Below are 57,671 nucleotides of genomic sequence, written 5' to 3' on the forward strand. Positions count from 1 at the left end.
CAAATCTCTTGGGGAATGCTGGTGTACAGAAGAGACATTTCCTGAAGGAATTTTTGCTTACGTGGAATCCGAATTTATTCGAAAAGCATGTATATGCAAAAATTGTTTAGAAAAATATAAAACAGGTACTCTTTTTGGAAGACCCCTTACTTCACTTTCAGATTAACATGGCTAGCCGTTCCATCTTCACCTATGACAAACTGCAGTTCGTAACGATTAAGATCATAAATGAAATTCGTTTCATTTGTTGCATCAATCGTTCTTAATTCATGAGGATTTCCGAGCTGCTCACGTAAATCTTTCTCTGTAATTCCTCCTAAGTTCGTTTGGCGCTCAACATTCGTTCCGAAATAGCGTGCCTCCTGCAAAATTTCATTTTGATTGTATCGGAAAGCATACGATGCATTTCCCATTGAACCGTGGTAATGGTCATAATCGTCCTGCTCTTCAGGTTCACCAATTCGATTAACCACTTCTTTTCTTGTCGTTTTTCCTACATATATTCCATTAGGTACCTTATATACTTTTCCTTTTTTTGCATCCTCATAGAGATTGTTTAGCATCTCAAGAGATAGGTTCTTTTGAAACTCCTCGTCACTCTGTGCATTGCCTTTAGCTTGATCAGTTAACTTTTTATCGTCAATTTGTTGATTTTTCTCTTCGCTTACCTCTTCGTCTACAACTCCATCATCTTCACTTTTGCTTGCTCCACACGCAGCTATCGATGCTATAAGTAGCAAAAGAAGTAGGTAGATCATCATTTTCTTCATAGTTGAAGCCTCCTCGCTGTTTCCTTTTGTTGTCCAATAAAATCACTCCATTTTGTTATAAAATAATACAGATATAAAAATTGAAATGCAAAACTTTTACACAAACATGTTTAATAGATTCATATACAGGGAACATCTTCAGTAGCAACATTTATTCTATTACTAACAAAGAGGAGGAATTAATAATGGCGAAAGATGACAACAAAAACAACAACAAAATGACGGTGGAGGAAGCTGGACGCAAAGGCGGAGAAGCAACTGCCAAAAACCATGATAGAGAGTTTTATGAAGAGATTGGCAAAAAAGGCGGAGAGGCTACTGCGCGGAATCACGATAAAGAATTCTATGAAGAAATTGGTAAAAAAGGCGGCGAAGCTCGAGCGCGCCAAAGCGACAACAATGACAATGACGGCAAAATGAGCCAAGAAGAAGCTGGACGTAAAGGTGGAGAAGCAAGAGCGCGTCAACGGAAAAATGATCAAGAGTAATTTATGAAAACCTTATAATTTGATAGGTTTTAGGCTGTAGGCAAAGGATCTTTGTCTACAGCCTTTTTTACTGTATATCGTAATAACAACGGCGTAGCTTTAAATTAGTTTCGATGCGGAAAGCGAGCAATATTTTTTGATAATGTGGATCTGGATAGTAAAAGGGGGAAAGTCAATGTTGCCCAAATGGACAGCCCCTTTTCTTATTTTCAGAAACAAACTGCTTTCTACACAATTTTTTCTAATGATTTAAAGGAACCTCCATTGTCTCACCGCCATCTATTTTCATTTTGTATAAATGATAATCAGGCTGCCGTTCTCCAAAACGACGGTCGACAATAAAGTAGATTTGATCGTCGGGTCCTCTTAACGGCTTGGATGCATTTGATCTCATAGTCGTCAATTGCTCTGTTTCAAAAGTTTCATAGTTGAAGCTGAATAAATCATACTGAAAAATCCCGTTTGATTTAGTTCCGCTGACTGCTTGAAAAATGATTTCATTGCGCTCGGGAATTATTAAAAAATCATAAATATCTTCGTGCCCAGAAGGGTCGCTAATAATTTCTTTTTCTTCAGGATCACTCAAAGGAATTTGAAAAATCCTTTGTTTCGCCTGAAACACATCATCGGCAGATTGGACATCATCATCGTCGGTCATTTGTACAAAAACAGTATCATCGTCCGATGATACATGTAATGAGCTCATGGCATATTTTTTCATATGTGTATGTCGTTCACTTTTTTTCATATCAACTTTAAAACTGTAGACGTCAAAATCATGTGGTCGCTCTCCTGTAATCGGTGAATAATTTGTAAATGTATCCGCTCGTAAATAAAAAAGCAAACTAGAATCTTTCGGATCAAAAGCAATCTCTGTAACAATTGCATTTTCAGTAAAAGCAACTTCATCTTGCATTGTATCCATGTGAATAAAGTGAATTTCTGTATTGCTGTCCATGTCCATTTCTTTATCTGTTACAGCATATGAAAGAATTTGGCCATCATTGGAGAAGCTGACATCTACAATCGTTTGATCGACTGGAAACTGTGCTAACAACTCTTTTTTCCCATCTTTATCAGATTGATAAAGGCTTGGTTTACCTCGTTCAAATTCTACAAAAGCGATGATGCCGTCAATTGTGACATCGTATATACCAGTTAGTCCATTTTGCTTTTCATTTTCGGATACATCGAACATAAAACCCATAATGACAAGCCCAATTGTGATGATTGCAATAGAACTTACAATCCATATAGTAGGTTTTTTCATGAAATAGCGCCTCCAAACATGTTAAACAATAAATAACCGACGCTTATAAGCAAAATAATCGACTGAATGGAAGCAATTGCATACGCCCATTTTTTCTTTTGCTTTGAGAGTAAACGCATTTGTATTGCGTAGGAAATGATCCAACAAACAATTGGAATTGATAGAATGACCAAGATAATATGGAGTTGATCTGTCGCAAAAAAAAGAGCAGCCCATAACCAAAATAAGGTAGCAGCGCCAAGCAATAATCCTGTCGTTATATTTACAAAATGAAGGCGTCGAACATCTTTATAAAACATTTCCCCTTTTGTTGAAAAATCGTAAATCGTCGTTCGATAGAGCAATATGATCGAAAGCACGATTATCAATATTGATATAATCGATAAGCCTATTGAAAGCGGAGAATTTATATCTGATGCTAATAAAAAACCATATAAGAAGACAAATAAATGGATAAGCAACAATCCATTTATCCAAAAACGCCTGTTTAGAATAGGAATCGCCTGCATTGTAACGAAAAGCAGCAAAGAACTGATCATTACAGCGATAATTAGCCAAGGAATATGGGCATCACCCATTATAAACAACTGGGAAATGTAAACAATGTAAGAAAATAATAACGATGATATTGAAAGAGCCAATAACATTTCTTTCCGAAAAGGATACATCGCTTGTTGAAGCTGCCGTCCGATTTCTTGCTCATCACCAAAATTCCGCATAGCCATCGTTGTAGCCTCCTCTTCCGAATATCCACTTCTTTGCAAATCAAAGAAAGAGCATTGTAAATGAGTTAAAAGCTCTTCATAGAGATCTTCCCGTTCGTCCCTGCTCCCATCAGTTTGACGAACAATCCCTTTAATAAATCGCTGAAATGCAGGTTTCATAATAATCCTTCCGAACTTTTTAAAACGAGAGCGTTCATCCACTCCCAATTCTCTCGTTTGCTATTTAATGCCAAACCGCCTTGATTTGTAAGCGTATAATATTTTCTTCTTCCATTCTCTGTCTCTTTCCAATACGATTCGAGCCATTGTTTCTTTTCCAGTCTTTTTAACGCCGCATAAAGTGTTCCTTCGCTCATTTCATACTTATCATCACTAAGCTGCTTCAAAATTTTAACAATTTCGTAGCCATATAAATCTCTTTGGGAAATTAATGACAACAATAACAAATCGATGCTACCTTTCATCATCTCTTGGTCCAATAACATCACTCCTTCTAAGAGCATCTTACCACGATGTACATCGCATTACAAGGTATACATTATAATGATCTTGATTATCCTCTATAACGCTAATAAAAAACTGCTATAGAAGTGTGATCCATTCAAATCCAAAGCATCAATTTTACGGAATTTTCCTAGATACTGGTCTTATACACTTTGGAAGATGGATAACCCGCTTAAATGAATTACGATAAATATTAGTTATCAATAATGAATATCTTCAGCCAACAGCTACCTTCGTCGAATTACTATCTTTTTTCGAGAACAGAAAAAATTCTTTATCCTATTGATCATTTTAAAAAACGATACCGGAAATGTCTCTTATCATTTCCGGTACCGCAATAAAGTTGTTTCAGGACTAAATTTCTTTGCTTTTTTTATGAAACAGTCAAAGGACTATCCATCATCGTAAATTTCTAACTAAAAATCCTCCATTGAAAGTAGTCGGTTCATACGAAATGATAAAAGCTTTTGGCGCAATTTCCAAAATAGTAGAGCGCAGTTTATGCTCATCCTTTCGTTTCGCTAACACTTTCATGACGAGACGCTTGCCATCCTTGCCGTCAGCGAGCCATGAAGTGACACCGTAATTTTTTTCTCTCAATGAACGGCAAATATCCATATCCGTATCGTTAACGACAACTTCAAACACGGTGTAGCCTAATGCCAATTTTTTTTCAATACGGCTTCCTACATAAACGCCTAATCCCCATCCAAAACAATATGCCGCAATATTAATAGGTTTGTCCAAGTTATCTAATACTAAAGTCAATCCCATTAAGTAAATGAACACCTCCGCCATTGAGACAACAGATGCAATAACACGCAAACCTTTAAATGTGAACAGGACACGCAACGTAAATAAAGAAACATAACATAGATTAATAATGATGATGGTTAAAATCATGGCTATCCGTTTCTCCTACTCTATAATAGTATTCAGCATTTTATATTATTTCCAAGTTTCGGATCATTATGGCTAACATCATACGGTATAAGGAAGTCAGTAAACAAGGGTACTATGATAGAGCAAAATGCATCTTTTCAAATTCTCTTGGATATTCGGTAATAGAAAAACTTCCATCGTTTGTTACTATTACGGTGTCAGAATGGCGGAATCCACCAACGCCGGGCACATAAACACCGGGTTCAATCGTGTAAACCATTCCCTCCTTTAAGATGAGCTCATTATCGAAACGTAAATAAGGTTCCTCATGCTCGGATAAGCCAAGTCCATGGCCGACTCGATGCTGAACAAAATCCGCATATCCTGCCTTTTTGAATACATTGAACGTTGCGATATCTACTTCTTTAGCTACTATTCCAGGACGTATCATATTCATGCCGACTTGTTGAGCTTCAATTGCAAGCTTCAATAAATCCTTTTGCTTTTCTGTTACATTTCCGATTAAAAATGTCCGCTCATTTTCGGCTCGATAATTGTTATACCAAACTTGCCTGCTATGAACGACTACATCTCCATCGGCAAATTTTCTTGTACTGGAATTGAGATGAGGCATTTCACTTCGTTCAGTGCCTGAGCATGTCCAATCTGCATACCCGATCAATTCATTCGGATATTGCTGAGAAGCAGTTTCAAGCAAAACCCGATCCCCATATGAATCGAACTCTAACTCGCTTATCCCGACGCGCACATTTGACAGGGATTCTGCTATGGCAAGATCTGATAGGCGTCCCGCAATTCGCAAGCATTCAATTTCCTTTTCTTCTTTTATCGATCGCATCTCAATTAATTTGTCTCCAATATCTGTTAATTGGTATCCGCTTTTCTGCAAAAATTGATAGACAGACGCGGGCATAGATGCCATCTCTATCCCAATTGTACTATGCCGAGGAATTTTTTTAAGGATTCTACAGACGAATTCAAGATAAGAAAGTGTAAGGTTGCGGTGTGCATATTGCTCATAGTAAATATGTGTCTTATCAACTTGCGCCCGTTCGGAAGCATGCGACTCTTCAAGCTTCGGGATGATCAATTGCACATCATGCACATCAATAAACGTTAAAATCGGACGTGAATACGAAATCGCCCGGAAATCAGTTACGTAAAACTGATTATCTGGATCCCAAATGATCGATAGCTGAATGCCTTGTTCCTCCATATATTGACGCAGACGCTCAACTCTTCGGCGCACTTCCATCAGAAACCCTCCTACTTTTTGTAAGTCATCGTAGTCAAATGCAGAAGAGAGGAGAGTGGAGTGACTGCACTCCGCTCTCCTGCTCATTACATATGATCTCTCGGTATTTCTATTTCCCAAGTTTTGTTGAAAACTTCTTCGTCTCCTTCATAAGCAATCAATTTGTTCATTAGATAGAAGTTTTTTTCATCAGCGGTCATAACACTATGCGTTTCGAGGCTTGTTTGCCATTCACCTCGACCTACTGTCAATGTCCAGTCACATTGAACTTTTGCTGAAAGTGGCTCCCCTTCTTCTATCGAAAAAATGTTGCGGTTCGTACTGCCATATTCAATACCATTTATGTGAAGCTTTCTTGCACCTTCATCAGAGAAATCGTCCAATATCCAAACGTTCGAAATGACATCATGTTTAATTTCCCTAGTACGCTTTGCTTCTCTCAAAATATCTTTTTCAAGAACAGGTGCTGTTTCAGGTTGATCAAATGGCTTTAATGTCATATCAATCTCTCGATCTGCACGGATAGGCAAAGTAAGATATGTCTTTTCAGATGGATAGACTGACAATGTAACCGGTTTTGGCGATGGCCAAGCATGAGGCCAATAGGTTGGAGAGATCGCTAATTGCCAACGGTGGCCTGGAGAAAGAACATGACCGATTGCATTCATCTCCACAGTAATTTCATATTTTTTCCCAACTTCAAGCTCCTCGGGAAATTCGTGGCTATTCCGGTGTGTTAAATTTAGCATCCCCCATGTTACACGAGTTGATGATCCGTCCGGTGCAACGTCATTCAACCGTACTGTAAGCAACGCATTCGGTTGATCTGACGAGCATTCCACGGTGAATTTCGGATGACCTAAAATAGGCACTTTTTCTTCTGCAGGCTGTGACTCGAAAATAACTGCATAACCATTTTCATTTCTTTGGTCGCCTGGCAAATCACCCGGTTGTCCGAATGGGCAAAACACACCGGCGTGTAGACCATGCTGCTGAACGCTTTCAACTTGTATGGCCCCCGACTTCTTCGGTTCAGTTGTTAAAGAGGAGCCATTCAAATAATATTTCTTGTTGTTAATGCTTGAAGGTGGCCATTGCTCTTCTGCTACCCAATAACCGGGACGGACAAAGTAATCCGTTTGTGGAGGCACGCTATCTTGCATCCATGCTCTTAGCATTGGTTCCTCCATAATACCTGTATCAATCCCTTTCAGCCAATGGTCATACCAACGCAAGCACTCTTGCAGAAAACCGATTTGCGGTCCAGGGACTGCCATTTCAGGGTATTCATGTGCCCAAGGACCAATTAAGCCTTTTCGAGGCCCTTTTAACCCTTTTAAGAGACGCGGAATTGCATTTGTATAGCCATCAGCCCAACCGCCTACAGCAAAAACAGGAATATCGATGTCATCATAATTTTCACAGACAGACCCATGTTTCCAATAGTCATCCCGACGTTGGTGGCGAACCCATTCTTCAACGAATGGTGGAGTCTTCTCTAGCCTTTCAAGCCAATTTGCCTTCCAAGACTCTCCAACGATTTCTGGATCTGCAGGACGCGCATTGTATACAAACATTGTAGAAGCCCACCAAAGCATATCTGATGCTAACATTGCACCGCCTTTATAATGAACATCATCCTCGTATCGATCATCAGTGGAGCAAAGTGTGACAATTGCTTTTAAATGCGGATGGCGCCTCGCTGCAACTTGAAGCCCATTGAATCCCCCCCATGATTTACCGATCATTCCTATGCCTCCGGTAAACCACGGCTGCTCCGAAATCCAAGTGAGCACTTCCAAGGCATCATCCTGTTCTTGTTTTAAATATTCATCATACATGATCCCTTCAGAATCACCTGATCCGCGTAAATCTACTCGGATGCTTGCATAGCCATGACCTGCAAAATAAGGATGTCGAAGTGAATCACGCAACGCTGTAAAGTCGTCCTTACGATATGGAATATATTCAAGTATAGCTGGCACCGGATTTTGTTCAGCGTCTTCCGGTAGCCAAATACGTGCCGATAGCCTTGTTCCATCAGACATTGGAATCCAAATATGTTTAATTTCCTTTACTTTTCTTGGGAAATCCGTTCGTACGACACGGTTTGTTTCACGTACGTTAAATACCATGTTGAACCCTCCTAAGATGCTTTTTATATTATTGTTGCTTCGGAAAATCTTGCTTTAACCATTTCAGTAGTGAAACGATAAGCAGTAAATAAAAGATGTAAATTGGAACCGAGACAACGACTGCGGAAGTTTGAACAACACGCAGACCACCGACTAAAAGCAATGAGATCGATATGATCGCTAAAATAGAGCCCCAAACCATCCGATGCCATCGTGCCGGTTCTTGTCCTTCTTTCAACTCTTTCGTAGCAATGGCTGATAAAATATATGTAGCTGAATCCATTGAAGTTGAAAGGAAAATCAATGCCAAAATAACGAAAAACGGCAATACAATTGCACTTAATGGCAATGTGTTCAAAATCTCTACGACAGTTGCAGGGCCACCGCTCGTATTCAAAATCTCATTGAGAGGCAGAATATCTTGCAATTGCAAGTTCATCGAATATCCACCGAACACTCCAAAGTAGATCCATCCGCCAATTGAACCCCATAATAGCATGTGGACAATTAGCTGACGTATCGTACGTCCCCTAGAAATTCGGGCAACGAAAAGTCCCATGAATGGAGCAGTTGCCGCAAACCAAGCCCAGTAAAAGACCGTCCATCCTTGAGGGAAACCACTTTGAGCGATCGGGTCGGTATAAAAGCTCATCATTGCAAAATTTTGAATCATCATGCCAAAGCTATTTGTGAAATAAGTGAGAATAAATAAAGTTGGACCTGCGATAAAAACAAAAATTGCAAGTGCCAATGCCAAATAGACATTTATATCACTTAAACGACGTATTCCTTTATGCAATCCGATAAAAGCACTTGCAGAGTAAATGATCGTAATACAAATAACGATAATCGCATCAAGTGTAAGTGTTTGCTCGATGCCCAAAATGCTTGCGACAACTGCTGAAACCATTGGGACTCCTAATCCTAAAGAAGTGCCCAACCCACCTACTAAACTCCAAATGACTAAAATATCGACTAACTTTCCTATCCAGCCATCAGCGTATTTTCCGAGTGCACCGCTTAACGCTACACTCATCTTAAGAGATGGTCGTTTTTTAACAAAATACGTATAGGCAATAACAACTGCCGGAAACGCGTAGAGAGACCATGCGGAAATTCCCCAGTGGAACAGCCCATATGTTAACGCCCATTCAGCTGCTTCTTTTCCTTCGGCTTCTACACCAAATGGAGGTCCAGAAAAATAAGTAATTGGCTCAATCATCGACCAATACATAATACTTGTTCCCATTCCTGCCGTGAACAGCATAGTTCCCCAACTAAAAGTGGAGAATTCAGGTTTGCCTTCACCTAACTTGATATTGCCGTACCTGCTAAATGCCAGCCAAACTAAAATAATAAATAGCCCGAATGTTAAAAATTGAAATGCCCAGTCCATTTTAAACGTAATGGACGACATCAAATTGTCTAAATATGGTTCAGCCGTAGAGCGATTGATCACTAATAAAACCGTTACAATCACAATAGCAAATATCGATGTCCAAAAAATAAATGGATCTACTTTTGCTTTCTTCATTACTTTCACCCCTATTTGTAATATGTGTTTTTGTATATCTTTCATCCAACCAAGTATTTTCAGTTTGTTAGCGCTTTCAAACTACCGATAAGTCATTTTCCCAATAGTAATTATGCAAAGTGCCACATCGCGAAATCCTGATTCGATTGAAAAACATAATCAGTTAAAATATAATAATCATGATTATATTTTAATATTGATTATGTTACCATATGAACTTTCAGAGAACAATGGAAAATTGATAATAAAGAGAATGAAAATATTGTATACTGCTAAGTAAGCGGTTAAGAGAAAGCAAATGAGGTGCAATCTATTGAGTAATCGTAAAATTCAAATGGGAAGAATGTGGAAGTATTTTATTGAAGCAACTGTAGAAATCATCGAGGAAGAAGGAATTGAACAAGTGACGATTCGTAAAGTTGCGGATCGGGCGGGCTATAACAGTGCCACGATTTATAATTATTTTTCAGAAGCATCCCACTTAATCTTTTTTGCTTCCATGAAGCTTTTGAAGCCTTATATCGATGATGTAGCCAATTATATTAAACACGGCGACACAGCTTTGGACAAATATATATTGGCTTGGGAATGCTTCTGCAAATATTCATTCAAACAACCTTCTATCTTCCATGCTGTCTTCATAATGGATTTGGGTGATCAACCTGAAAAATTAATCGAACGCTATTATGAATTGTACCCTGCAGATTTGATACATATACCAGAAGAATTGAAACCTGCCCTTTTTGAGCGAAGCATGTCGAAGCGAGGGCAATCATTATTGCAAAATGCGGTGGATGAAAAACTCATTGGAGAAGAACAAGCTGATGATATTAATGAAATGACCAATTTACTTTGGCAAGGTATGCTAACAAATATATTGAATAATCGTTTAGATTATAATTTGGAGAAAGCCGAACAAAAAACGATGGAGTATATACAGAAAATTATCCGCTACGTATCTGACAAAACACAATATAACAATGCTATGCGCTCTTGAATAAAAAACATGCAAAGGGGGATGGATTGCCCTTTGCATGTTTATTAATTTCAAGGTGATCATTCTATTATATATTCTGTTTTTTCTGTATGAAATAAGAGAGTGTATTTTGCAATTGATGTCCGATAAGTTGCTTCTTCAATGCAAAGTAATATGTTTTCATAAATTGCAAAATGTTTGTCCGGGCATTGAAGTAGTCCTTGTCATACCCTTTACCATTATAACGCCTATCAAGCCGTTCAAAGATTTGCTCAACCCACTCCATTAGGACTTCCTCTGGATATTGTTGTTTCATGATGGCCATGAGAATGGCAACAAGCCGTTCATCCTCATCATCGCTATATACAGTTCCCTTATAGAAACATGATTCAATACTATTCAAAATTGTTGGGACGAAGCGTTTTGGACACTGAGGATGCAAAACAATCGACTCCATCATATCCGCACCATGCGCAACACTATGCGCCCATCCCTTTTGGTCTACATATCCTCGGACATCTTTTTCCTTTGCCAAATAAGTTATGCATCTTTCCATCAATGGTTCTGTTAATTCAGCGTTCAAAAATGGCTGCTGTCGATCAGCGTAAAACAACCCTGCAAGCCAAAGTGCCGAGAAAGAACGAAGGAAAACACTATCTGTTCCTTCTTCTCCTATTGAAGCAAATAAATATTGATCACCTGCGTTGGCTGTTATAGCTTCTATTAATTGTTCTCGCGTAAAATGGTTACCCATGATTAATTTGACGAATAACCGATATACCATATCATCACGAAGCTCACTATCAAGCGCACCAATATTGTTCATTAGAAAGGAAAATACTTTTTCCCCGTTCATCTCCATATAGGATGCACATTGTTTTTCATTCATTACGATCAGTTCTTTAATTTGCTGCTTCAAATGTTTTCATCCTCTCAGGAATCCTTGAATTCAGGCTGAAGTCGGCTCATAAATTCCTCTACCGCACTATATCCTTGCTGCATTAGATACCAATTATTGGCAGCAGCTTCAATTAGCCCCGCTACGTCCCTTCCCGGTTGCAGCTGGATTTGAATGTGCGGAATTGGCACATCCATATAGTGCTTATACTTTGTTTCCATTTCCAACTCATTATTTAATGAGTTATCCTTCCATTCCGTCAGCTCAATATCGAGTGCAATCCGGCTTTCTTCTTGGAATGCTGCACGTCCATATAGACGGACTACATTGAGTAGACCTATGCTGCGAAGTGCTAAGAACTCTTTATTTTTTTCATTATGCGTTCCTAAAAGCGTTTGTGGACTTAGCTTTTTAAGAACGACAATATCATCTGCAATTAACCGATGTCCCCTCCCAATCAATGTATGGGCCGTCTCACTCTTCCCTACACCCGATTTTCCGCGCAACAATATTCCGATGCCCGAGACGTTAACACAAACGCCGTGGACTGCTATTTCTGGAGCCATCGCTTTTGTAACATAAGCATCCATTTTCGCACTCATTTCACTGGTGGAATCTGGAGTGCGTAACACAGGAATATGCTCTTCGGTACAATATTGACGGAGCCCTAATGGTTCTTCCTGATTGGATGTAATCACTATGCATGGCGGATCATAGCGGACTATATTGCCAATACGCAATTTACATTCTTCGTCTGATAAAGTATGTAAATAATTGATTTCATTTTTCCCTAAAATTTGGACATGCTCTGTCGCAATAAAATCAAATTTGTCCATGAACTCAAGACCCGGACGACGAACTTTTGTCTTTTTCAGCTCTCTGCCAAGTTCATTATGGCCAACAAGCACTTCTAAATTAAATCGTTGGACGATATCTTGGATCGTCACCGTTTTCATTCCCGAATCCCTCCATTTTCTTTCGACTCCACACTATTTCGTTTTAGTATAACATGTATTTAAACGTATGCTTGATAGTTTAAGTTCACGAAAACCGTCTTTAATTTCTTCTGTTTTGCAAAGACTACAGTTGAAAGGAGGGATGTACAGTGGCGAAGAAAAATAAATTGTTAGTTCCCGAAGCAAAATCGCAAGTGGATCAACTCAAATGTGAAGTAATGCGGTCAAAAGGTTATCGTGCAAATTGCAGCAATCCTGATTCCATTAAATTCGAAGTTGCGGAAGAGCTCGGCATTCCTTTGTCTAATGGAAACAACGGGAATCTTACGGCAGAACAGGCCGGAAAAATCGGTGGTACGATTGGTGGAAGCATGGTAAAAGAAATGGTACGGTTAGCCGAAAAACAACTTAAAGAAAACAGATAGTGCAACAATCAAAAAATATGTAAAAAAAGGTTTATCAATTTTTTGTTGGGGTACAGTAAATATACAAGGCGAAACGATAGTGGAAGTGAGCCAATAGAGTGCACGGCCACTAAGAATTGCACAGCCTTGGCGGAAAATTTGCTTTACTGGCAAGTATACACTCGTCTGAAGCTCATTTTGTTGAGCTCAGCCACAGCGTAACAATTTTGCGGTAAAAGGTAAGTTTTTTGTGGAAGTGCAAATTGAAGTCCGGACTATGAAACCGATTCACAAAAGTGACGGTTGCGCCGAGATGGGAATAGAGCCGGAAGCATTATACTGCACTGACGAGCGTTATGTTTGTCAGAAAGAACAGGTTTGGAAAGATTCACAAACAACTCAAATTTTCCGTTGCATGAAGGAAAAGCATGGCCCCTTAAAGGTCATGCTTTTTCGTTGTGCAAAGGGACAGGATGTATTTAGTTTACATAATAATATTATATAGATATTAAAAAAGATGTAATACTGTAGCAAATAAAAACAAGCTGCTCCAATTGTAAAAAAGCAGCTTATTTCTTATAAAAATATTTCTTTCCCGCTTTTTCTATAAAAGCAGGAGCCATGGCGTAAAGCTTACTTGTAATACCCATTATTGCCGGAAGATTGATTTCCCGCACTGGTTTATCGATAAGCTTAATAAGCGCATCGGCTACACGATCTACTTCAAGCAAATGGTTGCCAACAGAAGTGCGGTATGCGCCCGTCTGATCCGCTTTATCTAAAAAAGGCGTATCAATTGGACCAGGATGTACGACTGAAACATCAATATGGTAAGGAGCTACTTCCATGCGCAACGCATTTGTATATCCGATGACCGCGTGCTTCGTCGCTGCGTAGATTGAAGCTTTCGGAGTAGCCACCTTCCCCGCTTGTGAACCAATGTATATAAGGTGACCACCCCTCCTTTCCATCATTTTCGGAAGGAGTCGTTTCGTCATTATCATTGGGGCAATTACGTTAACATCCATCATTGACTGGATTGTATCATCCTCTATTTCGTGTGCAGCAGCAAACTTTCCAAGACCAGCAGAAAAAATCACTATATCAAGATGACCGATCGCAGCTAAAAGACGATCGATCTCTTCCGCTTTTGTAACGTCGCAAGGAATGGCTGTCGCTCCTTCATTTTGCAACTCGTAAAGACGATCAGGGGCTCTCCCTGTAACAAAAACATTGAAACGGTCTGGATTAGATAAAAGCTGCATCGCTGTCGCATACCCTACACCGCTCGTCGCACCGGTTAGTAGCACATTACTTTTTTTGTTCATAGTGGAGGATCCCTTTATCATCCTTAACTTCCAATAACTGTCCTTTAGATAGTAAATAATCGATTTGGCCAATTGTTTCTGATAACGTAAGCCCTAATTCCTTCTCGTACACATGAGGAAATAATTGCTGCGTCAATTCATAGATCGTTCTGCTGCCATCATTCAACATATCATATACTTTCATCGCTCGTTCATGCTGCTTTTCCAATCTTTCCTCTATAAGCGAGTGAACATTACGAACTTCTCCACCATGGCCGCCATAGATGATTTCAATCGGCAAATTCAAAAGACGCGTCAATGATGCATTATATTGCAGAAGCGACTTTGGGCGTTCTGCATCTGGGTCCGCAGGCGGCTCTATTAATGGATTGGAAGATACTTTTTCGAGCACGAGATCTCCACCGATCATATCTCCAGTTTTCTCATTAAACAAAGCAATATGGCTTTGAGCATGACCTAAAGTCTCCATCACGACCCAACTATGATGTCCACTTACAATATCTCCTTCGCCTATGAATCGATCTAATGACCTGTCGCCCATTAGCATGATCGGTCGTTTCATCTTCTCTACCCAATTGAAATAGTTCGAGGGAACCCCTTCTTCTTTTAGGCATGTTAAATAAAAGCGGTCATGATACGCCATAAACTCTTTATCCCGTTTCAACCATAAATCATTGTACGGATGGCCAATAATTTCGGCTTGATCGAAGGCATCAATCCAACCTGCATGATCTGGATGGTGGTGCGTTAAGATGACTTGGTCTATATCATTGAACGAGTAGCCAATTTCCCGTAATCCGTACTTGATCGCTTCATATGCTTCCGGCGTTTTCGGACCAGCATCTACGATAGTAAGCGCATCCCCTTTTATAACAAATGCGTTAACATCTCCCACTGCGAATGGAGTAGGAATCACTATTTTATGTATCATAAAAAATCTCCTTTGATTTAAAAATATGAATGGTTATTCATTCAATTGTACTCCTTTTCAATGATCTCGTCACGCATCGAGGATGAATTTCTATGAAACCTTTCAAATTAGTCGTTCGTATTATGTTATAATGACTCTACATTTTCTACTGTAAATTGTATAGAAAGGGGTAAGGAAATGAGCATTTTCGACTTTTTTAAAAGCCAACTCATCGAAGTTATCGAATGGACCGATCAAAGTACAAATAAAATGGTGTATCGCTTTCCTGTGCAAGGCAACGAAATTAAAATGGGTGCAAGTTTAATAGTCCGCGAGTCCCAGGCTGCGGTTTTTGTGAATGAAGGGGAAATTGCAGATGTTTTTGGTCCAGGCCATCACGTGCTCTATACGCAAAACATGCCAGTTTTGACAAAATTGAAATCTTGGAAAACGGGTTTCAATTCACCTTTCAAAGCAGAAGTTTACTTTGTCAATACAAAGCAGTTCATCGATCAAAAATGGGGAACTTCAAACCCTATCATGATGCGCGATCCAGATTTCGGCATGATTAGATTGCGGGGGTATGGTGTCTATTCATACCGTGTTGCAGATCCAGCTGTTTTCATGAAGGAATTGTTTGGAACGAATTCTTCATTTGATACGAGCAACATTGATAGTCATCTAAAAAAAATGATTATGTCCGGTTTGACGGATCTTTTTGCAGAATCTCAAGTAGCTGCACTCGATCTTGCAATGTTTTATGACGAACTAAGCTCACAAGGCCTTGAAAAAATGCGTGATCGATTTGCACAATTCGGCTTTGAAATTACGTCGCTTTATATAGAAAACCTTTCTCTTCCTAAAGAAGTTGAGCAAGCGATGGATAAACGAACAACGATGGGCGTTTTAGGTGATATGAACCAATATACACAATGGCAAGCAGCTGAAGCTTTGCGTGACGCAGCTAAAAATGAAGGTGGCGGTATGGCAGGTGCAGGCGTCGGTCTTGGCGCAGGTGCGGCGATCGGTAATGCGATGGCAAATGCTTTTACTACTAGCCAACAAACTACAGCATCTCAAGCGGAAGAAAAAATGGCATGCCCTCATTGCCAAGCGAATATTCGTACATCGGCAAAATTCTGTCCAGAATGCGGACAATCTGTACAGCAAAAAAAGGTGCCTTGTATTCATTGCAAAGCAGAAATTACAGAAGGCTCCAAATTTTGTGGCGAATGTGGCACAAAACAGATTACTGAAAAGAAATGTACCGCTTGTAGTGCGGTTAATAACCCAACAGCAAAATTTTGCGGTGAATGCGGTGCGGGGCTAGACGTGTAAGGAGGCCGGCTCGATGAAGGAAATGGACCCTGACTTGAAAACTGTAGAAGAAACGGAAGTAAACCAATGTTCTTCATGCGGCGGAAATACTGTTTACGATCCTGCTTCCAAAGGCATGAAATGTCCTTTCTGTGGCACTGAGGAAGAAATAGAAGCATCTTTGGACAATGCGATAGAACATGATTATTTAAGTGCCCTTGATCATGCGGATCATGTTTGGAATGAGGAAAAACGTGTTTTTAAATGCGATAACTGTGGCGCCGAAACGGTGCTGGATAAAAATAAAGTAGCGGATTTTTGCTCATTTTGCGGCTCCTCACATATCTCTGTAACGGAGCATGATGCAGGCATTAAACCAGCACTCGTCCTCCCTTTCCAAATAGCAAAGGAAGAAGCAATCGATAAATTCAAAAAATGGATTTTGAAAAGACATTTTGCTCCGAATCGTTTGAAGAAAGAATATGAACTTGAAAAACTGAGTGGTGCTTATATTCCCTATTGGACGTTCGACTCTGACACGCGCTCTGTGTATACCGTTAAAATCGGAACATATTATTATGTGACGGAAACAAGAACCGTATATAAAGATGGGAAACCGGTCCAAGTGACGGAAAGGGTCCGTAAAATCCGATGGAGAACGCAAAATGGCCGCTACCATAAATTCCATGATGACGTGTTAGTGAAAGCATCCCGCAATGTCGCCTCTGGTTTGATCGATCAAGTAGAACCATTTCATTTAAAAGAGCTGACGGATTACAAAACAGAATATTTATCTGGATTTTTAGCGGAACGATATTCGATCCCATTAAAAGAAGGATGGTCGGAAGCACGCAGTATTATTGACTCAAGAATTCGTTCAGGTATATTACGAAAAGAAATCGGAGATGAAGTGCGGATTGTAAGAGTAAATACCGAATATAATGACATTACATTCAAGCATATTTTACTGCCGCTTTGGATTTCGTCTTTTACATTTAAAAATAAAGTATATCGCTTTTTAGTGAACGGCCAAACAGGAAAAGTTAGTGGAAAAGCGCCGATAAGTTTTTGGAAAGTCGCATTTGTCACATTACTAACTATTCTTGCAGTTGGTGCAGTCATTCTGTTCCAAGATTTCTTATAGTCCTTTTGAATGTTGACTTTTTTCAGACTACATGACATAATTTCCTTACATTATTAGTGGAGATCTGATCCCTATAGCAACGGCAATGCGTTGAAGAAGACGAGTAGTCATGGTGAAGGAAATAAGAGAATGCGGTCACCGGCTGAGAGCCGCACTTCCCTCTCCCACGATGAACCTACTTCGGAGCAGCTATGGAAACATAGCCGTCCCTTTCGCGATAAGAAAGACGATAGGTGTGTCAGTAAAGCTGGCAAATTTAGGTGGTACCGCGGAAACAAGCGTTTTCGTCCTGATGTTTATAGGGCGAAAGCGCTTTTTTATTTTACATTTATTCAATGTGATATTAAGAGAGGATGGGTCAATATGGAGACGATTGTATTTGTAGGTGCCGGGTCAATGGCAGAAGCGATAATTGCAGGAATGGTCGTTCGCAATACTGAAGATGCGAAAAGAATTTATGTCATGAATAAATCAGACGATGATCGACTCGATTACATGCAAGGTCGTTACGGAATATCGATCGTCTGCCCTGAACGAAAGGCATTAAAATTTGCTGATATGATCGTGCTTGCAACTAAACCGAAAGATATCCGACAAGCCATGGCTGAAATTGCTCCACATTTGAATGATCACACAGCAGCATTGTCTGTCATTGCCGGAACTCCAATCAAAACGATAGAACAAGGATTAGGCATGCGCCCTATCGCCCGCTCTATGCCAAACACTTCCGCTACTATCGGTAAATCTGCAAGTGGTATTGCAATGAACAGCAAAGTAGATCAGCGATGCAAAGATCAATTTATCCAATTGCTTTCTTCCATTGGGATTGTCAAAGAAGTTCGAGAGGAAGATTTGCACGCTGTTACAGCATTATCAGGAAGCGGTCCTGCATACGTTTATTATTTAGTCGAAGCTTTAGAGGAAGCGGCAATTGATAAAGGGCTATCGAAAGAAATCGCACGTGAATTGATCATCCAAACTTTGGACGGTGCAGCATCCATGTTAAAAATGACTGGAGAAGACCCAATTACTTTAAGACAAAATGTTACAAGCCCAGGCGGAACTACGGAAGCTGGATTGAATGCATTGGAAACACGAAAATTCAAACAAACAATTGCGGAATGCATAGATAGCGCTGAAGGAAGATCGCGTGAATTAGGGGCTTTGTCATAATTTACTCATTTAGTGCTGAAGCAGATTTTCTCAGCTTTCGCATGTATTTTGATATACTCGGGGAAACTAATAATTTGCTTATGCTTTAGCTCTCCCAACGAATCCATGACTAAATGGACTGTATTATCCGTATTTATGAGGCAGTAAGTAAAGTTGAGTAAAACAAATGCGATTAGCAACTGATTGGAGGATTTTTAAATGTCCATGTTATTTTCACCTTATACAATTCGAGATGTAAAATTAAAAAATAGAATTGTAATGGCGCCGATGTGCATGTATTCCAGCTATAATGAAGATGGAAAAGTTGAAGACTGGCATAAGGTGCATTATGCAACACGGGCTGTCGGTCAAGTAGGGTTAATTATTGTCGAAGCAACTGCAGTATTGCCTGAAGGTAGAATATCTTCCCAGGATCTCGGAATTTGGAGCGATGATCATGTGGAAGGTTTATCGGAAGTTGTCCGTTTAATGAAAAAGAACGATGCAAAAACCGCGATTCAGCTTGCCCATGCGGGACGGAAAGCAACGGTTGAAGGCAATATTTATGCACCAAGTGCCATTCCTTTTAATGACCAATATAAGACACCCGTTGAAATGACGTTGGATGATATTAAGAAAACGGTAGAAGCATTCAAAAATGCAGCTGTTCGTGCAAAGAATGCCGGGTTTGATATTTTGGAATTGCATGCGGCTCACGGTTATCTGATCAATGAATTCTTATCTCCTTTATCGAATAAAAGGACGGACGAGTACGGTGGACCGGCAGAAAATCGTTATAGAATTTTGCGTAAAATCATTGACGCAGTTAGGTCGGTTTGGAACGGTCCCCTTTTTGTCCGTATTTCAGCAGAAGATTACGCTGACGGTGGAATGACCCCATCTTTGTACGTTGAATTGGTAAGATGGATGAAGACGCAAGGCGTTGATCTTATAGATGTTAGCTCTGGTGCTGTAGTACCCGCAAAAATTGATGCATTTCCTGGCTACCAAGTGCCTTTTGCAGAATTGATTCGGCATGAAGCAGCTATTCCTACTGGCGCTGTCGGATTGATCACTACAGGAATTCAAGCTGAAGAAATATTGAAAAACGGTCGGGCTGACCTCGTTTTGCTTGCGCGGGAATTGCTGCGTCATCCATACTGGCCTTACGATGCTGCGAAAGAATTAGGAGTGAGCATCGATTCGCCGAAACAGTATGATCGAGGCTGGACATTTTAGTATGTCGAACCCAAAACTGCCGCTATTATTTTATAAGCGGCAGTTTTATTTTTTTATTAATTTGTCGTCTTTCCATTCAAAATGTGAGAAATCCTCTGCTATGTGGAGGTTTTGAAAAATCTCTCGTCCCGACTGTTCTAAGTGAGCGATATGATAAGGCAAGAAACGAGCGCTAATATGGTTAGCGATAAGCGAATGAGCGCCTGCTTTTTTTGCGACATTTGCAGCATCACCAATCGTCGAATGACCGTATTCTTTTGCCAAGTCCCCCGTTTCTAAATCGAAAGTGGCTTCATGGATGACGACATCCGCTTCCTTCGACAACTCAACAGCAGCCTCACAAAAACGGGTGTCGCCTAAAATGGCTACAGTAAATCCTGTTTGCGGCTCTCCAGTTACGTCCTTGCTATAAACCGTTTTTCCATTATCCAATACAATATCATGTCCGTCTTTTAGTTTTTGTAAAAGCGGACCTTTTGGAACACCAGCTTCTATTGCTTTTTCAATTAACAGCTTACCTTTTAACGGTTTTTGTTCAATGCGAAAACCAAAACAAGAAATGACATGCTGCAACTCTTTCGTTTCTACTTTAAAATGCTCATCTTCAAAAAGGAAACCTTCCTTTAATTCAACGAAGTGCAAAGTATACGTTAAATGCGTTTTGGAAAGTTTCAATGAAGTAATGATCCATTCTTCGATTCCTTTCGGTCCATAAATTGTCAGCGGCTCGTCCCCACCTAAAAAGGATCGGGATCCTAAAAAACCCGGCAGACCGAAAATATGGTCACCGTGAAGATGAGTGATAAAAATTTTATTAATCTTTCGAGGCTTTATTGTTGTGTGCAATAGCTGATGCTGAGTTGCTTCCCCACAGTCGAAAAGCCAATAGCCTCCTTCCTCGGCCGATAAATTGAGTACTAATGAGGAGGTGTTCCTCTGTTTGGAAGGCATTCCTGCTCCTGTACCTAAAAAAACTATTTCCATGATTGATGCCTACCTTTCTTTCATGCCTCTAAAAATTGAATTCGGACCGAAGCGCTGTTCTAATTGCTTCACTATTTTCTCCATTTTTTCATCTGCAGCATACTTTTCAAATGTATCAATAGAAAGTTGCTCGTACAAATTTGCTGTTGAAATTAAATTTGAGACTGTAATGCCTAACAGTCTGACAGGCTCTCCATCCCAGTGCAATTTAAACAACTGTGCAGCTTCTTTATAAATATCTGTTTCCTTGTAGAGTGGATTTAAAACAGTCCTGCTTCTCGTCTGATTTCTCCAATCAGATGTTCTTATTTGAATCATGACGGAAGTGCCTGCTAATTGACGGCGGTTTAGCCTTTTCGCAACGCTTTTAGAAAGTTGTCGAAATACTTCCAGGCAACCATTTAACTCCGTCTCATCTATTGGCAATGTCGTAGAACTGCCAACGCTCTTTCTTTCATCGGCAGCATCTGGATCAACGGGTCTTGTATCAATGCCGTTAGCACGCTGTCTAAGGCGCAATCCATTTTTTCCAAGCGCAATCTTTATCTTTGCCTCATCTGCATTGGCGAGCTCTCCAATCGTGAAAATACCAATTTCATGAAGCCTTTTTTCCGTGCTTTGTCCAACCCCATGCATCTCGATAACAGGAAGAGGCCAAATTAGATCAGGGATTTGCCGCTTCCTCAATATTGTAATGCCTAACGGTTTTTTCATATCCGAAGCTGTTTTCGCTAAAAATTTATTGGGCGCTATACCGATGGAACAAGGCAAATCCAATTCGCGTAAAATGCGCTGTTGCATTTGTTCTGCAATTCCTACCGCATTCGTTAAACCGCCTATGTCCGTTATATCAATATACGCTTCATCTATCGATACAGGTTCAACGAGCTCAGTATATGTTCGTAAAATGGAAAATACCGCATCTGATGCAATTCGATATTTTTCGCGATCCGGCGGAACAATTACGATTTCTGGGCAAATGCGCTTCGCTTCGCCAACAGTCATTGTCGTGTATATGCCTAAAGCTCTTGCTTCATATGAACATGTGACAAGTATTCCGCGCCTTTCTTTTGGATTTCCTGCAACTGCCATCGGGATTCCTTTTAATGAAGGATTATAGGATTGTTCGACTGATGCGAAAAAACTGTTCATATCAAGATGCAAAATGACTTTGGCTGTTTTTTCTGTTTTATCTAACAATTCTACCTCTCCTCCCGATACGTTGAAAGACGGATGGTTCTCTACCATCCGTCACAGCTTGTATTAACGCTTGAATACTGCGTTATGGCATCTCATGAAACTGATCAGAAATCGATCCTCGGTAACTGAAAATTGCATGGTCCCCTATTTATCATGCAGAAGTCCTCAACGAAAAAAGATAAATTATTGCTCTACCATTTCTTGCTCTTTGACGTATTCGCTAATTGCATCCATCCCTGTTAATGTCTGTGAAAGAATTTCGGGGTTCACTACTGTAATCATCCGTTCTTCTAAATTGGCAATTGTAGTAAAATATGGAGTTTTTGAATACGCCATCAAGCCTGACGAAGTCAATTTGCTTTCAGGTATATCGATTATTTCCTTAGCATCCAATACTAATAAGCCGATATGAAGACTTTCAGTTTGAACGACAACTACTTTAGCATTTTCCTTTTCCCGAATGGTATTACTATATAGAATTTGCTGGAAATCAAGCACCGGCACTAGTTCTCCTCTTATTTTCATAAGACCTAACATATATTCGGGAAGATGCGGTATTGGATTAATTTTCTCCAGCTTTTCAATCGAAACGACTTTTTCTACTTCCAACGCATATTCCTCGGACCCACATTGAACAATTACCGCTTTTATATCACTCATGTCAAAACCTCCTTCATTTCTTTGCGACAACTTTGACAATCTCAATTAAAAGTTCGGTCAATTTAGTAAGCTCTTCTACAGGCATACGTTCATTTTTTGTATGAATTTCCTCATAACCGACGGAAAGGGTAACAGTTGGAATGCCTGCACCGTTAAAGACATTGCCGTCACTTCCACCACCGCTCGTCATCAACTCGGGCTCTCTGCCAACGTTGCGGATAGCGTGCATCGCGGTTTGCACGACTTCGGCCTCCTCGCCAAAACTGAATCCCGGATACATAAGCTTCACTTCTGTCTCCGCTTTACCGCCCATAGATTCCGCTGTAGTTGAAAATGTTTCAACCATATGGTTAATTTGCTTATCCAATTTATCACGGTTAATCGAACGAGCTTCAGATAAAATATGGACCTCATCGCATACGATATTTGTAGCTTGACCACCTTCAAAACGTCCTATGTTCGCTGTAGTTTCGCTGTCAATTCTGCCTAATGTCATTGCAGAAATGGATTTCGCCGCAATATTGATGGCGGAAACACCTTTTTCAGGAGCAACTCCGGCGTGTGCAGTCTTGCCGTGGATAGTCGTCCAAAGCTTTGCTTGATATGGTGCTGAAGTTACAATGCCTCCTACTTTTCCATCACTATCCACTGCATAGCCATATTTCGCTTGGATATGTGAAGCGTCCATCGCTTTCGCTCCGACTAATCCGCTTTCTTCCCCTGCAGTAATGATGAATTGAATATCCCCATGCTCAATGCCTTTTTCATTAATGACTTTCGCCATTTCAAATAGAGCAGCGATGCCTGCTTTATCATCCGCTCCTAAAATCGTCGTGCCATCCGAATAAATATAGCCATCTTCCCGAATTTCTGGTTGAATGCCTCTTCCAGGAACAACTGTATCCATATGGCATGTAAAGTATATCGGATCAGCATCCTTGATCGTTCCTTTTTTTGTTGCAATCAAGTTGCCTGCTCCATGGCCTGTTATCTCTTTTGTATCATCTTCGAAAACTGAAAAGCCTAACGCCTCCATCTTTTCCTTTAAAACATCTACAATTCCATCTTCATGTATTGTTTCAGAATCAATTTTCACTAGTTCAAAAAATTCTTCGAGCAATCGGTCTTCATTCAATTCAACCATTCCTTCCAAAATGAATTTCAATCTATCATTGCGGTTTACGATCTGTAATAAACCGACTTGTTTACAACTTACTCGATACATACGTAATTAAAGCGGAATATTTCCATGCTTTTTATGTGGCCGTGTTTCCTCTTTATTTCTCATCATTTCCAACGCTTGCAATAGTTTTATTCGTGTTTCTCGCGGATCAATTACATCATCTACCATACCGTGTGATGCTGCTACATAAGGATTTGAAAATTTCGTGCGATATTCTTCGATTTTTTCCGACCGCGTTTTCTCCGGATTGTCGCTTTGTGCGATTTCCCGGGAAAAGATAATGTTCGCAGCCCCTTCCGCACCCATTACTGCGATTTCAGCATTCGGCCATGCATAAACGATATCTGCACCGATCGCTTTTGAGTTAAGAGCAACGTATGCACCTCCGAAGGCCTTTCTCAATATAACCGTAATTTTAGGAACAGTCGCTTCTGAGTAAGCATAGAGGATTTTCGCACCGTGGCGGATAATGCCTCCATGTTCTTGCTTTACGCCAGGGAAAAAACCGGTTACGTCTTCGAAAGTGATTAACGGAATATTGAAAGCATCACAAGTACGGATGAAACGTCCAATTTTATCGGATGAATCAATATCAAGGCCGCCAGCCATCACTTTAGGCTGGTTGCAAATTAAGCCGACCGATTCCCCGTTCATGCGTGCAAACCCAACGACTGCGTTTTTTGCGAATTCTGCTTGTACTTCCATAAATGAGTGTTCATCAACTACTTGCTCAATTACTTTTCGAACATCGTACGGGCGGATCGTTTCAAATGGTACGATGTCTGTTAGATCGGGACGGTAATCGTCTTCTCGATCAACTGCGAGGATCGGTGCCTTTTCTTTACTGTTTTGTGGTAAATAGGTCAGTAGCTGACGCACTTGCTCTAAAACGGTCTCTTCATCTTTTCCTCGAAAATGTGCATTGCCGCTTATACGATTATGTACTTTTGAACCACCTAAATCTTCAGATGAAATTTTCTCTCCAGTTACAGTCTCGATCACTTTTGGCCCCGTAATGAACATTTGGCTCGTCTCATCTGTCATGAAAACGAAATCAGTAATTGCTGGTGAATAAACCGCACCACCAGCACATGGTCCTAATATGACGGAAATTTGTGGAATGACGCCAGAGTAGATTGCATTTCTGTAAAAGATTTCTCCATATCCATCCAAAGAAACGACGCCTTCCTGGATGCGTGCGCCTCCTGAATCGTTCAAACCGATAAATGGCGCTCCATTTTTAGCTGCAAGATCCATGACATTCGCAATTTTCATTGCATGCATTTCACCTAATGCTCCGCCAAATACTGTGAAATCCTGCGAAAATAAGTAAACTGGACGCCCATCAATTTTTCCGTAGCCAGTGACTACACCATCGCCAGGTCCAATTTGCTTGTCCATGCCAAAGTCGCGCGTACGATGAACGACGAAAGGATTTAACTCTACGAACGAGCCTTCATCGACTAGTAAATCGATTCTTTCTCGGGCTGTTAACTTTCCTTTCTCATGCTGCCTACTAATGCGCTCATCTCCACCGCCTAATTCTATTTCTCTTTTTTTATCATATAACTCATTGATTTTGTCGTAAATATCCAAATTAAACATCCCCTTTGTCGCATAGTTCATAGAGCACTCCGAAAGATGATTTCGGATGGAGAAATGCCACTTCGGCTCCTCCAGCTCCCAGTTTTGGCTCTTCTTGCAAAAGTTGGACGCCATTCTTTTTCAGTTCTTCCATCCGATTGCGGATATTGGATACACCGAAAGCAACATGGTGAATTCCTTCTCCACGTTTTTCTATATATTTTGCAACTGCCCCTTCTGATCCAAGAGGTTCCAATAATTCAATTTTAATATTTCCCGCATCGATGAAAGCTACCTTTACATGTTGGCTCTTAACTTCTTCAATCCCCAATAATTTGAGCCCAAGTGTATTTATGTAATATGCGAGTGCAGAATCGATGTTCTTGACAGCGATGCCGATATGATCGATCTTTTTCATCTTTCTCCCCCTTTCTCCTATTGTAACGGTTTCACTACAAATCCGCTACACCTTGAGAAATTCATTGTTTCTGTTAAAATAGATATATCTAGTAAGGTAAGGAGATCTGCCTGATGAGCAATAAAAAATTCCAAAAAGTCGTTGTTTATTTAATGGTTGCAGCAATGGTCGTATCCAGTATCATGATTGGCCTTAGCGTCTTGTTTTAAAAAGAAAAAACAGTCCCAGGTTGGACTGTTTTTTCTTTTTGAACAGGGAAGCAATCCCTATGTTGAGATCACTTTTATACTTCTTCACAAAACTCCTCAAATTTGCTTTGCAAGTTGACTACAACTGACATCGGATCATGTCCTTCAATTTCATAGCGGCCAACTTCAGCGACAAGCTTGCCATCTTTCAATAAAGCAAATGATGGGGATGAAGGCAAATGATCTTCTCCGAAATGCATCCGTGCTTGCGCAGTCGCTTCTCTATCCTGACCCGCAAAAACGGTCACTAAATGATCTGGTCTTTTATCGTAATGAATGGCATGAGCCGCTGCTGGCCGTGCAATTCCTCCTGCACAACCACAAACCGAATTAATCATGACCAATGTCGTTCCTGAACGTTTAAAAGCTTCATCTACAGCTTCAGGTGTTGTTAATTGTTCATATCCACTTGCTTCCATTTCTGAACGCGCTGTCTTCGTAATATCTTCCATATAAAAATTGAAATCCATCGTCATGCTATTGGCCCCTTTCCATTTATAATTCCATCATATCAGTTGCTACAGACAGTTGCAAAAGGTGCGTTTCCCAATCTAAACTTATAAGAAATTCTCCAAATACGAAAAAAATTTTATAAAATTTCCTTGAAAGATGAAACCTTTTCCAATTTCTTTCGTATGTTTGTATGCTCGCACTATTTGCGGGTAGATTCAAAAATTTTTTAGGGGGTTTTGCAGTTGAAAAAATTTGCAACATGGGCATTGGCATTCGTGTTCGCTCTGTCATTCGTATGGCCAAGCGGTACAACATTTGCCAAAACTGATTCTATGAAACTATTCATAGACGGCACGGAAGTGGAAGGCTATGAACAACCTTTCATGTCACACGGTGACGTGCTAATTCCGGTAGAAAATCTATTTAGTGAAGCTGGATTTTTAGTTTCAAAAGATGCAGCCGGTAAAGTTAGTGCAACGAACTCTTACGTAACAGTAGAATTCGATGCTGCAAATGGAGTTATTTCAGTAAACGGTGAAAAAGCGGATACTCCATTCCCACTAACTTTGAAAAACTACGGAAACTATGTATCTGGTGAATTCTTATCATCATTAGAAGAATTTGAAGTGACAGTTTCTGAAGATGAGCAATCTGTTAATGTAACAACAAACCGTGTTCAAGATGTTGAAGCATTCTTGGAAAAAACTGCCGCAGCTGATTTAAATAGTTTTTCGGCTAAAATGAAAATCGACCAAGAAATGTCCGGTTTTGAAGAAGGTCCAATAACGATGAAAATGGATATGGACATGAAAATGACGGATAAACCGAATGCATTGCACATGAAGCAAAGCCTTTCTATGAAAGCAGATGAGTTAGATGAAGCTATAAATTCAGAAACTTATCTAACAGAAGAAGGCTATTTCCAAAATGATGGTGACCAATGGGTAAAATATCCTTCAGAAATGACGGAAATGCTATTTGATGAATCTCTAATGCAAATCGATCCGACGGCACAAATGGAGCTTTTAAAAGCAACAATGAAAGGCATCCATGTTTTTGAATATGATGATGTGTACGTCATGACACAAACGATTTCAAACGATGAGTTCAGCGAAATTATGAAGGAAGCAATGTCATTGATTTCAGATATGCTGCCTGCTGACATGATTTCTGTTGAGACGACAGAAGGAACTTCTGAAGAAGCTACAGAAGAAGCTGCAGAAGTTGTGCTTGAAGATGAAAAAGTAGAAGCTGTTGAAGAAGATGAACAAGCTGAACAAGCTGTCGCGGATGAGTCAGAAGATGCATCAGAAGCGGTTGAAGAGAACACATCTGAAGAAGCAACTGAAGAGGATGTCACTGATGAGGCAACTGAAGAGGATGTCATCATTGAAGAAGAAATCGATTTAGAATCAATTCTTGATATGATTCAGTTCAATATCGAAAATTTCTTTATCGTCACTACGATCGATAAAGATACATTCTTCCCGATTTCCACTACAGGAAATACACAAATGACAATCACAGTCGACGGTGAAACGATAACTCTTAAACAAGTAATCGAAGGAACGTTCAGCGATTACAATCAAGTAAAAGAAATCAAAATTCCTGCAGAGGTCATTAATAGCGCTATAGACTTTGAAGAGTATTTGGAAGCTTTAGAAGCGGAATTCGAACAAGAAGCTGCTTAATAAAAATGCTGTTTCACACGTGCTTGCGCACTGTGAAACAGCGTTTTTTTATGAATTGAACAATTTTTCAACTGCATTTGCTACTGTTACATTGCCCTCATTCAATTGCTTTTCAAGAGTCTTGACTTGCTCTTTCTTTCTTTGATCAGCAAAGAAAGAATCAATTAATCGGTCGCGTATCATTGAATGGAACCAATCAGTCGTCTGTGACCGTCTCCTTTGCTCCCAAACTCCGCTTTCAGTCATTTTCCGTTGAAATGAAAGGATCGTTTCCCAAACAGTATCCAGCCCAGTACGTTCCAAAGAGGAAACCGGCATTACAGTCGATGTCCATCCAATCGTCGCCGGTTGCAAGAAATGAAGCAATTGTTTAAACTCTTTAACGGTCTTTTTCGCCAATTTCAAATTGTCTCCATCGGCTTTGTGGACGATAATAGCGTCTGCTAATTCCATAATTCCTTTTTTCATGCCTTGCAACTCATCCCCTGCTCCGGTCAGCACTAATAGTAAAAACATATCAACCATACCTCTGACGACTGTTTCGCTTTGCCCGACACCTACTGTTTCGATAAGCAAAATGTCAAAGCCTGCCGCCTCGCAGAGCAACATTGTTTCCCGAGTTTTTTTATGCACGCCGCCTAACGTACCTGAGGAAGGGGATGGTCGGATAAAAGCATTTGGATGCCTTGCTAATACTTCCATTCTTGTCTTATCCCCTAAAATGCTTCCTCCCGTAATCGTTGAACTTGGATCGATCGCCAATACCGCAACTTTATGGCCCGCCTCTGCCAATTTCAAACCAAACGCCTCTATGAAAGTACTTTTCCCAGCACCAGGAACACCCGTTATTCCAATGCGAATGCTATTTCCTGTTTTGGGAAGAAGTTTTTGAAGCAATTGCTGGCCCGCAGCTTTATCTGCATCCGACGTACTTTCCAGTAAAGTGATCGCTTTCGATAAGTGAAGGCGTGATCCATTCGAAATTTCTTCATATAAACGATCAATCTGATTGTCTTTCACCTTTTTCACAAATCGTTTACGACGGGAAAAGGTCATGCCATCGTGGATTGATTCAATGCCATCTTTAACACTCATTGCACTGTCGTTTTGAAAACGATCTTTTTTATTCACTCGATCACTTCCTCGTAACCTAATGACACATAAATATCCTCAATCACTTTTTGTGCAGCAACTGGAATAACCGTTCCAGGTCCGAAGATGGAAGAAGCACCGTTCGCACGCAAAAATTCATAATCCTGTGCGGGAATGACGCCGCCAACGACAATTAAAATATCTTCCCTTCCAATTTTCTTCAACTCATCTCGCAATGCTGGAACTAACGTTTTATGGCCAGCTGCTAAAGAGCTTACCCCAATGACATGTACGTCATTTTCCGCGGCTTGTAAAGCGGTTTCCTCAGGTGTTTGGAAAAGCGGTCCTATATCTACGTCGAAACCAAGATCCGCGAATGATGAAGCGATCACCTTCGCACCTCGGTCATGTCCGTCTTGACCCATTTTCGCAATCATAATACGTGGCCGGCGACCTTCATTTTCCTGAAACTCCTCAGCCATTTGTTTAACTACTTCGATCTCTTCTGCATTTGAGAAATTTGAGCTATAAACTCCGCTAACAGAACGAATGACTGCTTTATGTCTTCCTGATACTTTTTCAATGGCATCGGAAATTTCTCCGATTGTTGCCCTTGCCCTTGCAGCATCAATGGAAAGCGCAAGCAAATTACCATTCCCCGATTTGGCAGCTGTAGTAATTGCTTGTAATGTTTTTTCCACTTCTTTCTCATCGCGCTTTGATTTCATTTCATTTATGCGCTCAATCTGTTTTTGCCTAACAACAGTATTATCAATATCTAAAATGTCAATCGGTTCTTCTCGATCCAACCGATATTGATTGACACCGACAATTGTTTCTGATTTCGAATCAATTTTTGCTTGCCGTTTAGCGGCTGCTTCCTCAATTTTCATTTTCGGCAATCCGGTTTCGATTGCTTTGGCCATGCCTCCCAATTCTTCGACTTCTTCAATTAATGCCCACGCTTTTTCAGTCAATTGTGCAGTCAGCTTCTCAACATAGTAGGAGCCTCCCCAAGGGTCAATCGTTTTTGTCATCATCGTCTCTTCTTGCAAAAACAATTGTGTATTTCTTGCAATTTTTGCCGAGAAGTCTGTTGGAAGTGCAATTGCTTCGTCAAGCGCATTTGTGTGCAATGACTGTGTATGTCCCATCGCCGCAGCATTTGCCTCGATTAACGTGCGCGTTACATTGTTAAATGGATCTTGCTCTGTCAAGCTCCAGCCCGATGTTTGTGAATGCGTTCTAAGCGCTAACGACTTCGGGTTTTTCGGTTCGAATGCTTGCATCATTTGAGCCCAAATTTTGCGAGCTGCACGCATCTTCGCGATTTCCATGAAATAATTCATTCCGATCGCCCAAAAGAAAGATAGTCGAGGTGCAAATGAATCGATATCAATACCCGCTTTTAAACCGGTCCGTACATATTCAAGCCCATCTGCCAATGTATAAGCCAATTCGATATCTGCTGTAGCTCCGGCTTCTTGCATATGGTAGCCCGATATGGAAATTGAATTGAACTTCGGCATATTGTTTGATGTGTACTCAAAAATATCTGCAATAATCCGCATGGACATTTCAGGCGGAAAAATATACGTATTCCTTACCATATATTCTTTTAATATATCATTCTGTATCGTACCTGATAACTGTTCAGGTGATACTCCTTGTTCTTCTGCAGCTATAATATAAAACGCCATAATCGGAAGAACAGCACCGTTCATTGTCATCGAAACAGACATTTGATCAAGCGGAATGCCATCAAACAAAATTTTCATATCTTCAACCGAATCGATAGCAACGCCTGCTTTACCGACATCCCCAGTCACTCTCGGATGATCGGAATCATAACCACGATGTGTCGCTAAATCAAAAGCGACAGAGAGTCCTTTCTGCCCCATTGACAAGTTTCTGCGATAAAAGGCGTTACTTTCTTCTGCAGTAGAAAATCCAGCATATTGTCGTACGGTCCAAGGGCGCGTCACGTACATTGTCGGGTATGGTCCTCTTGTATATGGCTCAATCCCGGGCATATCATCGAGGTGAGAAAGCTGTTCTCGATCCTTTTCCGTATAAGCAGCTTTTAGTTCAATACCTTCATTTGTAAGAAAAGGTTGCACATTTTTCTCGGGCTGCTTAGTCGTCTTCAATTTATCAAAGTTGATTTTGCTGAAGTCCGGTTTATTCATGATCTGCTTCCCCTTTCCACTTATTCAAAATGCTTTCAATTTTATTGAGGATATTTTGACCTTTGTATATGAATCCGTTTAATCCTTTTGCCGTCCAGCTATTTGTTACATTGTTGTCAAATTTCCCTGCGACATCTACTATCATTTCTTCAGGCAGTCTATTTAAAAAATCATTTACAACGGTTTGGGCAATGTCATCTTTTGCACATATAATTGCATAATCGACCTGTTTTCCATGAATCCAATCAATTGCTTCAGCAGCGTTCACAAATGACGGACTCCATTCGCATTGTATGCCTCCCGTTGACAAGAACCCCGTAACGTAATCAGCACGAGGTTTATAATCTTTCAACGTGCCGAAATTTAACAAGACTGTTTTAGGCTGGTCGTATGCTGTCTGTTTGTGCAGCATTTCAAATGGTGATGCAATGCGTTCAAATGCTTTTATGCCGCTCCAATCTTCAGCAATTTCCGCAACCGAATCCGCATATACATTTATGCCAATCAAAGCTTTTTTCGCAGTTGCTGTTTCCGCCTTGCGTTTGTCCATCTGTTCAGCCAATCGACCGCTTGCAATGAAAGCATTTAAGCCGCCGTTCTGTTCAATGTCAATAAATAGCTCCCATGCTTTTTCAACTAACTCTTTCGTAAGCTGTTCGATAAAATAGGAACCGCCTGCCGGATCCGCAACTTTGCCGACATGCGTTTCTTCTTTCAATATTAGTTGAATATTGCGGCTATAGCGGATTGAACTGTTTGTCGGGCCAGTTAACACGTCATGAGGATGAACGGTAATTATATCCGCGCCGCCTAATACGGCTGCAAATGCTTCATTGCCTGCACGCAGTAAGTTGTTGTACGGATCGAGCTTGGAGAATGATCGCAATGAAGTTACTGCTGCAATTTGTACAGGAGGGTAGTTCTTTACTCCATATGCTTCCGCAAATGCATGGAAAAGAACACGGAACGCACGAAGCTTCGCAATTTCCATGAAGAAATGGGTATCAATTGCAAATCGGACATAAAAATTGGCCGCAAACATTTCAAATGACTCTGCATCATTTGATAGGTGTGCCGCTTTTGCCAAAGCAATTGAAAGTTCTGTCACCGCATCTGCCCCTTCATGGTGTATGTCCCATAGATCAGCGCCAGCCTTCCGAAGATTAGGAAATTTATCTGCGTAATTCCATTGTTCCGTTTGAATGAAACCATTTACACTTTTACGATTCATTTCAGGGATACGATTAAACACGTGCAGAATTGGATCGTCTTTTCTAATATTGATGAAATGAATTGGATATTTTGTAAATAGCTCGGATGCCTTTTCCAAAGATGTCTCATCCCACTCCATCTGTTTCCATCCATCATAAACGATTGCTTCGTTTCCTTTTTCAATGCTTTCTTGAACTTTAAACACCCATTCGGCGCCGTTCGACGCATATGTCCCCTGCGCTATCGTCCATCCCGCATTAGTTTTTTGCTCCCGAATAATTGAAGAGAAGTTTGCATTTCCTCCTTCTATATAAAGCGGCTGTATATCAATGTCTTCTATTGTTGTGGTAATTAATGTATCAAACGGCTTTCCTTTAAGAGATTGAACAGCCAACTCTTTCCATTGTTCATAATCTGATTTTTCAAACGTAATTTGTTTCATTTTACCCACTCCCATTTGCCATGCCCCTTTCAGAAAATGTAAAATTACTACGATATGATCGAAATGAAACGTATTTATGTAAAAATGCAATTGTTTATATAATTAGTGTATCGAAACATGCATTTGATTGAAAGTGAAAATAAGTATGACTAATGAATAAAAGAGCTTGTGCTTCGTAAATGAAAGAAAGCAGCCACTATGCAAAAGGCTGCTTTTTTCATTAATAAACAGATGTGTTTTCAGCGGTTGTCTGTTCTAAGATTTCTTTGACGCGCGATAGGAAGCGACCGGCAACTAAGCCGTCCAATACGCGATGATCAAGAGATAAGCAAAGATTAACCATATCGCGTGCAGCAATCATTCCGCCTTGCATTATGACAGGGCGTTTGACGATTGACTCGACTTGCAAAATAGCAGCTTGTGGGTAATTGATAATACCCATTGATTGCACTGAACCGAATGATCCGGTGTTATTGACAGTGAAAGTGCCGCCTGCCATTTCATCCGACTTCAACTTGCCTGAACGTACTTTTGCAGCCAATTCATTAATTTCACGAGCGATCCCTTTAATCGTTTTTTCATCGGCATGTTTAATGACTGGTACGAAAAGAGCATCTTCTGTTGCGACTGCAATTGAAATGTTAATGTCTTTCTTTTGGATGATTTTATCTCCAGCCCACATTGAATTCATCATAGGGAATTCTTTCAATGCTTGTGCAACAGCTTTTACAAAGAAAGCAAAATAAGTTAAATTGAAGCCTTCTTTTTGTTTGAACTCATTTTTCAATGAATCACGATATTGCACCATGTTTGTAACATCGACTTCAATCATTGTCCATGCGTGCGGTGCTTCATGTTTAGATTTAAGCATATTATTCGCAATTGCACGACGGACGCCCGTTACCGGAATCTCGATATCACCAGCTGCCGACTCAACATGTACCGGTTCGGATTTGTGCGTTGGCGCAGCTTTCGGCGCTGTTTCAACCGATTGCTTCGGAGCTGATACCGCTTGTTTTGGCTGTTCAGCAGCTGTCGGAATAGTACCGCTTTCAATAATTGACATCAAATCCTTGCGAGTAATCCTTCCATCACGTCCTGAACCTGATACTAACGCCAAATCAATGCCATGTTCTTGAGCCAAACGCATAACTGCAGGTGAATAGCGAGCACCGCCATTTTGTTTTTTAAGTGGAGAAGCAGGTTTTTGAGATCCAGCGGCAGGCATCTCGTTAGCCGGTTCGTCTTTCACTGGCGATGCTTCTGCCTGCTCAGCCGAAGCTGCTCCACCCTCTACTTCGATTTTGCAAACGATGACGCCTACTTCGACCGTTTCGCCTTCATTTACGATGATCTCAGTAATTTTTCCTGAAAAGGACGATGGAATTTCAGCAGTCACTTTATCTGTATTCACTTCTGCTAAAGGATCGTACTTATTTACAGTATCCCCTACTTTAACGAGCCATTTCTCGATCGTTCCTTCGGTGACACTTTCCCCTAATTTGGGCATTTCAATATTTTCAATTGCCATTCTCTTTACCACCTCTCCGAATCAATTATGCCTTAGCATAATTGCGTCCAGATTTTGAATTGATGTATGTCCTACAGGTTTTGCATCGGAAGCGAACCATCGCCTATGCATCATAATGATTTAGCATACCCTATCTCCGTAATCTTAGGCGATTGGTTGTTAGAGGGCTTTCCAGCCAAACAAATTGTCATATTGCCATGGGACAATCCCTTCGCTTGACGCATTAAAATTCTGCGAGCTCCCTTGCAGCCTTTTCAACTTTTTCCGGATTGACCATGAAAAATTTCTCCATTGTCGGTGCGTAAGGCATTGCAGGAACATCTGGTCCTGCCAACCGCTTAATCGGTGCATCTAATTCAAACAGGCAATGCTCGGCAATGATGGCAGACACTTCGCTCATGATGCTTCCTTCTAAGTTGTCCTCCGTCACAAGCAATACTTTTCCTGTTTTGGATGCGGCTTCAACGATTGCCTCTTTATCTAACGGATAAACCGTTCGCAAGTCTAAAACGTGAGCTGAAATTCCGTCTTCAGCAAGTCTCTCTGCCGCTTGCAATGCGAAATGGACACATAAACCATAGGTAATGATCGTAATATCGTCTCCTTCACGTTTCACATCCGCTTTTCCGATCGGCAATACGTAATCATCTTCAGGCACTTCACCTTTAATGAGACGGTATGCACGTTTGTGTTCAAAAAATAACACCGGATCATCATCACGAATTGCCGCTTTCAATAACCCTTTAGCATCATATGGTGTAGATGGGATGATAATTTTTAATCCAGGGGTGCTTGCGAACATTGATTCAACTGATTGTGAATGGTAAAGCGCTCCGTGGATTCCGCCTCCGAATGGTGCACGAATGACAATTGGGCATGACCAGTCATTGTTCGAACGATAGCGGATTTTTGCCGCTTCAGAAACAATTTGGTTGACAGCAGGCATGATGAAATCTGCAAATTGCATTTCTGCGATCGGACGCATGCCGTACATGGCTGCGCCAATTCCAACACCGGCAATCGCTGATTCTGCAAGTGGCGTATCAAGTGCGCGATACTCCCCAAACTGGTCGTATAATCCGGTTGTCGCCTTGAAGACACCGCCTTTTCGACCAACGTCCTCCCCTAAGACGAATACGTTTTCATCACGTTCCATTTCTTCTTTCATAGCTAATGTAATCGCATCGATATAGGACATAACAGCCATTATTCGCCCACCTCTTCCTCTTTATAGACATGGCGAAGCGCGTATTCCGGTTCAGCATACGGTGCTTGTTCCGCATATTCTGTCGCTTCATTGACGATCGCCATAATGCGATCATCCATTTCTTTTTCCGATTCGTCGCTTAAAACGCCGACTTCTTTTAAATATGCGGCAAATTTAGGAATCGGGTCTAATTTTCTTTCTTGTTCAAGCTCTTCTGCATCACGGTATAAACGATGGTCATCGTCAGACGAGTGTGCGGTCAGCCGATAGCAAACTGCTTCTACTAAGCTCGGGCCTTCGCCGCTGCGCGCACGATCAGCTGCCTCTTTAACGACTTTATAAACTTCAAGTGGATCTGTTCCATCCACTGTTACACCAGGCATACCATATCCAACAGCGCGCTCTGAAACATGTTCACATGCCAATTGTTTTTCAAGAGGGACTGAAATGGCATATTTATTGTTTTCAACCATGACAACAGTAGGCAATTTATGAACGCCTGCAAAGTTCATCCCTTCATGGAAATCTCCTTGGTTTGAAGAGCCTTCCCCTAAAGTTACAAAAGTGATGAAATCCTCTTTTTTCATTTTTGCAGCCAATGCTACACCAACTGCGTGCGGTAATTGAGTTGTTACCGGTGAAGAGCCTGTCAAAATACGATTTTTACGCTGTCCGAAATGCCCTGGCATTTGACGGCCACCAGAGTTCGGATCTTCCGCTTTTGCGAATGCGGATAGCATCAATTCTTTCGGTGTCATGCCAAAATGCAATACAACACCCATATCGCGGTAGTAAGGGGCAATCCAATCCTTCTCTTTATTAAGTGCATAAGCAGCACCTGCCTGAGCTGCTTCCTGCCCTTGACAGGATATGACAAATGGGATTTTCCCCGCTCTGTTCAATAACCACATCCGCTCATCCAAGCGACGTGCCATGACCATTGTCTCGTATATTTGCAATACATCATCATTTGTTAATCCAAGTTCTTCATGACGTGTTTGGGCCATTTTTTAATCCCCCTTCATATAGGTTAAAAATTACAACAACATCTTACATATGAATGGCAATGCCATCAACGGCAAGTGCCGCTTCACCTATCACCTCAGACAATGATGGATGCGGATGAATAGTGGACGCTACCTCCCAAGGTGTTGCATCTAAGACCATTGCAAGACCAGCTTCTGAGATTAAATCAGTTACATGGCTGCCGATCATATGGATCCCTAAAAGATCGTCTGTTTCTTTGTCGGCGATTATTTTAACAAATCCATCAGAATTTCCATTCACCAACGCTTTGCCAATTGCTGCAAACGGAAACTTGCCAACTTTTACATTGAATCCTTTATCCTTCGCCTGTGCTTCCGTTAAACCAACACTGGCCGCTTCAGGACTGGAGTAAATGCATCTGGATACATTTGTATAATTGATCGGTTCACGGTCGATACCTGCAATATGTTCTACAGCCGCAATCCCTTCATGTGAAGCGACATGAGCTAATTGTAGTCCACCAATACAATCACCGATCGCATAAATATGGCTTTCTTTCGTTTGGAAAGTAGCCTTTGTTTGAATGAAGCCGCGGTCAATTTCAATTTCAGTGTTTTCAATCCCGATACCTTCAGTATTCGCTTGTCGCCCTACAGACACTAACATTTTTTCTGCACTGAATTCCTTCTTCTCTCCATTGATTTCAGCGGAGATCGTGACGGATTCATCTGTTTTAACTAGGGTTTCAGGCAATACTTTAGCATTGACTGCAAATTTGATGCCTTTTTTCGTAAGCAGTTTTTTCATTTCCTTTGAAACATCTGCATCTTCAGTAGGCAAAATTCGGTCAGCGTATTCAATGACCGTCACCTCAACGCCAAAATCATTTAGCATCGAAGCCCATTCAATTCCGATAACACCGCCTCCGACAATAACCATTGACTTTGGTAATTGTTCCATTGCAAGTGCGCCGTCAGATGAAAGGATTTGATGTTCATCGATCTTAAGTCCTTCCAAAGTGCGTGGACGGGACCCTGTTGCGATGATCAGATTTTTTAAAACTAACATTTCATTTTCTTCTCCGTTGTTCATTTCAACAGAGATGGTACCTGGCATTGGTGAGAAGATCGATGGACCTAACATTCTCCCTAATCCTTCATAAACGTCGATTTTCCCTTTTTTCATAAGCGCTGTAACGCCTTTATGGAGTTGTTCGACAATTTCTGTTTTCCGTTGTTGCACCCTTGCGAAATTCAAAGAAGCACCCGAAGTCTCAACCCCGAAATACGATGCCTTTTCTTTTGCCAGTTGATACACTTCGGCGCTTTTTAATAGCGCTTTACTCGGGATGCAACCTCTATGGAGACATGTTCCACCTAACGCATCCTTTTCAACCAAAGCGGTTTTCAAACCTAATTGAGCTGCACGGATAGCAGCTACATAACCTCCTGTACCTCCGCCTAAAATAACTACATCATATTCTTGAGCCATCCTATATGGCCTCCTTCACGCTATCCGATCAAGCCGGATAGATTTTTGCTTGTTCTTCTCCGGTTAAAACACGCAATGCGCCTTCCGATAATGCTTGCAATTCATCTTCTCCCGGATAGGTATGTACATCGGCAATCCAATCAATCCTCGATTTGATTGATTCGATGAAGCCTTTTCCGTAAGCAAGACCGCCCGTCAAAAGAATTGCATCGACTTTCCCAGATAATACAGCTGAGGCGCTGCCAATCTCTTTTGCTACTTGGTACGCCATAGCTTCGTATAATAGCTTTGCATTTTCATCGCCGTTTTCAATTCTCTTTTCTACCTTCACTGCGTCATTTGTCCCTAAGTAGCCGACAAGCCCGCCAGAGCCTACTAACATCGACATGATTTCATCACGGTAGTATTTACCTGAAAAGCATAAATCGATTAAATCGCCGGCTGGGACAGTTCCTGCTCGCTCAGGGCTGAACGGGCCATCTCCATGCAAACCATTGTTCACATCGATCACTTTACCGTATTCATGGCAGCCTACAGTAATCCCTCCGCCCATATGCACGACAATCAACCTTAATTCGTCGTAACGTTTTTCGATCTGTTTGGCGTATCGCCTTGCTACTGCTTTTTGATTTAATGCGTGAAAGATCGATTTACGATCAATGTGCGAAAACCCAGAAATACGTGCAATCGGCTGCAATTCATCGACGACAACAGGGTCGACGATGAATGCTTTTACACCTAACTCAATGGCAATTTCATTTGCTATAATGCCACCTAAGTTTGAGGCATGCTGGCCTGAATACCCTTTTCGCAAATCTTTCAACATAGCTTCATTCACTTCATAAGTGCCGCCAGAAATCGGTCGCAGAAGGCCGCCTCTACCACATACAGCCGACAATTCATCCAACCGAATTCCTTCTTTTTCAAGCGTTGATAAAATTGCCTTTTTCCTGAAGTGGTATTGATCAATGACAGCGGGATAATCCGCAAGCTCCTCCGAAGAATGTCTCAATGTGCTTTCAAGGATGAGTGTTTCGTTGTTGAACACACCAATTTTCGTCGATGTGGATCCTGGATTAATGATCAAAATTTTATAGATTTGATCGTGCAAGATTATCCCTCCCGACTGTATTATTTTTTGCGTGAAAGTACGCTTTTTTCATTTTGTAAAAATTGGCCTCTTGATTTTGCTACACGTGCAATCCTTTCTTCCGCTAGACGGTCTGCCGCAACATAGGAAGGAATATTATCACGTTTTGAAATTGCAAAGATTTGTTCGATCGTGTCGTAAATACCTGCTACGCGTTTCATTGCGCGCTCGCGATTGTAGCCAGCTAGTTCATCTGCGACATTAATTACACCACCGGAATTGATGACATAATCAGGTGCGTAAACGATGCCCATTTCATGGATGCGATCTCCGTGTTCAGGGTCTTTTAGTTGGTTATTCGCAGATCCTGCAATGACTTTGCATTTTAATTGTGGAATCGTTTCATCGTTAATAATTGCTCCAAGTGCACATGGTGCAAAAATATCTGCATCTTGTGAGTAAATTTCATCAGCTTCGACTGCAATTGCTCCGAAAGCTTCTACTGCACGGCGAACAGCATCTTTGTTAATGTCCGTCACGATCAATTTCGCGCCTTCTTCGTGCAAGTATTCGCAAAGTGTATATGCGACATTTCCGACTCCTTGGACAGCAACAGTTTTGCCCTTTAAAGAATCATCACCGAATGCTTCTTTTGCAGCTGCTTTCATGCCTTTATATACACCGTAAGCTGTTACTGGGGACGGATTTCCTGAAGAACCAAATTCTGCAGAGACGCCTGTTACATAATCTGTTTCCAAGTGGATTAAGTCCATGTCTTCTTCCGTCGTGCCTACATCTTCCGCTGTAATGTATCTGCCGTTCAAGCCTTCGATGTAACGACCGAACGCCCGGAACATTTCTTCGTTTTTATCTTTCTTCGGATCACCGATAATAACGGTTTTACCGCCCCCTAAGTTTAGACCAGCAGCTGCGTTTTTGTACGTCATACCTTTCGCAAGGCGGAGAGCATCTTCAATCGCTTCTTCTTCACTTGCATACGTCCACATACGTGTCCCACCTAAAGCAGGGCCCAAAGTCGTATCGTGAATTGCGATGATTGCTTTCAATCCAGAAGTTTTGTCTTGGCAAATGACAAGTTGTTCGTAATCGTGAGTTTCCATATATTTAAAGATTTCCATGTTGTTATTCCTCCTATAATTCATACAAATTATTTTTTATTTTGATAATGAAGCTGTTTGAATTGCAACCGCGAGTGAATACAATTTGCTTTCTGCGCTATCCGCCCTAGACGTTAGCACAATTGGTGCTTTTGCACCGGCAATTACTGCTCCTACTTTAGCTCCCGCGAAATACATAAGCGATTTATAAAGAATATTGCCCGCTTCTATATTCGGTACTGCTAAAATGTCTGCTTTGCCTGCCGTACCGTTGCGGATCCCTTTTTGCTCAGCAGCTTCTAAAGAAATGGCATTATCAAGAGCCAATGGACCGTCAACTATGCAATCCTTTATTTGTCCCCTATTGTTCATTGCGACAAGCGCTGCAGCGTCAATCGTTGGCTGCATTGCCGGATTGACTGTTTCAACTGCACAGAGCGGAGCGACAATTGGCATTTCTACGCCGCAAGCCTTTGCGACAGAAACCGCATTTTGAATAATTTGCGCTTTCGCTTCAAGATCAGGTGCAATATTCATGGCAGCATCCGTTACGAATAACAACTTGTCGTACCCTTGTACTTCAAAAGCAGCAACATGTGACAAGATACTATTCGTCCGCAAGCCATATTGTTTATTTAACACCGCTTTTAAAATAACTGCTGTCGGTAAATTCCCTTTCATTAACACATGCGCTTCTCCAGTCGATACAGCTTTGACAGCATGCTCCGCAGCTTCCTCAACTGTTGTCGTGTTTCGGAAGGATACCCCGTGCTGGTTTAACAGTCGTGGGAACTTTTCTGTTATGAGTTGTTGTAGTTCCGCCTCTTGTGCGAACAGTAGAAAGTGTGCTATCCCTTTTTGCACTGCTATTTCAATCGCTTCAAGCACTTCACGATCTGCGGCAGACGCAACAGCTACGATTGGCGGATCTTTCATGGAGGACTTTTCAATCAGTTCATCCAAAGTTGTCATGACAACACCTTCTTCTATATAAGTTTGTGCTTCTCCATTTTATAATACAAGGAACGTAATGAAATGCCGAGCCGGTTAGCTGTTAAGGATTTATTGCCATCATGCTCTTCCAATGCTTTTTCCAATATAGATTTTTCGTAATCATCCATAATGGACGTAAGCGAGCTCTTTTCGGGAAGCACGTTATCTTCTGAATTTGTACCGATTGTCTGCAATGAACGTTTAATATCTTCCTCATCAATAATAACAGAATTGGGTTTCATATAGATCATCGCACGGCTAAGAACGTTTTCTAATTCACGGACATTTCCTGGCCAATCATGTTGGCGTAGTCTTTCCTTAGCAGCAGCTGACAATGCTTCCACATTCATGCCGAATTCCTGATTTAACTTAACGAGCAAATGATTGACAATTTCCGTTATGTCTGATTTGCGGCTACGCAGCGGTGGTATATGGATGGACAACCGATTTAGCGCATAGTATAGTTCCTCATTGAAAGAACCTTCGTGAATTGCTCTCTCTAAATTTTTAGAAGTTGCCGCGATAATCTTTACATGTGCATGATCATGCCGTTGACTTTCTAATTGGGCATTGCGTCCTCCGTTTATATAATCAAATAGTCGGATTTGCACTGGTTTTGTAAGCGCTGTCACTTCATCTAAAAAGAGCGTACCGTTTATTGCTTCTTTCAATAAACCGATCCGATCACCGGTTACTTCTCCTTCTCCAAATAGTTCTTTTTCCATTAATGAAGAATCGATCGCACCGCAATTAACTCGAATGAATTTACCCGATTTTCTTTCGCTTGCGCTATGTATTGCGTTTGCAAACAGTTCTTTTCCTGTACCGGCCTCACCTCGCAACAATACTGCAATATCCGATTTAGCAGCTAATTTTGCCTGCTCTATCGATAGATGGATGTCTGCGGAATTGCCGTGGATATCCGCGAATGTATAGGTCGCTTCCAGTTGTCGGATTATTTCTTTTGCCCAATCCAATTCTTTCATCAGCTTACGTATTTCGGTTATGTCATGAATTACACCGACACTGCCTTTTAATTGATTATTGACGATAATCGGCGCAACATTGACGATGACATCTCGATTATCTTCCCCAATTTTCATATTGACACCGCGTACTGGTTGTTTCGTTTCCAACACTTTCATATGAATGCTTTCGCCTTCATTAATGTCAACTGTAGCAGGTTTTCCAATGATTTCGTCTTGTGTGAGCCCAGTCATTCTCGTATATGCTCTGTTCACTAGCACACCAATCCCATTTTCATCAACGACGGAAATGGCATCGTCACTTGATTGAATGATTGCTTCTAACATCGTTTTCACTTGCTTTAAGCCGGTTATTTCTTCTGCTAATTTGGTCACTTCAGTAACATCTTTAAAAACTGCAAACGCACCAATAATCGTATTATCTTTTGATGCCAACGGATATCGGGAAGTGACTACTTTTGTACCATTCGGTAGAATTAGCTCTTCATTCAATTCAATTGTGCCAGATTCCAGTACTCGAACAAGCTTGCTTTGAGGGATTACATCGGTAATAAGTTTCCCGATTGCTTCATTATCAGAAACTTCCAACATCCTGCAAGCGCTTTCATTGATAAAGTCAATGTTGCCTTCAGGACCTATTCCGATCATCCCCTCGTCTACCGAATTAAAAATAAGGCGTTGGCGTTCTATTTCATTTTGTATGCGTTGCATAGATTTGCCATTCTCTTTCAAAAGGCTGACAATGACATTCGCTACCGACCCTGGAATGAGCAATGTGTTCGGTGGAATATTCTCCATAATATTGGAAAAGACAGTGTCATCTCCTGTAACATCAAAGACAATGTGAATGTCTGAACGTAAAAAGGCTTTCCAATCCGTACCGGTGCAAATACCATGCTCCCTTGCAATTTGCAAACCGGGAGCTTGTTCATCCTTGTCGACAATTGCTTTGACATTCATGGATTTCAATTTCAGAAATAGGTTCAGAATCGTTGTTCCACCCGAGCCTGCCCCGACAATGAGAACATTTTGCAAGGATATTCATTCTCCTTTAAATAACATGCAATCTTTTGCAAATCTATATTTATCATACACGATTGCACACTTCTTGACAATCATTGTTAAGCAGGTAAAATTAAAAACGTTAAGGAGATTGATATAAATGGCTCGAATGGCGGCTTTCATCGTTCTTTTAATCCCGATACTCATTACAGCAGGCGGCATAAAGCTAATGCGGGATTCACTTTTTGGTATTTTGTTTAGCCCTTTTCCGTTCATCTGGCTTCAGTTCATCGTTGGACTGATTATGTTCAGTGCCGGAATCGCTTTTTTTGCAGGCTTCCTTCTTCGGCGCGACCGTCGAAAAGGTAGAGTGCAAGAACGTTTCAAAGAGAAATAATGAATTGCGGGACATAGGAAAAACAGGCGAAGAGATATTAAACCTTCGCCTGCTTCTTTTACAGTTATTTATTTTATGCTTTAGAAGCGGTTAGGATAGTCAGTGATCCATCCATCTACAAACGCGGGAGGATTTTTCGCTATTTCCTCATGGCCCGTAACTCCATAGACTCGCAACTTTTTTCCCGTGTTGACCATATTGCCAAGATACGGTTCCTTCCATAAACGTTTATGGAAATTAAACCCATCCGCAGCTATATATTTACTTAAATTATTCCAATCAACCGCTTTTTTTCTCATAAGCAAAGCAGTTTCAACTTTTTGATCAATTTCCTTCACGTTCTCCAATAAAGTGTAATCGAAAGAAGATATATGCAGTTCTCCTATTATCGACGCCTTTTCAATTATTTCCTTAATCGAATTTCTATTTTCTGCAACACTTTCTTTCAACTCTATGTTCAACGCCATATGATGCATTTCACAAAACAAAATTGCATCAATGAGCGTTGGGATCGGGTGACCGAAAAGTATTCGCCAAAACTTTTTTCCAACTTTTAACTGCTGTAGTTCAGATGAATGGATATCCGTTATATTTTGCTTCACACCCGCTACTCTAAACATATTCAAATCATGAATGACGACAGGGACTCCATCTGCAGTTAATTGAACATCCAATTCGATTCCGTCTGCTCCCATATCATACGCTTTCTGAAAAGCATCCATCGTATTCTCATATTTGTACGCAGATGCCCCCCTATGTGCAAAAACAATTGGTCTATACATTAAGGACATGATCGACAACTTCAAAAACGCCCTTTGTTTCTTTATTTAACGAAGTGGATTGATCGCCTATTTGAATAATTACACCTGGATAAGCTTCCTTTGATATTTCTATTTGCGGGCGTACTGCTGTTCTAATTTTATACATTCCCGCTTGAATTTCTTGATCAAGTTCAACTATTTTATCTTTGCTTAGTTGGACAGTCTCTTTCAGTTTTTCATATGCCGCTTCTTGTTCTCCTCGAAGGGATGCTCCTAACTGTTCTATTTTCAATAGCTGTTGTTCCAAATGGCTCACTGTAGTTTGTACATCTTTCAATTCTTGAGCCATTTGCTGTATTTCAGAGTAAATCAAGTCTTTATTCACTCCTTTGGCATGAAGATGAGTCATTCTCTCATGCTGGTTTCCTGCATATCCGCATTCTATTCGATATAATGCTTCAATATGTCCGCCAATGATTTTGCCTTTATTTTTATCAACAAATATACGTTCCGCTACTGCATCTGCTCCTAACATATAGAAGCCGACATGAATATTTTGCGCGAAAAGTTTGCAGTTATTTGCATGTTTTATAAAAATATCGCCGCGCGCTTCGATTATTGTTGTACCTCCGCCGAAGACGCCGCCTTTTATATATAAATCACCTTCAGAAGAACAAATCTCTTTCGCATTCGTAACGCTTTCATTTCCTTCAATCGAAATGTCGCCGACTGCGTTAACTGAATAACCCGCCAATACTGTTCCATAAACCGTTACAGCTCCTTCAAATTTTATGGAACCTGTTTCTGGCCCAACATCTCCATTAATAATTAAATGCTGTCCTACACTGACAATATCCCCTGGCAAAAATTCCAATGCTCCTCCAAACATTGCCTTTAATACAGTCTTTCCCTGTTCCTCAACTTCCACAACAGATTTTCGGTCATATGTAAGTTTCGAGTCGGCTCCCCGCTGCGCTTCAATTGTATTCCCAAATACATCGCTGCCAGGAATGCCGTCTGTCGGTGGAATCTTTTCTCCTAACCATTGACCTTCTTTAATATGTGTAACGAAATTCATTTCATAATAATCAGCTATTCCGTCTTCCCTTATAACAGGTTTTCGCTCAGGTTTTTCGATATATGTAATTTTTGCATCTTCACCTTTTTGCGGTTTTTTCCCTTCAGCTACTATAACAGTAGATAAAGGCAGCAATTTCATTGAAGACAAAGATTTTCTGCCACAAACGACACCATAATCATCCAACAGTTTTTCTGCATCTTTTATATATTGGTCTCTATTTAATTCAAAATCTTCCATAGTTACATTAAATGTTATTTCTGCTGTCAGTTTATCTTGAGATATATGTAGTTCAATGACTGGTAAATAAGAGCCGATCGAATTTTCATTCCCTACATCTGTAAGCGCTTTCCTAAGTGCAGGGAAAGAACTGATCTTTATTCGCGGATTTTCCTTCGTAATTTGGTCAAATGACTTAAGCTGATATCCCGCTTTTTTTAACTTTAACAATACATCGTTTCCACTCACATATAAATCAAAATAATCATTTTGGACTAGCAAAGCCAACACCCCTTCACTCTTTCAGTTGCGCTCTTTCATTATAGTATTATTATCAGAAATTTAATAGCTGTAATGCTTAAATAGGTGAAAAGTCAGGGGTAATGAAAAAGGCCACCAGGATTTTTACCTGATAGCCGATTATTTGGTTATTCAGAGAATTAACTCGCCATATGTTCCAAGCGAATCTTATCAGCTATCATAGCTATAAACTCACTATTTGTAGGCTTGCTTTTTAAATGATGCACTGTGTAGCCAAAAGTTTTCGAGATAACGTCATAATTTCCTCGATTCCATGCAACTTCAATTGCGTGTCTGATGGCGCGCTCTACCCTTGAAGGCGTCGTGTTATACTTTTTTGCGATATCGGGATATAAAACTTTTGTTACCGATCCTAATAGATCGACATCTGTGTAGACCATCTGGATGGCTTCACGGAGGAAGGCATACCCCTTAATATGAGCAGGGACACCGATTTCTTTAATAATGGACGTAATTGTTGTGTCCAAAGCTCTTTGACTGAGACCAACCTCCTCAGTTTGATTGTTTTTCACTGGCGGCTTCGTTTGCTTTTGCTTTCCAGCCACTTGGAAGATTTGAGTGACGAGCCGATCGAATTCAAAAGGCTTCAGCATAAAATAAGACGCACCAAGCCCTCCAGCTTGAGCCATAACATCTTCCTGACCGAAAGCTGTCAGCATAATAATTTGTAAATCGGAAAGACTTGAATCATCTTTTATCGTTTCCAAAACTGCAATTCCATCTAAATGTGGCATAATAATATCTAAAAGAAGCACATCTGGCATTTCTTCTTTCAATTGGCTTAAGCATACCCGACCATTATGAGCTGTCCAAATCACTTCAAGTTCCGGATGCTGCTCGAAATAGACCCCCATCATTTTTACAAGTTCCTTATTGTCATCTGCAATTGCAATTTTCAATTTCTCCATTCTTTTTCCCCCTACGGTCATTTTCATGCATTAGTCGTATTGATTTGCAGCGTATAGGAAAAATTCGACATCTATCTGTAAAACCCTTTCTTATATTTAAAAATACATCTTATGGAGGATAGTTTCGTCAACGTTCGACGAACTATGCAGCAATCAACAGAAGATCGACATAAAAAGACTGCTCCATCCGTCTGCTCATACCGGATGGAACAGTCTTTTCTTCCTTACTGTTTTTCACCATTTCTCATCGTAATTAGGAACAGACCTGCTCCTTTTTTCGGTTCATCCACAAACATGTGAGTGACAGCTCCGACAAACTTTCCATTTTGGATGACAGGACTTCCGCTCATTCCTTGTAAAATGCCGCCTGTTGTTTCCAATAGTTTAGGATCTGTCAAAATGAATTGGAATTGCTCTTCCTCGACTTGTGTAATTCGGATGGAGAATGACTCGACTTCCGTGCCTTTTACCGTAGTAAAGATTTCTGCATCACCTGTTTGCAATTCACTTGGCTGCATAATCTTCAACGGTTCGGATAACACTTTCTTATAAGCATCGTTCCACATGCCGAAAATGCCGTATATGCCGTTCGTCTTAATCGTACCAAGATATTCGTTGTTATTTACGATGGAAGATATTTTATAACCTGGTGAGCCTGGTTCACTCTTTTTAATTTGTTCAATTTCCGAAAGATAAATGGCGCCTTCGCGAAAAGAAGGGGGTGATTTCAAGGAACTATCGACGATTTGATGGCCAAGTGCGCCGTATGTCCCTGAATGTGGATCGACATACGTCAGCGTACCGGTTCCTTCCGTGCGGTCTTTTAAAAACGGAAGCAGCCTTTTTACAGTTTCACTTTTTACGTCAAACTGCAAAGTTTCACCATTACGATCGATTGTTAAATGAAATCGTTCTTTTTTCTCCTGTAGCGTTTGTTCGAATTCACGTAATGTATGGATGGATTGTTCGTCAATTTTTTTGACTCCATCGCCCGCTTTCAGCCATTGGCCTTCATAGATCAATACGTCATTCGTTACAAATACGCCGGACAACTCCATTTGAATCCCGATGGAATGTCCCATTGGAATAAGCGTATCCTCCTCAGCAAATGCAGCTGAAGTAAAGGATGAAAAAATCAAAAATACGGCACACGAAACGGTAAACGCCAGACGTCTACTCCATCCCATAGTTCACCTCCTCGATGAAATGTACTATTGGTATGTCCGTTCAGCGCAAACTTATGAAAGGTACTTTCAAGCAAAAAAACGCATACTTGATATGTATACGCGCTACTACTCCGTAAACCTTACCTGTATCGGACGATGCTCAAATAATGTTTAGGAAACAGCGAATTTTTTTTTAAGACGTCAAGCGCTTCTGGTCAAGTTACAGAGTTCATTTTTTTACTCAAACGAAAAATGACTGTAGACAAAGTTAAAAAAGTACTTTGTCTACAGTCTGGAGCGCATATGTATGCGTTAAAACTAAAATTATGACCGAAAATCAGCTTTACGTTCCTCTGCCATGGATAATAATTCTTCTGCATGCTGCAATGTTAAAGGTGTTATTTCAGTTCCCGACAGCATTCTTGATAGTTCTTCAGTACGTTCAATTCCTGTTATATCACATACAGATGTTGTCGTACGATCTTTTTTCACTTCTTTTTTAATCAAAAAATGATGATCCGCCATTGCTGCGACTTGCGGCAAATGCGATATGCATAAAACTTGCGAATTGGTTGCAATCATTGCAATTCGTTCGGCAATCGACTGGGCAACGCGACCACTTACACCTGTATCCACTTCGTCAAATATAATCGATGTGATCCCTTGATGCTTTGAAAAAATTGTTTTCAAAGCCAACATAATTCTTGACAATTCCCCACCGGAAGCTATTTTCACAAGCGGCTTCAATGGCTCTCCCAAATTCGTTGAAATAAGAAATGTCACATCATCAAAACCATTTAGATCAAATTGATTTGCCACTTTTCTTTCGACCGCCACTTTAAAGGTGGATTTTTCCATATGTAATTCCTTTAGCTGTTGCATGATCGCCACTTCCAAATGCTTAGCTGCCTCTTTTCGGATTATCGAAAGTTCATTCGCTTCGACTTCCAAATCTTTTTGAAGCTGTATGAATCGCTCTTGTTCTTGAGCAAGTCGTTCATCACGATTCATTAGCCGATCAAGGTCCTCCGCAATTTTTTCGCGGTACAGAAGGATATCTTCTATCGTTGCCCCATATTTTCTTTTTAATGTGAGAAGCTGTGCCAGCCTGTCTTCAACGTATGATAGACGCGACGGATCAAATTCCATCCGATCAATTTTATTTTTCAATTCATGAGCCGTATCTTGAAGAACGTAAAAACAATTCGCAACTAATTCGGATTGAGCTGTCAATTCTTTATCGATTGACGCAGCATCTTCCAAGTCACTCATTGCAGAGCCAACCCAGTCTAGCGCATGCATATCCCCGCTAATGGATTCATAAGCAGTATTCAGCCTTTCAAATAATCGATTATAATGCTGAAGTTTCATCTTCTCTTCTTCTAATTGTTCCTCTTCCCCAATCGTTAATTGGGCTTCATCGATTTCTCTTAACTGGAACGAATATAAATCAATTCTTTGCGCTACTTGTTGCTCGTTTTCATTAGCGGTCATTAGCTTACGCTTTAATTTTGAATAACGGTCATATATGTCAATATAATTTTTATAAGATTGCAAGAAGGTTTCACCGGCAAATTGATCCAATAAATGAATATGCCGCTTCTCTTGCATTAATTCTTGGTTATCATGTTGGCCATGAATATCGATTAATTGAGAACCAATTTCTCTTAAAATAGCAATTGTCACTAATTTCCCATTTACTCGGCATGTCGTTTTGCCTGAAGCATTTATATCTCTGCGAAGAATGAGCGTGCCATCCTCTGTTTCTATTCCCAATTCTTCAAGTCTTTGGAATACCGGATGCTCATCATCGTCAATCGTAAACATGCCCTCAAGCTCAGCTTTTTTTTCACCATGTCGAATAAACTCCTGCGATCCTCTTCCTCCCGCAAGAAGCTGTACGGCATCAATAATAATCGATTTCCCTGCCCCTGTTTCACCAGTCAGTACTGTTAGCCCATCATCAAATGTAATCGAAAGCTGTTCGATAATGGCAAAATTTCTTATTGAGAGTTCAGCTAACAAACTATTGGTCACCTCGTTTCTTCACAACCTTATTACTATATGTGACTCGATCACCAGACAGATAAATGGTTTTCAAAAGCAGGAAAGCACTAATTGTTCTTCATTCCTATCGAGCTGCATATAGATGCGAGGAACCGCCGCTGAATCTATTTACAGCATCTCCAGCAGGCGGGACTTCACTTGAGTAGTAAGGTTTTCATCCCTGCATATAATCATGCACGTATCATCACCACATATTGTACCGAGCATTTCATCCCATCCTAAGTTATCAAGAAGTGAGCCTACTGCATGTGCATTTCCAGGCAAAGTCTTTAAGATGATAAAGTGACTGGCACTGTCAATGCTTACGAAAGCGTCTGTCAGCATACGCCGGAGCTTTTCTTCCGTATTGAAACGATGGACAGGCGGAAGACTGTATTTATAGCGGCCGTCAGACAATGGCACTTTAATGAGGTGCAATTCTTTTATGTCGCGGGAGACTGTTGCTTGCGTAACATCCACTCCCGCTTTCTTTAATTTATCGACTAGCTGATCTTGCGTTTCGACTTCCTCATTCGTAATGATATCGCGAATTCTTAAATGCCTTTGTCCTTTATTCAATACAATCACTCCGATGTTAATTTATCAATTTGTCACTTTTCTAACACCCATATCGGTTTGTCTGCAAAGTGAAATTTAGTGTAACGCAGCGTACGCTTCATCAACTAACTGAGTGAACGCTGTTTTGTCAAATGGTTGTTCCGGGCTTTCATCTGATTTTAAATGGAATAGAAATTCAATATTTCCTTCTCCGCCTGTAACCGGGGAAAATGAAATCCCTTTTACTGAAAAACCTTCTTGAATTGCAGCTTCCGATATTTTCAGCAAAACATCGATATGAACATTTCGGTCCCTGACGATACCTTTTTTACCGACGTTCTCTTTGCCTGCTTCAAATTGCGGTTTCACTAAAGCGATGACATCGCCATTCTGTTCAATTATTTGTTTAAGCGGAGGCAAAATTAATTTTAGAGAAATAAAGGAGACGTCAATCGTTGCAAATTGAGGTTTCCCATCCTTAAACATATCAGACGTCGCATGCCGGAAATTCGTTCTTTCCATTACTGTTACACGCTCATCCTGTCGTATTTTCCAGGCCAATTGATTCGTTCCAACATCCAATGCATAACAATGCTTTGCACCATTTTGCAATGCACAGTCTGTAAATCCGCCAGTTGACGAACCGATGTCCAAGACAATTTTATTTTCGACAGAGACATCAAACACTCCAAGCGCTTTTTCAAGTTTTAACCCGCCTCGGCTAACATATTTCATAGCTATGCCTTTTACCGTCAGCGGAGCATCAATTTTTATTTTTTCACCAGGCTTGTCCAGTCTTGTTTCAGCAGAATAAACGATGCCTGCCATAATGGACCGTTTAGCCTGTTCGCGGGTTTCAGCAAGTCCACGTTGCACTAATAATACATCGACCCGCTCTTTTTGTTGCCCATTCGTCATACAATTTCCCTTTCGACCGCATGCTTACGGATCATTTCTTCCATGTCTCGTTCAAGGTAATCTACCGTTAAATCGATTTCTTCGAGCAGTTTATCAACGCTGCCATGTTCGATAAATTCGTCTGGAATGCCAAGTCGATGTATTGGTGGCACAGTCTCCATCACATCATGAGCATATTCAATGACAGCGCTTCCGAATCCACCCGCTAAAACAGCCTCTTCTACTGTGACGATCGGTTTTCCATCTGCAAACAATTCACGAAGCATTATATTGTCCAATGGCTTTATGAATCGTGCATTGACTACTTTGACTTGCATTCCTTTTAGAGATAGCCTTTCAGCAGCCTGTAATGCCATCGGAATGGTAGTTCCAAATGTAAGAATTGTTCCGTCAGTCCCTTCCCTAAGAACTTCCCATGTTCCGATCGGTATCCTTTTCAACTGCTCGTCCATTGGCACACCGAGTCCATTGCCTCTCGGGTATCGCATCGCAATAGGCCCGTCATCATAAGATAATGCTGTTTTCACCATATGTTGTCCTTCATTTTCATCTTTTGGCATCATGATTACTAAGTTTGGCATATGACGTAGGAAAGCGATATCGAAGACTCCTTGGTGTGTTTCACCATCAGCTCCGACTAATCCTGCTCTGTCAATGCCAATAAAAACATTTAAATTTTGCCTTGTAATATCGTGGAGCATTTGGTCATAAGCACGTTGTAAAAACGTTGAATAAATTGCCAAGAACGGTTTCATGCCTTGTGTTGCGAGTCCGGCAGCCATTGTAGCAGCATGTTGTTCTGCTATACCGACATCAAAAAATCGATTTGGAAATTCTGCTGCAAAATTTTCCAATTTGGAGCCGACCGGCATTGCTGGTGTTATTGCAGCAACTCTTTTATCTTCACGGGCAATTTTACGCACCGTTTCAGCAACAAGTCCACTCCATGATGGGGCAATAGTTGGGGACTTCACAAAATCTCCTGTTTCAATTTTATATGGACCCGTACCATGCCAAGCTCCAATTTTGTCGTCTTCAGCAGGTCGATATCCTTTTCCTTTTTTCGTAATGACGTGGAGCAAGACAGGTCCTTCCATTTTTTTGGCGTATTGAAGATTACGCTCTAAATCATAAAAGTCATGACCATCAATTGGTCCTAAATAAGTGAAGCCCAATTCTTCAAAGAATACACCAGAAACAACAAGATATTTTAAACTATCTTTAAGCCGCTCTGCAGCTGCCGCCATTTTTCCACCGACTGCTGGGATCTTCTTTAAAATATATTCCAATTCATCTTTAGCAGAATTGTATTTGCCGGCGGTGCGCAGTTTGCCTAAAACAGAATGAAGAGCACCGACATTCGGGGCAATTGACATTTCATTATCATTTAATATAACCGTCATATTCGTTTTCATATGACCAATATGATTTAATGCTTCAAGTGCCATTCCGCCAGTTAGCGCTCCATCCCCAATTATTGGGACGATGTAGTTCTTTTCACCTTTCATATCCCTTGCTGCTGCCATCCCCATTGCAGCTGATAATGACGTAGAGCTATGGCCGGTTTCCCATACATCATGTTCACTTTCAAGCATTTTAGGAAAGCCGCTTAGCCCTTTGTATTGACGAAGTGTGTTAAACTGTCCTGCCCGTCCTGTTAAAATCTTATGTACATATGCCTGATGGCCTACGTCAAAGATGAATTTATCAGTCGGACTATCAAATGTTTTATGCAATGCGATCGTCAATTCCACTACCCCTAAGTTCGGGCCGATATGACCGCCAGTAACGGAAAGGTTCTCGATCAGGAATTTACGGATTTCTCGAGATAATTGTTCCAATTGTTTCTTATCGAGCTTTTTAAGAAATGATGGACTTGTAATTTGGTTGAGATCCATCGTCATCACGCACCTTCATAAATTAATTGCCTAATTCGCATCCTTGTAGCTTACATTATAGCAAGAAGGAACTTTAATACAAAATCTTTCAGCAAGCTTTTAGGAGAAAATTCATTTTTTTCAATGAAAAGGCTACTTCTAAGGCGAATTGTTAGTAGCGTTTAAGGAACATAGCAGAAACATTTTTCTTTATGCAAGTCTTCCCATAATATAATTAGCAAACAACTCCAATAATGGTTGCTCTTTCTTTAAAAATGACAGATTTTTAATCGATAGGTCATGGTATTTCAATAGTTGCTGTTCGGCTCCTTCTAAGCCTAACAAAGCAGGATATGTTGATTTATGGCTCGATGCATCGCTATTAGCCGTTTTTCCTAACGCTTCCGTCGTTGAAGTGACATCTAAAATATCATCTTTTATTTGGAACGCAAGACCGATATGTTTTGCATATTCCTTCAAATAGCCAAAAACATCCTCATCTGCATCCGCTAAAATTGCCCCTGCCTCAATACTGAATGAAAGAAGTGCACCTGTCTTATGCATATGGACATTCTCCAATTGCTCCAAGTTCAGCCGGGTAGTTTCCCCTTCCATATCTAAGATTTGGCCTCCTACCATGCCGGTTGCCCCTGCTGCGTCTGCCAGTAGCTTGGCTAACCTGACTGCCTTTTCTGGCGATGTGTTGTCCAAAGATGCCATTAATTGAAATGATAGTGTAAGCATTGCATCTCCTGCTAAGACAGCTGTCGCTTCGCCGAATACTTTATGGTTCGTCGGTTTCCCTCTTCTGAAATCGTCATCATCCATGCACGGAAGATCGTCATGGATGAGTGAATACGTATGAACGAGCTCTATTGCCGAAGCTACTTTTAATGCATCCTTTGAAGTTGCGTTTAAATCTTCTAAAACAGAAAGTACTAGTAAAGGTCTTATTCTCTTACCGCCGGCGTTTATTGAATAAAGCATTGCATCTTTTAACGACTTGGGCATTTGCAATGATTGTACAATTCTATTCATTTCACTATCGATGATCGGTATATTTTTATCAATAAATTGTTTTAGTTTTTCACTCATTGTTTTCTAATCCTTTCGCTGGATCGAAAGGAGTTTTGTTACCATCCTTATCGATGATCGAGATCAGCTGTTGTTCCGCATCCTGCAGTTTTCCGTGACAATAAGCGGACAGCTCCATACCTTTTTTATATAATGTGATGGCCTCTTCCAACGGAACATCTCCAGTTTCAAGCTTTTGGACGATTTGTTCTAAGTTGGACATGGCTTCTTCAAAACGAAGTGTTTCTTTATCCATCTATTCTTCCCCCTCGTCATATACGTTAACTGACTTGACTTCCGCTCTTAAAGTTCCATCGGGCATGCGGATGTCGATTGGATCGCCCTTTTGGAATGCTGCTGCACTGCTCACGACTTTATCGTTTTTGTAAACGATGGAAAACCCTCTTTCCATCACTTCGAGCGGATTCAAAGCTTTTAGCGTCCTGACAACCGAGCCAAATTGGTCTTTATAAATTCGCAGCTCATTGTGAGTCGCGCGCGTCAATCTTTCGGTCAGCAATGCTGTCATATTGCTTCCTTCCTTGATACGCTGTATAGGTGAATAATAGGTTAGCAAACGATTCAGCCTTTCATGCTCCGCCCTCCGATTCGTCGTTAATTCGGAGCGGCTTCTTGTCAATCGGTCGTCAAGATTACTTAATCTTTCTGTAAATGGTCGATATAGCCTTTCCGGAAATTGAAGCGGATAAGATTGTTCAAAACTATTTAGCCGTTTACGTTCTATTTTAATTTGATTTGAAAAGGATGTATACAATGAACGTTTTCGCTCCAAAATTCTTTCAAATAGCTCTTCCTTCGATGGAACCGCCATTTCGGCAGCTGCTGTAGGGGTCGGAGCTCGACGATCTGCAACAAAGTCGGCAATGGTCGTATCCGTCTCGTGGCCGACCGCACTAATAATAGGAATTCGGCAAGAAAAAATCGCTCTTGCGACGGATTCTTCATTGAATGCCCACAAATCCTCAATCGATCCCCCACCACGTCCTACAATTAATACATCGATGGAATTTACTGATTCTGCCATTTGGATTGCACGGACGATGGATGGCGCTGCCTGGGGGCCTTGGACAATTGCGGGAAATAAAATGATTTCTGCCAACGGATAGCGCCTTCCAATCGTAGAACAAATATCCTGTATCGCCGCTCCTGATTGTGCGGTAACAACACCGATTTTTTGTGGCAACAGAGGGAGTGGCTGTTTAAATTTTTCATTAAACAATCCTTCTTTAGATAGCTCTGCTTTTAACTGTTCAAAAGCTAAATAAAGCGCTCCAACACCATCCGGTTGCATCGTCTGAACATACAACTGGTATTGGCCGCTCGCTTCATAGACATTGACATCGCCCGTAATGAGGACGTTCATTCCATCTTCTAACTTAAATTTCAAATTGCTTGCAGCCGATCTGAACATAGCAGATTGAATTCTGCTTTTATCGTCCTTTAACGTAAAGTAAATATGCCCGCTCGGGTGAACTTTCAAGTTTGAAAGTTCACCTTTAACGAACACATTGCGCAAATGCGGGTCGGCATCGAATTTTCTTCTTATGTATTTTGTTAATGCTTGGACAGATAAATAGGAATCTGGTTGCAACAGTTTCACCCCCGACCTTACTATGAACGCTGTCTCTCTATTGAAAAACAGCGTTGATTTTTTATGTCGACAGAATCATTATGCTTTTTTGCTGCATCTTCCTTCAGTTACAGCCATTTCAGCACTTCTTAACGTGTTTTTCAGTAGCATTGTAATTGTCATCGGACCGACCCCTCCAGGGACAGGTGTAATGGCAGCTGCTACGGCTTTCGCTTTTTCTGTGTCGACATCTCCGCATAATTTTCCATTTTCATCACGATTCATGCCGACATCAATGACGACAGCTCCTTCTTTTATATGTTCGTCAGTAATGAATTTGCTTTTGCCAATTGCTGCAACGATAACATCTGCTTGCTTAGTAATTGAAGACAGATCCTTCGTTTTTGAATGGCAATAGGTTACGGTTGCATCCTTTTGTAGGAGCAGTTGTCCCATCGGTTTACCGACAATATTGCTTCTTCCAATAACGACAGCATGTTTACCAGCTATATCCACACCGGAGCGATCAAGCAACTCCATAATGCCATATGGTGTGCAAGGCAAAAAAGTTTGTTGGCCGATAAGCATTTTACCTACATTTACTGGATGAAAGCCATCTACGTCTTTTTTAGGATCAATTGCTTGGATGACAAGATCCTCATCAATATGCTTTGGCAAAGGGAGTTGGACTAAAATGCCGTGAATTGTATCATCTGCATTTAAACTTTCAATTTGCTTCAAAAGTTCTGCCTCTGTCACCTCTTCTGGAAGGCGAATTACTTCGGATTTCATGCCGACTTCTATGCTTGATTTTTCTTTGTTTCGAACATAAGTATGCGAAGCGGGATTATTGCCGACAAGAATAACCGCAAGTCCAGGCTGACATCCTTTCTCTAGCAATTTCCTTACTCCATCGTTGATTTCCGATCTCAATTCCTTACCGATTGCCACACCATCAATCAACTTAGCTGTCATCCTCAATTCCTCCTATAGTTTATTTATTTTTGTTCAAATTTGGATAAAACCCCATTGACAAAACGTCCAGATTTTTCATCGCCAAATCGTTTGCAAAGCTCAACTGCTTCATT

At 40.8% G+C, this 57,671-nt stretch carries 54 protein-coding genes (2 of these 54 cut by a window edge); 11 read left to right on the forward strand and 43 right to left on the reverse strand.

Features of this window, described 5'->3' with window-relative positions; translation table 11 throughout:
* Positions 1-166: the 3' portion of a cysteine-rich CWC family protein gene (locus ACFQ38_RS04335; protein WP_381479872.1), read on the forward strand. The gene continues 71 nt to the left of window position 1, outside the view; only the last 166 of its 237 coding nucleotides appear in the window; the start codon falls outside the window, past its left edge; its stop codon occupies positions 164-166.
* On the opposite strand, the gene ACFQ38_RS04340 is transcribed toward ACFQ38_RS04335, so the two are convergent.
* Complete coding sequence (locus ACFQ38_RS04340) at positions 147-770, reverse strand: DUF4309 domain-containing protein (RefSeq protein ID WP_381479874.1); 624 nt, start codon at positions 768-770, stop codon at positions 147-149. The genes ACFQ38_RS04335 and ACFQ38_RS04340 overlap by 20 nt on opposite strands.
* Positions 771-955: 185 nt before the next feature.
* On the opposite strand from ACFQ38_RS04340, the gene ACFQ38_RS04345 reads away from it, so the two are divergent.
* A complete protein-coding gene (locus tag ACFQ38_RS04345; protein ID WP_336823247.1) occupies positions 956-1,258 on the forward strand; it encodes a general stress protein in 303 nt (100 codons plus the stop codon).
* Between the two features lie 241 nt (positions 1,259-1,499).
* Here ACFQ38_RS04345 and ACFQ38_RS04350 read toward each other — a convergent pair whose 3' ends face one another.
* The 7 genes from ACFQ38_RS04350 to ACFQ38_RS04380 all read right to left on the reverse strand — a co-directional run bounded on the left by ACFQ38_RS04350 (position 1,500) and on the right by ACFQ38_RS04380 (position 9,584).
* A complete protein-coding gene (locus ACFQ38_RS04350; protein WP_381479875.1) occupies positions 1,500-2,528 on the reverse strand; it encodes a hypothetical protein in 1,029 nt (342 codons plus the stop codon).
* Positions 2,525-3,412, reverse strand: coding sequence for a permease prefix domain 1-containing protein (locus ACFQ38_RS04355; RefSeq protein ID WP_381479876.1), 888 nt, complete (start codon positions 3,410-3,412; stop codon positions 2,525-2,527). The genes ACFQ38_RS04350 and ACFQ38_RS04355 overlap by 4 nt, the downstream gene beginning before the upstream one ends.
* A complete protein-coding gene (locus tag ACFQ38_RS04360; RefSeq protein WP_381479877.1) occupies positions 3,409-3,732 on the reverse strand; it encodes a PadR family transcriptional regulator in 324 nt (107 codons plus the stop codon). Before ACFQ38_RS04360 ends, ACFQ38_RS04355 begins: the two co-directional genes overlap by 4 nt.
* A 424-nt stretch (positions 3,733-4,156) precedes the next feature.
* Positions 4,157-4,660, reverse strand: a complete 504-nt coding sequence (locus tag ACFQ38_RS04365; RefSeq protein ID WP_336823243.1) for a DUF2179 domain-containing protein — start codon at positions 4,658-4,660, stop codon at positions 4,157-4,159.
* Between the two features lie 112 nt (positions 4,661-4,772).
* A complete protein-coding gene (locus tag ACFQ38_RS04370) occupies positions 4,773-5,915 on the reverse strand; it encodes a M24 family metallopeptidase (protein WP_381479879.1) in 1,143 nt (380 codons plus the stop codon).
* Between the two features lie 86 nt (positions 5,916-6,001).
* A complete protein-coding gene (locus ACFQ38_RS04375) occupies positions 6,002-8,050 on the reverse strand; it encodes a CocE/NonD family hydrolase (protein ID WP_381479881.1) in 2,049 nt (682 codons plus the stop codon).
* A 28-nt stretch (positions 8,051-8,078) separates the two neighbouring features.
* Positions 8,079-9,584 (reverse strand): BCCT family transporter, encoded by a 1,506-nt coding sequence (locus ACFQ38_RS04380; RefSeq protein WP_381479883.1) that lies wholly within the window; start codon positions 9,582-9,584, stop codon positions 8,079-8,081.
* A 313-nt stretch (positions 9,585-9,897) separates the two neighbouring features.
* Between ACFQ38_RS04380 and ACFQ38_RS04385 the strand changes: the two genes are divergently transcribed.
* Positions 9,898-10,581 (forward strand): TetR/AcrR family transcriptional regulator, encoded by a 684-nt coding sequence (locus ACFQ38_RS04385; protein WP_336823239.1) that lies wholly within the window; start codon positions 9,898-9,900, stop codon positions 10,579-10,581.
* A 67-nt stretch (positions 10,582-10,648) separates the two neighbouring features.
* Here ACFQ38_RS04385 and ACFQ38_RS04390 read toward each other — a convergent pair whose 3' ends face one another.
* Both ACFQ38_RS04390 and hprK read right to left on the reverse strand, forming a co-directional pair.
* Positions 10,649-11,479 carry a DUF2785 domain-containing protein gene (locus ACFQ38_RS04390; RefSeq protein ID WP_336823238.1) on the reverse strand — a complete coding sequence of 277 codons (831 nt, stop codon included), beginning with the start codon at positions 11,477-11,479 and terminating at the stop codon, positions 10,649-10,651.
* A gap of 14 nt (positions 11,480-11,493) precedes the next feature.
* Positions 11,494-12,414: an HPr(Ser) kinase/phosphatase gene (gene hprK / locus ACFQ38_RS04395; protein WP_336823237.1), complete on the reverse strand. Its 921-nt coding sequence runs from the start codon at positions 12,412-12,414 to the stop codon at positions 11,494-11,496.
* A gap of 149 nt (positions 12,415-12,563) precedes the next feature.
* Here hprK and ACFQ38_RS04400 point away from each other — a divergent pair, with 149 nt between their 5' ends.
* Positions 12,564-12,839 (forward strand): alpha/beta-type small acid-soluble spore protein, encoded by a 276-nt coding sequence (locus ACFQ38_RS04400; RefSeq protein WP_336823236.1) that lies wholly within the window; start codon positions 12,564-12,566, stop codon positions 12,837-12,839.
* Positions 12,840-13,387: 548 nt separating this feature from the next.
* Here ACFQ38_RS04400 and ACFQ38_RS04405 read toward each other — a convergent pair.
* Both ACFQ38_RS04405 and ACFQ38_RS04410 read right to left on the reverse strand, forming a co-directional pair.
* The gene (locus ACFQ38_RS04405; protein WP_336823235.1) at positions 13,388-14,146 is read right to left on the reverse strand and encodes an SDR family NAD(P)-dependent oxidoreductase; all 759 of its coding nucleotides are present in this window, start codon (positions 14,144-14,146) and stop codon (positions 13,388-13,390) included.
* A complete protein-coding gene (locus ACFQ38_RS04410) occupies positions 14,130-15,077 on the reverse strand; it encodes an MBL fold metallo-hydrolase (RefSeq protein ID WP_381479884.1) in 948 nt (315 codons plus the stop codon). Before ACFQ38_RS04410 ends, ACFQ38_RS04405 begins: the two co-directional genes overlap by 17 nt.
* Before the next feature lie 177 nt (positions 15,078-15,254).
* Between ACFQ38_RS04410 and ACFQ38_RS04415 the strand changes: the two genes are divergently transcribed.
* The 4 genes from ACFQ38_RS04415 (at position 15,255) to namA (ending at position 19,908) form a co-directional block, all read left to right on the forward strand.
* Entirely contained in the window at positions 15,255-16,394 is a 1,140-nt protein-coding gene (locus ACFQ38_RS04415) for an SPFH domain-containing protein (protein ID WP_381479885.1), read from the forward strand.
* Between the two features lie 13 nt (positions 16,395-16,407).
* Positions 16,408-17,517: a hypothetical protein gene (locus tag ACFQ38_RS04420; protein WP_381479886.1), complete on the forward strand. Its 1,110-nt coding sequence runs from the start codon at positions 16,408-16,410 to the stop codon at positions 17,515-17,517.
* A 363-nt stretch (positions 17,518-17,880) separates the two neighbouring features.
* Positions 17,881-18,690, forward strand: coding sequence for a pyrroline-5-carboxylate reductase (gene proC / locus ACFQ38_RS04425; RefSeq protein ID WP_381479887.1), 810 nt, complete (start codon positions 17,881-17,883; stop codon positions 18,688-18,690).
* 198 nt (positions 18,691-18,888) lie between these two features.
* The gene (namA, locus tag ACFQ38_RS04430) at positions 18,889-19,908 is read left to right on the forward strand and encodes an NADPH dehydrogenase NamA (protein ID WP_381479888.1); all 1,020 of its coding nucleotides are present in this window, start codon (positions 18,889-18,891) and stop codon (positions 19,906-19,908) included.
* Positions 19,909-19,953: 45 nt separating this feature from the next.
* On the opposite strand, the gene rnz is transcribed toward namA, so the two are convergent.
* The 6 genes from rnz to mce form a co-directional block, all read right to left on the reverse strand.
* A complete protein-coding gene (gene rnz, locus ACFQ38_RS04435; protein ID WP_381479889.1) occupies positions 19,954-20,892 on the reverse strand; it encodes a ribonuclease Z in 939 nt (312 codons plus the stop codon).
* Positions 20,893-20,901: 9 nt separating this feature from the next.
* Entirely contained in the window at positions 20,902-22,092 is a 1,191-nt protein-coding gene (locus tag ACFQ38_RS04440) for a DNA polymerase IV (RefSeq protein WP_336823228.1), read from the reverse strand.
* Between the two features lie 183 nt (positions 22,093-22,275).
* On the reverse strand, positions 22,276-22,752 hold the full coding sequence (locus ACFQ38_RS04445) for a chemotaxis protein CheW (protein ID WP_336823227.1): 477 nt from the start codon (positions 22,750-22,752) through the stop codon (positions 22,276-22,278).
* Between the two features lie 13 nt (positions 22,753-22,765).
* Complete coding sequence (locus ACFQ38_RS04450; RefSeq protein ID WP_381479904.1) at positions 22,766-23,896, reverse strand: M20/M25/M40 family metallo-hydrolase; 1,131 nt, start codon at positions 23,894-23,896, stop codon at positions 22,766-22,768.
* Between the two features lie 87 nt (positions 23,897-23,983).
* Positions 23,984-25,531, reverse strand: a complete 1,548-nt coding sequence (locus ACFQ38_RS04455; RefSeq protein ID WP_336823225.1) for an acyl-CoA carboxylase subunit beta — start codon at positions 25,529-25,531, stop codon at positions 23,984-23,986.
* A gap of 1 nt (position 25,532) precedes the next feature.
* The gene (gene mce / locus ACFQ38_RS04460; RefSeq protein WP_336823224.1) at positions 25,533-25,937 is read right to left on the reverse strand and encodes a methylmalonyl-CoA epimerase; all 405 of its coding nucleotides are present in this window, start codon (positions 25,935-25,937) and stop codon (positions 25,533-25,535) included.
* Between the two features lie 113 nt (positions 25,938-26,050).
* Between mce and prli42 the strand changes: the two genes are divergently transcribed.
* A complete protein-coding gene (gene prli42, locus ACFQ38_RS04465; RefSeq protein WP_336823223.1) occupies positions 26,051-26,146 on the forward strand; it encodes a stressosome-associated protein Prli42 in 96 nt (31 codons plus the stop codon).
* Between the two features lie 74 nt (positions 26,147-26,220).
* Here prli42 and ACFQ38_RS04470 read toward each other — a convergent pair whose 3' ends face one another.
* Entirely contained in the window at positions 26,221-26,661 is a 441-nt protein-coding gene (locus tag ACFQ38_RS04470) for a BrxA/BrxB family bacilliredoxin (protein ID WP_381479890.1), read from the reverse strand.
* Positions 26,662-26,880: 219 nt separating this feature from the next.
* On the opposite strand from ACFQ38_RS04470, the gene ACFQ38_RS04475 reads away from it, so the two are divergent.
* Entirely contained in the window at positions 26,881-28,329 is a 1,449-nt protein-coding gene (locus ACFQ38_RS04475; protein ID WP_381479891.1) for a DUF6612 family protein, read from the forward strand.
* A gap of 48 nt (positions 28,330-28,377) precedes the next feature.
* On the opposite strand, the gene meaB is transcribed toward ACFQ38_RS04475, so the two are convergent.
* From meaB to ACFQ38_RS04530, 11 genes are all read right to left on the reverse strand, one after another.
* On the reverse strand, positions 28,378-29,424 hold the full coding sequence (meaB, locus tag ACFQ38_RS04480) for a methylmalonyl Co-A mutase-associated GTPase MeaB (protein WP_336823263.1): 1,047 nt from the start codon (positions 29,422-29,424) through the stop codon (positions 28,378-28,380).
* Between the two features lie 32 nt (positions 29,425-29,456).
* The gene (gene scpA / locus ACFQ38_RS04485) at positions 29,457-31,610 is read right to left on the reverse strand and encodes a methylmalonyl-CoA mutase (RefSeq protein WP_336823220.1); all 2,154 of its coding nucleotides are present in this window, start codon (positions 31,608-31,610) and stop codon (positions 29,457-29,459) included.
* Positions 31,603-33,264 (reverse strand): methylmalonyl-CoA mutase family protein, encoded by a 1,662-nt coding sequence (locus tag ACFQ38_RS04490; RefSeq protein ID WP_336823219.1) that lies wholly within the window; start codon positions 33,262-33,264, stop codon positions 31,603-31,605. The genes scpA and ACFQ38_RS04490 overlap by 8 nt, the downstream gene beginning before the upstream one ends.
* A 220-nt stretch (positions 33,265-33,484) precedes the next feature.
* Positions 33,485-34,795, reverse strand: a complete 1,311-nt coding sequence (locus ACFQ38_RS04495; RefSeq protein WP_336823218.1) for a dihydrolipoamide acetyltransferase family protein — start codon at positions 34,793-34,795, stop codon at positions 33,485-33,487.
* A gap of 223 nt (positions 34,796-35,018) precedes the next feature.
* The gene (locus ACFQ38_RS04500; protein WP_336823217.1) at positions 35,019-36,002 is read right to left on the reverse strand and encodes an alpha-ketoacid dehydrogenase subunit beta; all 984 of its coding nucleotides are present in this window, start codon (positions 36,000-36,002) and stop codon (positions 35,019-35,021) included.
* The gene (locus ACFQ38_RS04505) at positions 36,002-37,009 is read right to left on the reverse strand and encodes a thiamine pyrophosphate-dependent dehydrogenase E1 component subunit alpha (protein WP_336823216.1); all 1,008 of its coding nucleotides are present in this window, start codon (positions 37,007-37,009) and stop codon (positions 36,002-36,004) included. The genes ACFQ38_RS04500 and ACFQ38_RS04505 overlap by 1 nt, the downstream gene beginning before the upstream one ends.
* A 43-nt stretch (positions 37,010-37,052) precedes the next feature.
* Entirely contained in the window at positions 37,053-38,480 is a 1,428-nt protein-coding gene (gene lpdA, locus ACFQ38_RS04510; protein WP_336823215.1) for a dihydrolipoyl dehydrogenase, read from the reverse strand.
* Positions 38,481-38,508: 28 nt separating this feature from the next.
* Positions 38,509-39,591 (reverse strand): butyrate kinase, encoded by a 1,083-nt coding sequence (buk, locus tag ACFQ38_RS04515; protein WP_336823214.1) that lies wholly within the window; start codon positions 39,589-39,591, stop codon positions 38,509-38,511.
* 20 nt (positions 39,592-39,611) lie between these two features.
* Positions 39,612-40,709, reverse strand: a complete 1,098-nt coding sequence (bcd, locus tag ACFQ38_RS04520) for a branched-chain amino acid dehydrogenase (RefSeq protein WP_381479892.1) — start codon at positions 40,707-40,709, stop codon at positions 39,612-39,614.
* Between the two features lie 36 nt (positions 40,710-40,745).
* Positions 40,746-41,660 (reverse strand): phosphate butyryltransferase, encoded by a 915-nt coding sequence (gene yqiS, locus ACFQ38_RS04525; protein ID WP_336823212.1) that lies wholly within the window; start codon positions 41,658-41,660, stop codon positions 40,746-40,748.
* Positions 41,661-41,674: 14 nt separating this feature from the next.
* Positions 41,675-43,702, reverse strand: coding sequence for a sigma 54-interacting transcriptional regulator (locus ACFQ38_RS04530; protein ID WP_381479893.1), 2,028 nt, complete (start codon positions 43,700-43,702; stop codon positions 41,675-41,677).
* A 127-nt stretch (positions 43,703-43,829) separates the two neighbouring features.
* Here ACFQ38_RS04530 and ACFQ38_RS04535 point away from each other — a divergent pair, with 127 nt between their 5' ends.
* Positions 43,830-44,066: a DUF2627 domain-containing protein gene (locus ACFQ38_RS04535; RefSeq protein WP_336823210.1), complete on the forward strand. Its 237-nt coding sequence runs from the start codon at positions 43,830-43,832 to the stop codon at positions 44,064-44,066.
* An 80-nt stretch (positions 44,067-44,146) separates the two neighbouring features.
* On the opposite strand, the gene ACFQ38_RS04540 is transcribed toward ACFQ38_RS04535, so the two are convergent.
* From ACFQ38_RS04540 to nusB, 13 genes are all read right to left on the reverse strand, one after another.
* Positions 44,147-44,857 (reverse strand): glycerophosphodiester phosphodiesterase, encoded by a 711-nt coding sequence (locus tag ACFQ38_RS04540; protein WP_381479895.1) that lies wholly within the window; start codon positions 44,855-44,857, stop codon positions 44,147-44,149.
* A complete protein-coding gene (locus tag ACFQ38_RS04545) occupies positions 44,841-46,406 on the reverse strand; it encodes a FapA family protein (RefSeq protein WP_381479896.1) in 1,566 nt (521 codons plus the stop codon). Before ACFQ38_RS04545 ends, ACFQ38_RS04540 begins: the two co-directional genes overlap by 17 nt.
* Positions 46,407-46,564: 158 nt before the next feature.
* Positions 46,565-47,353: a sporulation transcription factor Spo0A gene (gene spo0A / locus ACFQ38_RS04550; protein ID WP_336823208.1), complete on the reverse strand. Its 789-nt coding sequence runs from the start codon at positions 47,351-47,353 to the stop codon at positions 46,565-46,567.
* 224 nt (positions 47,354-47,577) lie between these two features.
* Complete coding sequence (locus ACFQ38_RS04555) at positions 47,578-48,540, reverse strand: SpoIVB peptidase S55 domain-containing protein (protein WP_381479897.1); 963 nt, start codon at positions 48,538-48,540, stop codon at positions 47,578-47,580.
* Positions 48,541-48,843: 303 nt separating this feature from the next.
* On the reverse strand, positions 48,844-50,544 hold the full coding sequence (recN, locus tag ACFQ38_RS04560) for a DNA repair protein RecN (protein ID WP_336823206.1): 1,701 nt from the start codon (positions 50,542-50,544) through the stop codon (positions 48,844-48,846).
* 150 nt (positions 50,545-50,694) lie between these two features.
* On the reverse strand, positions 50,695-51,144 hold the full coding sequence (gene ahrC / locus ACFQ38_RS04565) for a transcriptional regulator AhrC/ArgR (RefSeq protein ID WP_336823205.1): 450 nt from the start codon (positions 51,142-51,144) through the stop codon (positions 50,695-50,697).
* Positions 51,145-51,219: 75 nt separating this feature from the next.
* Positions 51,220-52,041 carry a TlyA family RNA methyltransferase gene (locus ACFQ38_RS04570; protein WP_381479898.1) on the reverse strand — a complete coding sequence of 274 codons (822 nt, stop codon included), beginning with the start codon at positions 52,039-52,041 and terminating at the stop codon, positions 51,220-51,222.
* Positions 52,038-53,939, reverse strand: a complete 1,902-nt coding sequence (gene dxs, locus ACFQ38_RS04575; protein WP_336823203.1) for a 1-deoxy-D-xylulose-5-phosphate synthase — start codon at positions 53,937-53,939, stop codon at positions 52,038-52,040. The genes ACFQ38_RS04570 and dxs overlap by 4 nt, the downstream gene beginning before the upstream one ends.
* 189 nt (positions 53,940-54,128) lie before the next feature.
* Positions 54,129-55,013, reverse strand: a complete 885-nt coding sequence (locus ACFQ38_RS04580) for a polyprenyl synthetase family protein (RefSeq protein WP_336823202.1) — start codon at positions 55,011-55,013, stop codon at positions 54,129-54,131.
* Positions 55,006-55,248, reverse strand: coding sequence for an exodeoxyribonuclease VII small subunit (locus tag ACFQ38_RS04585; protein ID WP_336823201.1), 243 nt, complete (start codon positions 55,246-55,248; stop codon positions 55,006-55,008). Before ACFQ38_RS04585 ends, ACFQ38_RS04580 begins: the two co-directional genes overlap by 8 nt.
* Positions 55,249-56,604 carry an exodeoxyribonuclease VII large subunit gene (gene xseA, locus ACFQ38_RS04590; RefSeq protein WP_336823200.1) on the reverse strand — a complete coding sequence of 452 codons (1,356 nt, stop codon included), beginning with the start codon at positions 56,602-56,604 and terminating at the stop codon, positions 55,249-55,251.
* Positions 56,605-56,682: 78 nt separating this feature from the next.
* Positions 56,683-57,558: a bifunctional methylenetetrahydrofolate dehydrogenase/methenyltetrahydrofolate cyclohydrolase FolD gene (gene folD / locus ACFQ38_RS04595; RefSeq protein WP_381479899.1), complete on the reverse strand. Its 876-nt coding sequence runs from the start codon at positions 57,556-57,558 to the stop codon at positions 56,683-56,685.
* A 23-nt stretch (positions 57,559-57,581) separates the two neighbouring features.
* A protein-coding gene (gene nusB, locus ACFQ38_RS04600; RefSeq protein WP_336823198.1) for a transcription antitermination factor NusB crosses the window boundary here: on the reverse strand, positions 57,582-57,671 show its 3' portion. Its footprint extends 291 nt past the window's final position; only the last 90 of its 381 coding nucleotides appear in the window; its start codon lies beyond the right edge, outside the window; the stop codon is at positions 57,582-57,584.

The sequence above is a fragment of the Sporosarcina contaminans genome (genome assembly GCF_042679045.1).
Classification (GTDB): Bacteria; Bacillota; Bacilli; order Bacillales_A; family Planococcaceae; genus Sporosarcina; species Sporosarcina contaminans.

What these genes read in the sequence shown, in the direction of transcription:
- ACFQ38_RS04365 (WP_336823243.1), bottom strand. Translation starts at nt 4,660, where the DNA reads ATGATTTTAACCATCATCATTATTAATCTATGTTATGTTTCTTTATTT.
- ACFQ38_RS04535 (WP_336823210.1), top strand. Translation starts at nt 43,830, where the DNA reads ATGGCTCGAATGGCGGCTTTCATCGTTCTTTTAATCCCGATACTCATT.
- dxs (WP_336823203.1), bottom strand. Translation starts at nt 53,939, where the DNA reads ATGGATCTCAACCAAATTACAAGTCCATCATTTCTTAAAAAGCTCGAT.
- hprK (WP_336823237.1), bottom strand. Translation starts at nt 12,414, where the DNA reads ATGAAAACGGTGACGATCCAAGATATCGTCCAACGATTTAATTTAGAA.
- ACFQ38_RS04470 (WP_381479890.1), bottom strand. Translation starts at nt 26,661, where the DNA reads ATGACGATGGATTTCAATTTTTATATGGAAGATATTACGAAGACAGCG.
- ACFQ38_RS04380 (WP_381479883.1), bottom strand. Translation starts at nt 9,584, where the DNA reads ATGAAGAAAGCAAAAGTAGATCCATTTATTTTTTGGACATCGATATTT.
- ACFQ38_RS04415 (WP_381479885.1), top strand. Translation starts at nt 15,255, where the DNA reads ATGAGCATTTTCGACTTTTTTAAAAGCCAACTCATCGAAGTTATCGAA.
- ACFQ38_RS04345 (WP_336823247.1), top strand. Translation starts at nt 956, where the DNA reads ATGGCGAAAGATGACAACAAAAACAACAACAAAATGACGGTGGAGGAA.
- rnz (WP_381479889.1), bottom strand. Translation starts at nt 20,892, where the DNA reads ATGGAAATAGTTTTTTTAGGTACAGGAGCAGGAATGCCTTCCAAACAG.
- scpA (WP_336823220.1), bottom strand. Translation starts at nt 31,610, where the DNA reads ATGAATAAACCGGACTTCAGCAAAATCAACTTTGATAAATTGAAGACG.
- ACFQ38_RS04500 (WP_336823217.1), bottom strand. Translation starts at nt 36,002, where the DNA reads ATGGCTGTTATGTCCTATATCGATGCGATTACATTAGCTATGAAAGAA.
- ACFQ38_RS04405 (WP_336823235.1), bottom strand. Translation starts at nt 14,146, where the DNA reads ATGAACAAAAAAAGTAATGTGCTACTAACCGGTGCGACGAGCGGTGTA.
- proC (WP_381479887.1), top strand. Translation starts at nt 17,881, where the DNA reads ATGGAGACGATTGTATTTGTAGGTGCCGGGTCAATGGCAGAAGCGATA.
- mce (WP_336823224.1), bottom strand. Translation starts at nt 25,937, where the DNA reads ATGAAAAAGATCGATCATATCGGCATCGCTGTCAAGAACATCGATTCT.
- ACFQ38_RS04490 (WP_336823219.1), bottom strand. Translation starts at nt 33,264, where the DNA reads ATGAAACAAATTACGTTTGAAAAATCAGATTATGAACAATGGAAAGAG.
- ACFQ38_RS04495 (WP_336823218.1), bottom strand. Translation starts at nt 34,795, where the DNA reads ATGGCAATTGAAAATATTGAAATGCCCAAATTAGGGGAAAGTGTCACC.
- ACFQ38_RS04555 (WP_381479897.1), bottom strand. Translation starts at nt 48,540, where the DNA reads ATGGGATGGAGTAGACGTCTGGCGTTTACCGTTTCGTGTGCCGTATTT.
- ACFQ38_RS04410 (WP_381479884.1), bottom strand. Translation starts at nt 15,077, where the DNA reads ATGATACATAAAATAGTGATTCCTACTCCATTCGCAGTGGGAGATGTT.
- ACFQ38_RS04585 (WP_336823201.1), bottom strand. Translation starts at nt 55,248, where the DNA reads ATGGATAAAGAAACACTTCGTTTTGAAGAAGCCATGTCCAACTTAGAA.
- ACFQ38_RS04540 (WP_381479895.1), bottom strand. Translation starts at nt 44,857, where the DNA reads ATGTCCTTAATGTATAGACCAATTGTTTTTGCACATAGGGGGGCATCT.
- ACFQ38_RS04580 (WP_336823202.1), bottom strand. Translation starts at nt 55,013, where the DNA reads ATGAGTGAAAAACTAAAACAATTTATTGATAAAAATATACCGATCATC.
- prli42 (WP_336823223.1), top strand. Translation starts at nt 26,051, where the DNA reads ATGAGCAATAAAAAATTCCAAAAAGTCGTTGTTTATTTAATGGTTGCA.
- ACFQ38_RS04355 (WP_381479876.1), bottom strand. Translation starts at nt 3,412, where the DNA reads ATGAAACCTGCATTTCAGCGATTTATTAAAGGGATTGTTCGTCAAACT.
- yqiS (WP_336823212.1), bottom strand. Translation starts at nt 41,660, where the DNA reads ATGACAACTTTGGATGAACTGATTGAAAAGTCCTCCATGAAAGATCCG.
- ACFQ38_RS04350 (WP_381479875.1), bottom strand. Translation starts at nt 2,528, where the DNA reads ATGAAAAAACCTACTATATGGATTGTAAGTTCTATTGCAATCATCACA.
- lpdA (WP_336823215.1), bottom strand. Translation starts at nt 38,480, where the DNA reads ATGGCTCAAGAATATGATGTAGTTATTTTAGGCGGAGGTACAGGAGGT.
- ACFQ38_RS04445 (WP_336823227.1), bottom strand. Translation starts at nt 22,752, where the DNA reads ATGAGTGATATAAAAGCGGTAATTGTTCAATGTGGGTCCGAGGAATAT.
- ACFQ38_RS04370 (WP_381479879.1), bottom strand. Translation starts at nt 5,915, where the DNA reads ATGGAAGTGCGCCGAAGAGTTGAGCGTCTGCGTCAATATATGGAGGAA.
- folD (WP_381479899.1), bottom strand. Translation starts at nt 57,558, where the DNA reads ATGACAGCTAAGTTGATTGATGGTGTGGCAATCGGTAAGGAATTGAGA.
- ACFQ38_RS04450 (WP_381479904.1), bottom strand. Translation starts at nt 23,896, where the DNA reads ATGGTTGAATTGAATGAAGACCGATTGCTCGAAGAATTTTTTGAACTA.
- ACFQ38_RS04340 (WP_381479874.1), bottom strand. Translation starts at nt 770, where the DNA reads ATGAAGAAAATGATGATCTACCTACTTCTTTTGCTACTTATAGCATCG.
- bcd (WP_381479892.1), bottom strand. Translation starts at nt 40,709, where the DNA reads ATGGAAATCTTTAAATATATGGAAACTCACGATTACGAACAACTTGTC.
- namA (WP_381479888.1), top strand. Translation starts at nt 18,889, where the DNA reads ATGTCCATGTTATTTTCACCTTATACAATTCGAGATGTAAAATTAAAA.
- ACFQ38_RS04375 (WP_381479881.1), bottom strand. Translation starts at nt 8,050, where the DNA reads ATGGTATTTAACGTACGTGAAACAAACCGTGTCGTACGAACGGATTTC.
- spo0A (WP_336823208.1), bottom strand. Translation starts at nt 47,353, where the DNA reads ATGGAGAAATTGAAAATTGCAATTGCAGATGACAATAAGGAACTTGTA.
- ACFQ38_RS04570 (WP_381479898.1), bottom strand. Translation starts at nt 52,041, where the DNA reads ATGACGAATGGGCAACAAAAAGAGCGGGTCGATGTATTATTAGTGCAA.
- ACFQ38_RS04505 (WP_336823216.1), bottom strand. Translation starts at nt 37,009, where the DNA reads ATGGCCCAAACACGTCATGAAGAACTTGGATTAACAAATGATGATGTA.
- ACFQ38_RS04420 (WP_381479886.1), top strand. Translation starts at nt 16,408, where the DNA reads ATGAAGGAAATGGACCCTGACTTGAAAACTGTAGAAGAAACGGAAGTA.
- meaB (WP_336823263.1), bottom strand. Translation starts at nt 29,424, where the DNA reads ATGAGTGTTAAAGATGGCATTGAATCAATCCACGATGGCATGACCTTT.